At 41.5% G+C, this 57,671-nt stretch carries 47 protein-coding genes and 3 tRNA genes (2 of these 50 only partly in view); 28 read left to right on the top strand and 22 right to left on the bottom strand.

What is annotated here, in order from left to right:
* The 5 genes from CTY47_RS02395 to CTY47_RS02375 all read left to right on the top strand — a co-directional run.
* Positions 1-903 carry the 3' portion of a sigma-54 interaction domain-containing protein gene (locus tag CTY47_RS02395; protein WP_099463246.1) on the top strand. It extends 288 nt beyond the left edge of the window, so the window shows 903 of its 1,191 coding nt (coding positions 289-1,191); its start codon lies beyond the left edge, outside the window; its stop codon occupies positions 901-903.
* Position 904: 1 nt separating this feature from the next.
* Positions 905-1,417, top strand: coding sequence for an LptE family protein (locus tag CTY47_RS02390; protein ID WP_099463245.1), 513 nt, complete (start codon positions 905-907; stop codon positions 1,415-1,417).
* A gap of 83 nt (positions 1,418-1,500) precedes the next feature.
* Entirely contained in the window at positions 1,501-2,187 is a 687-nt protein-coding gene (locus CTY47_RS02385; RefSeq protein WP_233202075.1) for a hypothetical protein, read from the top strand.
* Positions 2,188-2,194: 7 nt separating this feature from the next.
* Positions 2,195-2,560 (top strand): preprotein translocase subunit SecG, encoded by a 366-nt coding sequence (gene secG, locus CTY47_RS02380; protein WP_099463243.1) that lies wholly within the window; start codon positions 2,195-2,197, stop codon positions 2,558-2,560.
* 181 nt (positions 2,561-2,741) lie between these two features.
* Positions 2,742-3,044, top strand: a complete 303-nt coding sequence (locus CTY47_RS02375) for a DUF4491 family protein (protein WP_099464044.1) — start codon at positions 2,742-2,744, stop codon at positions 3,042-3,044.
* A 290-nt stretch (positions 3,045-3,334) separates the two neighbouring features.
* Here CTY47_RS02375 and CTY47_RS02370 read toward each other — a convergent pair whose 3' ends face one another.
* The 5 genes from CTY47_RS02370 to CTY47_RS02350 all read right to left on the bottom strand — a co-directional run bounded on the left by CTY47_RS02370 (position 3,335) and on the right by CTY47_RS02350 (position 5,228).
* Positions 3,335-3,649 (bottom strand): hypothetical protein, encoded by a 315-nt coding sequence (locus tag CTY47_RS02370; protein ID WP_099463242.1) that lies wholly within the window; start codon positions 3,647-3,649, stop codon positions 3,335-3,337.
* A gap of 109 nt (positions 3,650-3,758) precedes the next feature.
* Positions 3,759-3,831: transfer RNA gene (locus CTY47_RS02365), tRNA-Gly, on the bottom strand.
* Between the two features lie 19 nt (positions 3,832-3,850).
* Positions 3,851-3,933 (bottom strand) — tRNA-Tyr (locus CTY47_RS02360).
* Positions 3,934-3,964: 31 nt separating this feature from the next.
* Positions 3,965-4,459, bottom strand: a complete 495-nt coding sequence (gene ribH / locus CTY47_RS02355; RefSeq protein ID WP_099463241.1) for a 6,7-dimethyl-8-ribityllumazine synthase — start codon at positions 4,457-4,459, stop codon at positions 3,965-3,967.
* A 79-nt stretch (positions 4,460-4,538) separates the two neighbouring features.
* The gene (locus CTY47_RS02350) at positions 4,539-5,228 is read right to left on the bottom strand and encodes a tetratricopeptide repeat protein (protein WP_099463240.1); all 690 of its coding nucleotides are present in this window, start codon (positions 5,226-5,228) and stop codon (positions 4,539-4,541) included.
* Positions 5,229-5,377: 149 nt separating this feature from the next.
* Between CTY47_RS02350 and recF the strand changes: the two genes are divergently transcribed.
* Both recF and CTY47_RS02340 read left to right on the top strand, forming a co-directional pair.
* Positions 5,378-6,475 carry a DNA replication/repair protein RecF gene (gene recF, locus CTY47_RS02345; protein WP_099463239.1) on the top strand — a complete coding sequence of 366 codons (1,098 nt, stop codon included), beginning with the start codon at positions 5,378-5,380 and terminating at the stop codon, positions 6,473-6,475.
* Positions 6,476-6,478: 3 nt separating this feature from the next.
* Complete coding sequence (locus CTY47_RS02340; RefSeq protein WP_099463238.1) at positions 6,479-6,772, top strand: DUF721 domain-containing protein; 294 nt, start codon at positions 6,479-6,481, stop codon at positions 6,770-6,772.
* Between the two features lie 3 nt (positions 6,773-6,775).
* Here the strand turns inward: CTY47_RS02340 and CTY47_RS02335 are convergent, their stop codons facing one another.
* From CTY47_RS02335 to CTY47_RS02320, 4 genes are all read right to left on the bottom strand, one after another.
* Entirely contained in the window at positions 6,776-7,300 is a 525-nt protein-coding gene (locus CTY47_RS02335; RefSeq protein ID WP_233202108.1) for a 5-formyltetrahydrofolate cyclo-ligase, read from the bottom strand.
* Positions 7,257-8,972 (bottom strand): S41 family peptidase, encoded by a 1,716-nt coding sequence (locus CTY47_RS02330; RefSeq protein WP_099463236.1) that lies wholly within the window; start codon positions 8,970-8,972, stop codon positions 7,257-7,259. Before CTY47_RS02330 ends, CTY47_RS02335 begins: the two co-directional genes overlap by 44 nt.
* An 11-nt stretch (positions 8,973-8,983) precedes the next feature.
* Positions 8,984-9,418, bottom strand: a complete 435-nt coding sequence (locus CTY47_RS02325) for a dCMP deaminase family protein (RefSeq protein ID WP_099463235.1) — start codon at positions 9,416-9,418, stop codon at positions 8,984-8,986.
* A gap of 207 nt (positions 9,419-9,625) precedes the next feature.
* Complete coding sequence (locus CTY47_RS02320) at positions 9,626-11,680, bottom strand: M3 family metallopeptidase (RefSeq protein ID WP_099464043.1); 2,055 nt, start codon at positions 11,678-11,680, stop codon at positions 9,626-9,628.
* Between the two features lie 503 nt (positions 11,681-12,183).
* Between CTY47_RS02320 and CTY47_RS02315 the strand changes: the two genes are divergently transcribed.
* The 3 genes from CTY47_RS02315 to CTY47_RS02305 are packed head-to-tail and all read left to right on the top strand — an operon-like array spanning position 12,184 to position 16,739.
* Positions 12,184-14,118 carry a glycogen debranching enzyme N-terminal domain-containing protein gene (locus tag CTY47_RS02315; RefSeq protein ID WP_099463234.1) on the top strand — a complete coding sequence of 645 codons (1,935 nt, stop codon included), beginning with the start codon at positions 12,184-12,186 and terminating at the stop codon, positions 14,116-14,118.
* Between the two features lie 13 nt (positions 14,119-14,131).
* A complete protein-coding gene (locus tag CTY47_RS02310; RefSeq protein ID WP_099463233.1) occupies positions 14,132-15,397 on the top strand; it encodes a glycosyltransferase in 1,266 nt (421 codons plus the stop codon).
* Positions 15,398-15,434: 37 nt separating this feature from the next.
* Positions 15,435-16,739 carry a glycoside hydrolase family 57 protein gene (locus CTY47_RS02305; RefSeq protein WP_099463232.1) on the top strand — a complete coding sequence of 435 codons (1,305 nt, stop codon included), beginning with the start codon at positions 15,435-15,437 and terminating at the stop codon, positions 16,737-16,739.
* 67 nt (positions 16,740-16,806) lie between these two features.
* Here CTY47_RS02305 and CTY47_RS02300 read toward each other — a convergent pair whose 3' ends face one another.
* Positions 16,807-18,183, bottom strand: coding sequence for a DUF4270 domain-containing protein (locus tag CTY47_RS02300; RefSeq protein WP_099463231.1), 1,377 nt, complete (start codon positions 18,181-18,183; stop codon positions 16,807-16,809).
* Positions 18,184-18,194: 11 nt separating this feature from the next.
* Positions 18,195-19,019: a glycogen/starch synthase gene (locus CTY47_RS02295; RefSeq protein ID WP_099463230.1), complete on the bottom strand. Its 825-nt coding sequence runs from the start codon at positions 19,017-19,019 to the stop codon at positions 18,195-18,197.
* Positions 19,020-19,118: 99 nt separating this feature from the next.
* Between CTY47_RS02295 and panC the strand changes: the two genes are divergently transcribed.
* The 6 genes from panC (at position 19,119) to CTY47_RS02265 (ending at position 24,267) form a co-directional block, all read left to right on the top strand.
* Positions 19,119-19,961, top strand: coding sequence for a pantoate--beta-alanine ligase (gene panC / locus CTY47_RS02290; protein WP_099463229.1), 843 nt, complete (start codon positions 19,119-19,121; stop codon positions 19,959-19,961).
* Between the two features lie 50 nt (positions 19,962-20,011).
* Positions 20,012-20,362 (top strand): aspartate 1-decarboxylase, encoded by a 351-nt coding sequence (panD, locus tag CTY47_RS02285; RefSeq protein WP_099463228.1) that lies wholly within the window; start codon positions 20,012-20,014, stop codon positions 20,360-20,362.
* Positions 20,363-20,459: 97 nt separating this feature from the next.
* Positions 20,460-21,782, top strand: a complete 1,323-nt coding sequence (locus tag CTY47_RS02280) for an MATE family efflux transporter (protein WP_099463227.1) — start codon at positions 20,460-20,462, stop codon at positions 21,780-21,782.
* A 69-nt stretch (positions 21,783-21,851) separates the two neighbouring features.
* On the top strand, positions 21,852-23,177 hold the full coding sequence (gene ffh, locus CTY47_RS02275; RefSeq protein WP_099463226.1) for a signal recognition particle protein: 1,326 nt from the start codon (positions 21,852-21,854) through the stop codon (positions 23,175-23,177).
* An 18-nt stretch (positions 23,178-23,195) separates the two neighbouring features.
* Positions 23,196-24,092 (top strand): bifunctional methylenetetrahydrofolate dehydrogenase/methenyltetrahydrofolate cyclohydrolase FolD, encoded by an 897-nt coding sequence (gene folD / locus CTY47_RS02270; protein WP_099464042.1) that lies wholly within the window; start codon positions 23,196-23,198, stop codon positions 24,090-24,092.
* Between the two features lie 98 nt (positions 24,093-24,190).
* Positions 24,191-24,267, top strand: a tRNA-His gene (locus CTY47_RS02265).
* 532 nt (positions 24,268-24,799) lie between these two features.
* Here CTY47_RS02265 and CTY47_RS02260 read toward each other — a convergent pair.
* Both CTY47_RS02260 and CTY47_RS02255 read right to left on the bottom strand, forming a co-directional pair.
* Positions 24,800-26,050, bottom strand: a complete 1,251-nt coding sequence (locus tag CTY47_RS02260; RefSeq protein ID WP_262497726.1) for an IS4 family transposase — start codon at positions 26,048-26,050, stop codon at positions 24,800-24,802.
* An 864-nt stretch (positions 26,051-26,914) separates the two neighbouring features.
* A complete protein-coding gene (locus tag CTY47_RS02255; RefSeq protein ID WP_099463224.1) occupies positions 26,915-28,462 on the bottom strand; it encodes a M28 family metallopeptidase in 1,548 nt (515 codons plus the stop codon).
* 230 nt (positions 28,463-28,692) lie between these two features.
* Here CTY47_RS02255 and CTY47_RS02250 point away from each other — a divergent pair, with 230 nt between their 5' ends.
* The 3 genes from CTY47_RS02250 (at position 28,693) to CTY47_RS02240 (ending at position 31,401) form a co-directional block, all read left to right on the top strand.
* The gene (locus CTY47_RS02250; RefSeq protein ID WP_099463223.1) at positions 28,693-29,466 is read left to right on the top strand and encodes an EFR1 family ferrodoxin; all 774 of its coding nucleotides are present in this window, start codon (positions 28,693-28,695) and stop codon (positions 29,464-29,466) included.
* Between the two features lie 19 nt (positions 29,467-29,485).
* Positions 29,486-30,469 carry a TlpA disulfide reductase family protein gene (locus CTY47_RS02245; RefSeq protein WP_099464041.1) on the top strand — a complete coding sequence of 328 codons (984 nt, stop codon included), beginning with the start codon at positions 29,486-29,488 and terminating at the stop codon, positions 30,467-30,469.
* 74 nt (positions 30,470-30,543) lie between these two features.
* The gene (locus CTY47_RS02240; protein ID WP_099463222.1) at positions 30,544-31,401 is read left to right on the top strand and encodes a TIGR01777 family oxidoreductase; all 858 of its coding nucleotides are present in this window, start codon (positions 30,544-30,546) and stop codon (positions 31,399-31,401) included.
* A gap of 324 nt (positions 31,402-31,725) precedes the next feature.
* Here CTY47_RS02240 and CTY47_RS02235 read toward each other — a convergent pair whose 3' ends face one another.
* A complete protein-coding gene (locus tag CTY47_RS02235) occupies positions 31,726-35,118 on the bottom strand; it encodes a glycoside hydrolase family 2 TIM barrel-domain containing protein (RefSeq protein WP_099463221.1) in 3,393 nt (1,130 codons plus the stop codon).
* 184 nt (positions 35,119-35,302) lie between these two features.
* Positions 35,303-35,857, bottom strand: a complete 555-nt coding sequence (locus tag CTY47_RS02230) for a DUF3332 domain-containing protein (protein WP_099463220.1) — start codon at positions 35,855-35,857, stop codon at positions 35,303-35,305.
* A 235-nt stretch (positions 35,858-36,092) separates the two neighbouring features.
* On the opposite strand from CTY47_RS02230, the gene CTY47_RS02225 reads away from it, so the two are divergent.
* The 6 genes from CTY47_RS02225 to CTY47_RS02200 all read left to right on the top strand — a co-directional run bounded on the left by CTY47_RS02225 (position 36,093) and on the right by CTY47_RS02200 (position 44,314).
* Complete coding sequence (locus tag CTY47_RS02225; protein WP_099463219.1) at positions 36,093-38,039, top strand: ABC-F family ATP-binding cassette domain-containing protein; 1,947 nt, start codon at positions 36,093-36,095, stop codon at positions 38,037-38,039.
* A 110-nt stretch (positions 38,040-38,149) separates the two neighbouring features.
* Positions 38,150-39,319, top strand: coding sequence for an N-acetylglucosamine-6-phosphate deacetylase (gene nagA / locus CTY47_RS02220; RefSeq protein WP_099463218.1), 1,170 nt, complete (start codon positions 38,150-38,152; stop codon positions 39,317-39,319).
* A gap of 19 nt (positions 39,320-39,338) precedes the next feature.
* Positions 39,339-40,505 carry an N-acetylglucosamine-6-phosphate deacetylase gene (nagA, locus tag CTY47_RS02215; protein WP_099463217.1) on the top strand — a complete coding sequence of 389 codons (1,167 nt, stop codon included), beginning with the start codon at positions 39,339-39,341 and terminating at the stop codon, positions 40,503-40,505.
* Between the two features lie 106 nt (positions 40,506-40,611).
* Positions 40,612-42,600: a glucosamine-6-phosphate deaminase gene (locus CTY47_RS02210; RefSeq protein WP_099463216.1), complete on the top strand. Its 1,989-nt coding sequence runs from the start codon at positions 40,612-40,614 to the stop codon at positions 42,598-42,600.
* Between the two features lie 183 nt (positions 42,601-42,783).
* Entirely contained in the window at positions 42,784-43,734 is a 951-nt protein-coding gene (locus CTY47_RS02205) for a transporter (protein ID WP_099463215.1), read from the top strand.
* 142 nt (positions 43,735-43,876) lie between these two features.
* Positions 43,877-44,314 (top strand): DUF695 domain-containing protein, encoded by a 438-nt coding sequence (locus CTY47_RS02200; protein ID WP_099463214.1) that lies wholly within the window; start codon positions 43,877-43,879, stop codon positions 44,312-44,314.
* A gap of 27 nt (positions 44,315-44,341) precedes the next feature.
* Here the strand turns inward: CTY47_RS02200 and CTY47_RS02195 are convergent, their stop codons facing one another.
* The 6 genes from CTY47_RS02195 to CTY47_RS02175 all read right to left on the bottom strand — a co-directional run bounded on the left by CTY47_RS02195 (position 44,342) and on the right by CTY47_RS02175 (position 52,614).
* On the bottom strand, positions 44,342-45,877 hold the full coding sequence (locus CTY47_RS02195; protein WP_099463213.1) for a family 43 glycosylhydrolase: 1,536 nt from the start codon (positions 45,875-45,877) through the stop codon (positions 44,342-44,344).
* Between the two features lie 59 nt (positions 45,878-45,936).
* Positions 45,937-46,272 (bottom strand): protein-tyrosine phosphatase family protein, encoded by a 336-nt coding sequence (locus tag CTY47_RS16735; RefSeq protein ID WP_143813320.1) that lies wholly within the window; start codon positions 46,270-46,272, stop codon positions 45,937-45,939.
* A 51-nt stretch (positions 46,273-46,323) separates the two neighbouring features.
* On the bottom strand, positions 46,324-47,637 hold the full coding sequence (thrC, locus tag CTY47_RS02190) for a threonine synthase (protein ID WP_099463212.1): 1,314 nt from the start codon (positions 47,635-47,637) through the stop codon (positions 46,324-46,326).
* A gap of 5 nt (positions 47,638-47,642) precedes the next feature.
* The gene (locus tag CTY47_RS02185; protein WP_099463211.1) at positions 47,643-48,851 is read right to left on the bottom strand and encodes a cofactor-independent phosphoglycerate mutase; all 1,209 of its coding nucleotides are present in this window, start codon (positions 48,849-48,851) and stop codon (positions 47,643-47,645) included.
* A 14-nt stretch (positions 48,852-48,865) separates the two neighbouring features.
* A complete protein-coding gene (gene thrA / locus CTY47_RS02180; protein WP_099463210.1) occupies positions 48,866-51,304 on the bottom strand; it encodes a bifunctional aspartate kinase/homoserine dehydrogenase I in 2,439 nt (812 codons plus the stop codon).
* 371 nt (positions 51,305-51,675) lie between these two features.
* Positions 51,676-52,614, bottom strand: a complete 939-nt coding sequence (locus CTY47_RS02175; RefSeq protein WP_099463209.1) for a DMT family transporter — start codon at positions 52,612-52,614, stop codon at positions 51,676-51,678.
* A gap of 106 nt (positions 52,615-52,720) precedes the next feature.
* Here CTY47_RS02175 and CTY47_RS02170 point away from each other — a divergent pair, with 106 nt between their 5' ends.
* Complete coding sequence (locus CTY47_RS02170) at positions 52,721-53,461, top strand: copper homeostasis protein CutC (RefSeq protein WP_099464040.1); 741 nt, start codon at positions 52,721-52,723, stop codon at positions 53,459-53,461.
* A gap of 78 nt (positions 53,462-53,539) precedes the next feature.
* Complete coding sequence (locus CTY47_RS02165) at positions 53,540-53,908, top strand: RNA polymerase sigma factor (protein WP_099463208.1); 369 nt, start codon at positions 53,540-53,542, stop codon at positions 53,906-53,908.
* Positions 53,909-54,433: 525 nt separating this feature from the next.
* On the opposite strand, the gene CTY47_RS02160 is transcribed toward CTY47_RS02165, so the two are convergent.
* Positions 54,434-55,642, bottom strand: coding sequence for an Rpn family recombination-promoting nuclease/putative transposase (locus CTY47_RS02160; protein WP_143813319.1), 1,209 nt, complete (start codon positions 55,640-55,642; stop codon positions 54,434-54,436).
* 230 nt (positions 55,643-55,872) lie between these two features.
* Here CTY47_RS02160 and CTY47_RS02155 point away from each other — a divergent pair, with 230 nt between their 5' ends.
* Positions 55,873-57,671: the 5' portion of a DUF5916 domain-containing protein gene (locus tag CTY47_RS02155; RefSeq protein ID WP_099463206.1), read on the top strand. 865 nt of this gene lie beyond the right edge of the window; the window shows 1,799 of its 2,664 coding nt (coding positions 1-1,799); the start codon lies at positions 55,873-55,875; the stop codon falls past the right edge of the window.

Here is a 57,671-nt window from a genome sequence, read left to right as displayed (position 1 = left end):
GCCGACCGTAAGGGATATTTTGAGGTAGCTGATGGTGGAACCATATTTTTAGATGAAGTGGGCGAGCTTCCCATGCCTACACAGGCTCGTTTGTTACGCGTATTGGAAACAGGGGAGTTTATTAAAGTAGGTTCTTCAAAAGTTCAGAAAACAAATGTACGTATAGTTGCGGCGACCAATGTAAATTTGATACAAGCCGTATCCGAAGGAAAATTCCGTGAAGATTTATTTTATCGTTTGAGTACGGTACCTATCCAGGTTCCTCCATTACGTGAACGCACAGAAGATATTCCTTTGTTATTCCGTAAGTTTGCCGGAGATTGTGCAGAGAAATATAGAATGCCTCCTGTCCGTTTGGAAGATGAAGCACGTCAGTTACTGATAACTTATCGTTGGCCTGGGAATGTGCGCGAATTAAAGAATGTGACCGAACGTATTTCAGTAATTGAGGAAAACAGAGATATTACGGCTGATATATTACGTCAATATCTGCCTAATTTGAATGTGGAGAAATATCCGGTACTGGTAAAACAAGACAATGATCAAAAGATATTCAACAGTGAACGGGAGATTCTTTATCAGGTACTTTTTGATATGAAAAAGGATGTCAACGAACTAAAGAAATTAGTGCATGACATAATGGGAGGAAATATACAAATGCCTGTTCCGGAAGAATCATCATATGCTCATCCTATACATCCGGTTCATCAGGTACACCATGCGCCGATACAAGAAGCTGAAGATGTAGAAGAAGAGGAGTCATTATCCTTGGAAGATGTTGAAAAGGAAATGATACGTAAAGCTTTAGAGAAACATAACGGTCGTCGTAAAAATGCTGCTGCCGACTTGAAAATTTCAGAACGTACATTGTATCGTAAAATTAAAGAATATAATTTGGAGTAATATGTTGAATAAAAAAATAATAGTATTCTTTTGTCTTTTGACCGCATTGGTTACGGCATGTTCTATTTCGTATAAATTTAATGGCGCTTCCATTGATTATACAAAAATTAAAACAATAACCATTAAAGATTTTCCCAACCAGGCAGCTTTGGTATATCCTCCTTTATCACAGGTCTTCACAGAGACATTGAAGGATATTTACATACGTCAGACCCGTTTACAATTAGTACGGAGCAACGGCGATTTGGATTTGGAAGGTGAGATAACTGGTTATGAACTGACGCCTATGGCAGTGAAAGAAGATGCTTATGCGTCTCAAACACGTTTGACAATTACGGTTCGTGTTCGTTATTCAAACCGGGTTACTCCGGATGATGACTTTGAACAAACTTTTTCTGCATATCGTGAATTTGACAGTAATGTGATGTTGCAAAATATACAGGATTCTTTGTGTAAAGAGATTGTAGATGAACTGGTAGATCAAATCTATAATGCAACGGTAGCTAACTGGTAAGGATGAATACGGCGGAACTATATCGTTTAATGGAGAATCCTTCTTCGTTGTCGGAAGAAACGCTTCCTGTTTTAAAACAGATTGTGGATGATTTTCCTTATTTCCATACGGCAAGAATGTTATATTTGAAGAATCTTGCTGTGTTGAATGATATATGTTTCGGTTCGGAGTTAAAAAAGATGGCAGTTCATATTCCTGACCGAAAAAAAATGTTTGTTTTGGTTAAGGGTGAACTTTATGGATTAAAAACAAATAATTCTTCAATAAAAGACGATTTTGAAAAAGATGATTCTTTTTCTTTAATAGAAGCATTCTTGTCTTCAAGCGCAGATGATAACGGACAACAGACGGAGAATACATTACTGTTCCAACCGTCTGTTTCTTCGGATTATATTTATTGGTCTCTTTCCGAAACAGATGAAAAACATGAGAACAATGAACCGGTTGCAAAATTGCAGCATCATGACCTGATTGATTCTTTTATCAAAAATGAAGAACAACGTATTCCTGGCAGTGGATTAAATATAGAGTCTGCAGATGAGAGTTTAGATATTTCTGATTCGTCGGATGAATTGGAAGAAGCACATCTTAAACCGTTGGATGACTCCTATTTTACGGAAACTTTAGCTCATATTTATGTTAAACAAAAGCGATATGAGAAAGCGTTACAAATAAATAAAAACTTAAACTTGAAATATCCGGAAAAAAATATTTACTTTGCAGATCAAATTAGATTTTTGGAAAAATTGATTATTAACACTAAAAAATAAAACTAAGATGTACGTATTTATTTCTATCTTAATCCTAATCGCTTCAATACTGTTAATCTTAATTGTATTGGTTCAAAATTCAAAAGGAGGCGGTTTGGCTTCAGGATTCTCTTCTTCTAACCAAATTATGGGGGTACGTAAGACTACCGATTTTCTGGAAAAAGCTACATGGACTTTGGCCGGAACTGTAATAGTTTTGAGTATTGTTATTACTTCATTTATTCCTAGAGTAGAACATTCCAGTCAGTCAGAGATCAAACAACAAGTTGAAAATGCTGTAACAATAGATCCGAATACTGTTGCTCCTAACTTTGGAACGGCTCAACAGCCAGCTGCAACTGAAGAAGCTCCTGCAGAAAAGCCGGCAGAATAAAAATACGTTTCAATAACGATATGAGAGACATCCGACATGAATTGCCGGGTGTCTTTTTTTTTGTTTTTGGCCGGACATTGTGATTTGTCAATCATAAGATAAAAAGAATCTATTGTTTATATATGCTTTATCTTCGTATCTTTGATTTACAAATAAAATTTATATTAGAAAAATAATGAATATGGAATCAATTAATTTTGATGGTTTGCTGATAGGTATTGTAACCTTCTTGATTATCGGATTATTCCATCCAGTAGTAGTAAAAGCCGAATATTACTGGGGAACCAAATGTTGGTGGATATTCCTTGTTTTGGGGATAGCTGGAACTGTTTCCTCTTTATTTATAGAGAGCGTATTTCTTTCTGCTATATTCGGGGTATTTGCCTTTTCTTCTTTCTGGACAATAAAAGAGATATTTGAACAAGAAGAGCGCGTGTTAAAAGGTTGGTTCCCGAAGAATCCTAAAAGGAATTATCCCCGGTAATTTAATTCCTCTTTTATTTCGAGGATATATGCTTTGCCCCGATCAAATAATCGCCTTTTTAGTTCCCGAGTAATTGTGGAATCTGAAGCTGAATGATAATAAAGGTAAACAAAATGCTTATGTTTGCGGTCCTTTGCTTTTCGTCTGTTCTGACTAATAAAGATTGGAACCGTACTTTTGGAATCTCGGTTTCTTATCGTTTCGGTGATTTAAAAACGAACGTTAAGAAAGCGATGCGGAGCATTCATAATGACGACCTGCTAAAAAAGAGAATAGTAACTAAATATAATTCAATGTTCGTGATAATGGTTCCGGTTTAGCTTTTTTTCTTTGAACCATTCAACAAGCACATTGTCTTTGAAACTTAAAATGTAATAACCATCTTCGTTTAGTATGTTAGCAAAGGGATAGCTGATTCTTTCAAAAGAGCCGTCCGGCGTTACACTGGCTCCAACTGTATCGTAGTTTTTACCAAGTACAGATACTACTTTCTTTTTGGACATACCTAATTCAATCTTGTGCATTTGATTTTCTATTCTATAGGAAGCACAACTGGTTAGCATTAAAACAGTCAGCAGCACAGATGTCCATTTTGTAGGTCTCATATCGTATTTGTTTTTTATTTGTTAACGGGGCTAAGATATATATTATTTTAGCGACATTCGTGGGAAAGGAATAAAAAAAGAGGAAAACTTTTCAGTTTTCCTCTTTAAGAGCGGAAGACGGGGCTCAAACCCGCGACCCTCAGCTTGGAAGGCTAATGCTCTATCGACTGAGCTACTTCCGCAAGTTGCATAAAATAAGGGTGGGCAGTGATGGATTCGAACCACCGAAGGCGAAAGCCAGCTGAGTTACAGTCAGCCCCATTTGGCCACTCTGGTAACTGCCCCCTTGCTTTTAATTGCAGTGCAAAGGTACAATTAATTTTGTAATTTGCAAGAAAAATCGATCATTTTTATTGCTGTAATAGCAGCTTCATCTCCTTTATTTCCGTATTTTCCACCGGCACGATCTTCTGATTGTTGCATGGTGTCAGTAGTTAACAGTCCGAAGATGAAAGGAATATCGTACATAAGATTCAGTTCTGTAATGCCTTGGGTAACTCCAGAACATACGTAGTCAAAATGTGGAGTATCTCCTCTTACAACGCATCCTAAAACAATTATAGCGTCTAATTCTTTAGATTCAGCCAATCTTTTGGCGCCAAAAGTCAGTTCAAAACTACCCGGAACGCGTTTGACAACGATATTTTCCGGTTTTACTCCGTGCTTTTCCAATGTGTTGCAAGCACCTTCCAGCAATTTTTCAGTTATGTTTTTGTTCCATTCTGCAACTACGATACCAATATTCATTTCTGATGCATCAGGAATGCTGTTGAAGTCGTAATCCGATAAATTCTGATAAGCTGTAGCCATAATTGTATTCTTAAAAGAAAAGGATGCCTTATAAGTTGAGACATCCTCTTGTTTGTTATATTAACTATGTATTCCGTTTTTAATTTTCAGATAATGCAGTCGCACGAATAATGTACTTTTCAATATCGGCAGCTTCCATTGAAGTAGCATATTTTTCTTTGATAGATGTGTATGCTTTTGCTGCATCTTTGTATTGCTTTAAACTTTCGTAAGCAGTACCTGCCTTTTTCAGATATATCGGGCTTATTACTTCGTTGTCTGCCTGTTTTGCAGCTTTTTCAAAGTAGCTGATGCCTTCCTTAACATTACCCATGTTTACATAACAATCTCCGATAAGACCTGTGATGGCCGGTGAAATCATGTTGTCGCCTGAGCTGAATGATTTCAATAAATCCAATGCTTTCTGCGTATCTCCGAGCTTAAAATAGCAGATACCGGCGTATGCTTTTGCCAAATTAGCTGCGTCGGTGCTTCCGTATTGGTCGATGATAGCTTCGAAGCCTTCATAATCAGAACCGTTACCGTTCAATGCCAATGCAAAAGAGTCTCTTGCAAAGTATTGTTCACCTTTAAACATAGCAGCTGCGGCTTTCTTTTCCTGAGGAATTAAATAACCATGCCTGATTCCCAAAACAGCTCCAACAACGAGTGCAATAGCTATTATACTGTAAATAATTTTCTTTGAGTTGTTCTCAATAAACTGTTCCGATTTGGAAACAATTTCTTCCACTTCTAACTCTTTGTTGGTGTCCTTTTCTTTAGTAGCCATAATGTGTTATAGTTATTTATTAATTTTATCACTGATTTAATGCCGTAATTATGAACTTGGCAATTCAAAGCGCAAAAGTAGTTTTTTTTACTGATATAATCTATACTTAGAAGTATATTTTTTAATTTTGTACGATTAATGCGGTACAGATGATATTAAAAAAGCTTTCTATTCTTAATTACAAAAATATTCTTCAGTCGGAAGTCTCTTTCTCTCCCAAAATGAATTGCTTTTTTGGCAATAACGGGATGGGTAAGACGAACTTACTGGATGCTATCCATTATTTGTCTTTCTGTAAAAGTCATATCAATACACCGGACAATCAAATTATTCGTAATGATGAAGAACTGTGCGTGATTCAAGGTTTTTATGACTATGAAGGGCGGGAAGAAGATATATTCTGTGCTATGCGCCGTCGCCAGCGGAAGCAGTTTAAACGGAATAAAAAAGAGTATGACAAGCTTTCGGAGCATATAGGCCTTTTGCCTCTCGTGATGGTGTCTCCGGCCGATTCGGAATTGATCCAGGGCGGGAGTGATGAAAGACGACGCTTGTTGGATGTTATTATTTCCCAGCAAGATAAGCAGTATCTTCATGCTTTGATACAGTATAATAAAGCCATGCAACAGCGTAATGTATTACTGAAAAACCAATCTCAGGATGCTTCTTTGTACGAAGTGCTCGAGATGCAGATGGGTATGTATGGCGGGATGATTAGGGAAAAACGCCAATCTCTGGTAGACGAATTTACCCCTATCTTTAATGAATACTATCAAACGATTTGCCAGTCTGCAGAGCAGGTCGGATTACGTTACGCATCCCAACTTGAGGAGGGAGACCTGGCGGATATGTTATTGAATAACCGTGAGCGGGATCGTATTCTTGGTTATTCCTCGACGGGCATTCATAAAGATGAACTCGAAATGACACTGGGAGGATACCTGATTCGTCGTATCGGTTCGCAAGGTCAGAACAAAACGTATCTTATTGCTTTGAAGCTGGCGCAGTTTGTATTTCTTGCCAGAAAAGGCAATACAACGCCTATACTGTTGCTCGACGATATTTTTGATAAACTGGATGCCGCCCGTGTTGAGCAGATTGTCAAGTTGGTGAGTAATGACACATTCGGACAGATTTTTATTACGGATACGAACCGTAAATATCTGGATGAAATATTATCGGCTATGCATCATGATTATGCATTGTTTAAAGTGGAACAGGGTGAAATTCAACCAATGGAGGAATAATGTATGTTGCGTAAAAATACACAATCGATAGGAGAGGTTCTCCGGGACTTTTTTGAAGATAATACCGAACTGTATGAGAAAATGATCGAAATCCGCGTGCAACGTGCTTGGGGAGAGGTGCTGGGCCCAATGGTTTTGCATTATACACGTAATATATATGTACGCGATAAGGTACTTTATGTTTCGCTTACTTCTTCAGTCTTGCGTAGCGAACTTACCCTTTGCCGGGAAAGGCTTATTAAAAGCCTGAATGAATATGCCAAAGCAACAGCTATTACTGATTTGGTTATCCGTTAGAAGTTAGATGACTTCGTTTTCCGTGATGATGTAATCCATCTTTTTATCAAAAGGTTCCACCGGGATTTCGTTTTGTAGTTGGAAGTCGAAACATATTCCTATTTTAAGTGCCGAAAGTGTAGACAATAGTCGGTCGTAGTAGCCTTTGCCCCGCCCCATGCGGTTATGTAGCCTATCGAAAGCTACTCCCGGAACGATGATTAAGTCTATATCTTTTTCATCTATGACTTTTTCTTCTTTATCTGGGGTTGCCGGTTCCAAGATGCCAAATATGCCTGATCTTAGGGAGCTTTTTCCCGTATAAGGCAACAATCTCAGATCGTTGCCTTCTATTACAGGGAGGAGTATTTTTTTCTTTTCATACCATTTTTCAATGAAATCTGCCGTTTGTACTTCTCCGGCAATGGCATGATACAGAGCAATACAGTTGGCTTTTTTGAAAGCATCAGTTTGCTCCAGTTTGTCCATTATCTGCTGGGATAATTCAGATAATGTAGTTCTCGAATATTCTTTCTTTCGCAAGGCCATAGCCTCGCGTAGCATTTGCTTGGCTTTGTAATTCTCCATTGTTGGATGTTTTTTCAGCAGTCGGTACGGATTTTCCTTCTTTCAATATTTCAATTGCACGTTTCAATGTAACGTCGTCGTTATAAAAGATCGGATAGAAACCTTCGTCGTCAAAGAAATTGCGTACGATATAAGCTTGCAGCTGGTTCTCGATCAGTTTACCTGATATATTAATCAGTGTAGGACGTTTCTTGATACCTTTTGTTGCTGCAAAGTTTGTAAAGTCTGTCAGCAATGGTTGATGTTGCAGATATTTGTACATGTCCTGCCAGGTCTTGAAAGAAGCCAGCTTCTTATGATTACGGTCGGAATATTCTAATGCATACAGGTAAAGTACGCCACTGTTTATAATGCTTGAATAATAAGAAGTGATGCCGCTTGTGTCGCGTGGGATGAAAATGTCAGGCATAATACCTCCTCCGCCGTAAACGGTGCGGCCCTTCACTGTTTGGTATTTTAATTTATCATTCATTTTGATACTATCGGCCGAGTCAAACTCTCCGTGTATGTAACGGTTATAAATATCCTGATCGTAATCATCCGTTTTACCCATTTCATAGTTTTTCTGGATGCAACGTCCTGAAGGTGTATAATAACGGGCTATGGTAAGGCGTAGCGCGGAGCCATCGGTAAGTGCTATCTGGGTCTGTACCAATCCTTTTCCATATGTGCGTCGTCCTATAATCAGCCCCCGGTCATTATCCTGGATGGCTCCTGAGAAAATCTCACTGGCCGAAGCCGATATTTCATCTGTCAATACTACGATAGGATTATCCTTACATGTTCCGGTACCATTGGCATATACATCCGAGCGGGGGAAAGATTTTCCTTCGGTATAAACTATCAGTCGTCCTTCCGGTAAAAATTCATTCAACATATTGATGGCAGCATCCATGTATCCTCCTGTATTTCCTCTGAGGTCTACGATAAAAGAGGTGCATCCTGCCTCTTTCAGTTTGGCTATGGCGGTTATGAATTCGTTGTATGTAGTCCGTCCGAATTTGCTTACTTTGATATATCCGACACCTTTATGCACTTCATAAGCTACGTCTACAGATTTAACAGGTACGTCGCCTCTTGTAACATCAAAGTAGATAAGTTCGGGCGAGTTGCCGCGTTTTACTCCCAGTTTTACTGTGCTGTTTTTTGCACCACGCAGGGTTTTCATGATCTTTGCCTGTGATGTTTTGTTGCCGGAGAATATCGAGTCGTTAATTGTAATAATACGGTCAAACGGTAGTAGGCCTGCTTTTTCGGATGGCCCGCCGGGTATGACGCTTATGATCATTATCGTATCGGTCTGCATGTTAAAAGAAACGCCAATACCACTGAATGAACCTTCCAGGTCTTCGTTTACCATTGCAGCGTCTTCGGCCGGAATGTAAACCGAATGCGGGTCGAGTTCGCTGAATATCTTAGGAATAGCTCCTTCCACCAGCTGCCCCATGTTGACAGTATCTACATATTGTTCATCTATTATGTCCAATACTGCGTTTATCTTATTCCCGCTCGAATACTTATGCCGTTTGCCTTGTCCTATGGTATAGTAATGGTTTCCGATGAAAATACCTAATGAAATACTGGCAGCTATTATAACGGGTAGCCAGATGGCCAATCTTTTATTTTTACTCATAAAACGTCTAATTATTCTTTCGTCTCTATATAATCTATTATAACACCTGCACGTTTCAGTAAGTTGCAGCCGTCTTCTATACGGTATTTTTCGGAATAAACCACGCGTTTAATACCTGATTGTATGATAAGTTTCGCACATTCTATGCATGGGGCGGAAGTGACGTATATAGTTGCTCCTTTACTACTGTTGGACGATGCTGCCACTTTGGTAATGGCATTTGCTTCGGCATGTAGTACATAGGGCTTGGTTACGTTGTTTTCGTCTTCGCAAACATTCTCGAAACCGGAAGGCGTACCATTGTAACCGTCAGAAATAATCATTTGATCTTTTACTATAAGAGCTCCTACCTGACGGCGTTTGCAATACGAATTTTCAGCCCATACGGCAGCCATTCGGAGATAACGTTTATCCAATTCGAGTTGCTTTTCTGTTTTTTCGCACATCGTTTACCTGTTTTATCCTTGTAATCAACCGCCAAAGGTAAACATATTTGTTGAAAAAAAGGTCGGCATCTTTTTGTTTTTTGATGCCGACCTTTTTCTATTAGGCTGCCGATGTTTTTTTCTTTTCATCCCGATGTTTTTTTTATTTCATCGGGATCATTTCCAAAAATCATCGGGATCATTTATTTGTAACCTTTACAGGCGTTTTTATTTCCTGATGCCGTTGCGGATTAACAGTGCATCAATGGTTGGTTCTTGTCCACGGAAACGCTTGTATAGTACTGCCGGATCTTCGGTTCCGCCTTTTGAAAGAATATTATCACGAAACGATTTAGCAACCTCTTTATTGAATATTCCGGCGGCTTTGAATGCGGCAAATGCGTCGGCATCCAGTACTTCCGCCCATTTGTAGCCATAATATCCGGCAGAATAACCTCCTGAAAAGATATGGCCGAAACTGGTGCTCATCAGTGTACCGGGTATGTCCGGAAGAATTTGAGCCTGTCTCCAGGCCTGTTTCTCGAAAGCTACCACATCTCCTTCGAATGGAGTTGTAATTGTATGCCATGCCATATCCAGCAAACCGAAACTAAGTTGGCGGCAACAAAAGTAACCTGCATTGAAGTTGGATGCATCGATTAGTTTCTGAATCATATCCTGGGGGATTTTTTCGCCGGTTTGGTAATGTACGGCAATCTGGTCGAGGAATTCCTTTTCGGTCAGCCAGTTTTCCATGATTTGCGAAGGCAATTCTACAAAATCCCGATATACACTTGTACCCGAAAGGCTAGCGTATGTTCCGTTGGCAAACATGCCATGTAGTGCGTGCCCAAATTCATGTAACAGGGTGTTTACTTCATCAAATGTAAGCAAAGACGGTTTTGTGTCTGTAGGGCGGGTGAAGTTCATCACGATTATGATTTGTGGGCGGCTGTCCTTGCCGTTGGCCTTTTCTTTGTACTGGGGTTTGATGTTGTTCATCCATGCACCGCTTTGTTTTCCATCGCGTGGAAAAAAGTCTGTATATAATACGGAAAGGAATTTTCCGTCGGCGTCATATACTTCGTAAGCTTGTACTTCGGGGTGATAAACCGGAATCTTTTTGTTTTCTTTAAACGTAATGCCATATAGTTGGGTTGCTAGTCCGAAAACACCTTTTTTTACGTTATTGAGTTCAAAGTACGGACGCGTCATTTCATCGTTTATATTGAAACGGATATCTTTTAGCTTCTCGGAATAGTAACTCCAGTCCCAAGGCATAATCGTGATGTTTTCCTTTTCCTGTCCTATGGCAAAACCTTGTACGGCATTGTATTCGTTAATGGCGACAGGTTTGTATGCTTCCAACAGTTGGTTTAGTAGTTTGTACACATTAGATTGGTTTTTAGCCATAGTGTGCTTCAGGTTATAATCGGCAAAGTCTTTAAAACCCATTAGATTGGCTATGTTAAGACGAATGTTTGCTATTTGTTTTACGATCTCTTTATTGTCGTATTCGTCTCCTTTGTTACCTATACTCATGAATTCGCGGTACATTTTTTCGCGGAGATCACGACGGTCTGAATAACGCATGAAGGGTGTATAACTAGGTGCCGACAGGGTAAACAGCCAACCTTCTTTCCCTTTTGCTTTGGCAGTTATGGCTGCAGCTTCTTTTGCACTTTCGGGTAATCCTGCTAATTCTTCTTCATTAGTAATCAGCAATTCGAAACGGTTTTTGTCTTTCAATGCATTTTGATCGAACTTTAAGGCAAGAATGCTTAAATCCGTACTTAGTTTGCGATACTTTTCCTTATCTTCAGGATTGAGAGTGGCTCCTTGTATTTTGAAAGCTTCGTATGTTTCATCAAGTAATTTAGCGTCTTCAGTAGAAAGATTTAATTTATCTTTTTGATCATATACGGACTTTACCCGGCCGAACAGATTCTCGTTCAGATAAATATTATTTGAGCTTTCCGACAGTTTGGGAGATATGCGTTGGGATATATCCATCATTTCGTCGTTGGCTTCTGCACTTAATACGTTAAAGAATGCGTTACTTACGTTATTTAATAGCTTGCCGGCATGCTCAATTGCTATGATGGTGTTCTCAAAAGTAGCAGGTTGGTTGCTATTGGCAATGTTCTCTATTTCTGCATTTAGCTGTTTGATACCTTCCTCAAAGGCCGGTTCGTAATGTCCGGTCTTGATCTTGTCGAAAGGAGGTGTTTCAAACGGTGTTTTGTATTTCTCGAAAAAGGGATTGTTTGCTGCTTCTGCCATATTTAAAATACTTAATAAAATTACTACATTAATAATAAGCCTTTTCATTTGATATATGTTGATAATTGTATTTGCAAAATTACATAAAATTCTCGATTTGCAGATGATTCGGATAAGCAAGTACATACCTGGTATTTCGTTTGCAGGTAATACATGAATTTAATAATGAAATATGTAAACAGTAAAGAGAAAGACAAAACGGCGAGTTTTGCGACAAAATGCCATTTTTGGAGTGATAGAGTAATATGGTTGAAAACATGAAAAGTGTAAAGAAAAGGATATGTCTATTAACAAAAGTTTGTATGTTTGACAACACACCTCTTGAGCATATTTACCTGTAATAATTTGATAATCAAAGATGATCAAGGAATCAAATAACCGTCTTTCCGAATAAAAATGAAAAGCAGTTTGCTTTTTCAGTTTATAAGTAATACATTTGATTCACAATAGAAATGATTACATTTTGATAATTAAAAGCAATAACTTAAAACCCAAATATACGTATGAGTTATCTTAAATTTGACAAAACAGTAATGATAAATCTGGAAGAGTCATTGACTCGCGAAGTGCTCCGGACGAATCGTTTGGGGGCATACCATAGCACTACTGTTGTTGATTGTAATACCAGGAAATACCACGGATTGCTCGTAATGCCTGTTCATGCTATTGATGATGATAATCATGTAATTTTATCATCTTTTGATGAAACTGTTATCCAGCATGGTGCCGAATTTAATCTTGGTTTACATAAATATCAAGGGAATAACTTTAGTCCGAAGGGACATAAGTATATCCGAGAGTATAGTTCGGAAACAGTACCCAGGACACTTTACAGAGTAGGTGGCGTTATATTTTCCAAAGAGAAGGTGTTTTCGATGTTTGAAAACCGGATTATGATCAAATATACTTTGGAAGATGCACATTCGGCGACGACACTACGTTTCCGTCCGTTTTTGGCATTTCGTAGTGTAAAGAATTTAGCTCAGGCAAACGGGAATGTAAATCAATCGTATACGGAAATAACAAACGGTATTAAAACCTGTATGTATCCGGGCTATCCCGAATTGTTCATGCAGTTTAATAAAAAGGTTAAGTTCGTTTATGAACCTTACTGGTATAATGGCGTAGAATATTCGAAAGAGCAGGAGAGAGGCTATCCGTATAAAGAAGATCTTTATGTTCCGGGATATTTTGAAGTGCCGATTAAAAAAGGGGAATCTATTATTTTTAGTGCAGGCGACAGTGCGGTCTCTACAACCCGTTTGAAGGCTTTATATGAAAATGAAGTCTTAGCGCGTACTCCGCGAACCAGTTTTTACAATTGTCTGAAAAACTCGGCACAGCAATTCTACTTCCGGCCTAAAGAAGATGATGCTTATTTGTTGGCAGGTTATCCTTGGTTTAAGGTACGCGCGAGAGATTTATTTATTGCACTTCCCGGATGTACTCTTTCTATTGATGATCCGGTACGTTTTGAGAAAATTATGCATACGGCAATGCCGGCCATTCGTAATTTTATGGTGAGCGGGCAGCTCGATTCCGTAATTAAGGAAATAGACGCTCCAGACGTTCCTATGTGGGCTATCTGGGCTATACAACAATATGCGAAAGAACAAGGGATAGAGAAAGCCAGAGAGTTATATTCCGGTTTTGTTGGCGAAATTATAGATTATATTTCATCGCAAAAACATCCGGATATGAAGCTGATGGAAAATGGATTACTTTTCGCAAATGGGCGTGATAAAGCAATTACATGGATGAATTCTACGGTAAACGGCAAACCTGTAGTTCCCCGTTCCGGTTATATTGTTGAGTTTAATTCTTTATGGTATAATGCTCTTTGCTTCTATAAAGAATTGACGGGGGAAATGTCTATTGAGAAAATAGATACTATTATTAATGCAATGGATAAGTCTTTTGCAGGAACATTTGTAAATGGTTATAATTATCTGTTTGACTCGGTTAGCGGTTTTTCAATGGACTGGAGTGTTCGCCCGAATATGATTTTTGCTGTAGCTTTTACATATTCTCCTTTGACACGTGTACAGAAACGTGCTGTGGTGGATATTGTGACAAAAGAATTGTTAACGCCTAAAGGATTGCGTTCTCTGAGTCCTAAGAGTGAAGGATATAAACCTTATTACGTAGGTGCACAATATGAACGTGATTTGGCATATCATCAAGGTACGGCGTGGCCGTGGCTGTTGGGAGCATACCTGGAAGCTTATTTACGCGTATTCGGCAAGAGTGGCGTAGCTTTCGCAGAACGTATGTTGATAAGCTTGGAGGAAGAAATGTCATTGCATTGTATCGGTACGATTCCGGAATTGTTTGATGGCAATCCTCCGTTTACCGGAAGAGGCGCTATTTCATTTGCTATGAATGTCGCCGCAATTCTCCGGGTGGTTGATTTATTGAAGAAGTATAACGCCGATTAAAACTAAGTACCATATGAAAGCATTGATGTTTGGATGGGAATTTCCTCCGCATATCTTAGGGGGGTTAGGCACTGCCAGTTACGGACTTACGCGAGGTATGGCTATGCAACCGGATATGGATATAACTTTTTGTATTCCGAAGCCCTGGGGTGATGAAGATCAGAGTTTTTTGAAAATTGTAGGTGTCAATAATGTACCTATCGTTTGGAAAGATGTTGATTATAATTATGTACAACAACGAGTTTCGAAAGCAGGTATGAGCGCAGACCAGTATTTTGCGTACAGGGACCATATTTATGCCGACTTTAGTTACCGTTACGTTAACGAATTAGGATGCATGGAGTTTTCAGGCCGTTATCCGGGTAACCTGTTGGAAGAAATAAACAACTATTCCATTGTGGCAGGAGTGATTGCCCGTACGGAACCGTTTGATATAATCCATGCACATGACTGGCTTACTTATCCGGCCGGTATTCATGCGAAGCAGGTGAGTGGTAAACCGTTGGTGATTCATGTGCATGCAACCGATTACGACCGTAGCCGCGGGAATGTGAACCCGGATGTATACGCCATAGAGAAGAATGGCATGGATAATGCCGATCATATTATTACGGTAAGTAATCTGACCCGTCAGACTGTTATCGAGAAATATCATCAGGATCCGTCGAAAGTAACGACTGTGCACAATGCAGTTGAGCCAATGAGCCCGGAGATTCTGTCAATTCAGGATAAAAAAGGCGTGAAGGATAAGGTGATTACTTTCCTGGGACGTATCACGATGCAAAAAGGTCCTGAATACTTTGTTGAAGCTGCAGCCAAAGTGTTGGCAAGAGCTCCGTATGCACGTTTTGTAATGGCGGGAAGCGGTGATATGATGGACCAGATGATCCGTTTGGCTGCTGCCCGTAATATATCAGACCGTTTCCACTTTACCGGATTTATGAAGGGTAAACAGGTATATGAAGTGCTGAAAGCAAGTGATGTGTATGTAATGCCTTCAGTTTCAGAACCGTTTGGTATTTCTCCTTTGGAAGCTATGCAGTGCGGCGTTCCTTCTATTATCTCAAAACAATCCGGCTGTGCCGAGATATTGGATTATGCTATCAAGGTAGACTATTGGGATATAGAAGCGTTAGCGGATGCGATGTACTCGATTATCACTTATCCGGCAATGCATGAATTCCTGAAAGTGGAAGGCAAGAAGGAAGTGGATAATATTAAGTGGGAGTATGCCGGGCAGAAAGTCCGCCGTATCTATGACATGGTAACAGGTAATTAATAATTAACGACAAAACAAGAATAAAACGAATAATATTATGAAAACGATCTGCTTTTATTTTCAGATACATCAGCCGTTCCGTTTGAAAAGATACCGCTTCTTTGATATAGGTAACGATCATTATTATTATGATGATTTTCAGAATGAAGAAATTATTCGCCGTATAGCGGAACAGTGCTATTTGCCTGCAAACCGGACTATACTGGAGATGATTAAAACAAGTGGAGGTAAGTTTAAAGTGGCTTTCTCTATTTCCGGTGTTGCTTTGGAACAGATGGAAATTTACACTCCTGAGGTTATAGACAGTTTTAAGGAACTGGCCGCTACAGGAAATGTGGAATTTTTGTCGGAAACATATGCGCATTCTTTGTCTTCTCTCGGAGATCCGGATGAATTTAAGCACCAGGTAAAGAAACAGGAAGATAAGATTAAAACACTGTTTGGCGTAAAACCGAAAGTATTCCGTAACACCGAACTGATCTATTCCGACGATATTTCTACAATGGTTGCCGAAATGGGGTATAAAGGAATGTTGACGGAGGGGGCTAAACATATTTTGGGGTGGAAGAGCCCTAATTATATGTACTCATCCTGCGTGGCTCCTAAACTGAGTTTACTATTGAAGAATGATCGCTTCAGTGAAGACTTATCCAATCGCTTTAGCGACTATAGTTGGAATGAATATCCACTGACTGCCGATAAATATATGTCATGGATTGCAGCAACACCGGAATCAGAACAGATTATTAATTTGTTTATGAATTATGAGGTGCTTGGTTCTTTGCATCCGGCAGCGACAGGTATTTTTGAGTTTTTCAAGGCGTTGCCTCGCTTTGCCGAAGAAAGAGGTATTCGCTTCTCTACTCCTTCTGAAATCTTTACATTGATTAAACCGGTAGATTCTATTTCGGTTCCCTATCCGATGTCATGGGTAGATGAAGAAAAAGACTGTAACTCTTGGTTAGGAAATGTCTTGCAACAGGAGGCTTTCCGCAAAATCAATGAAATTGGCGAACGTGTACGTATGTGTGAACCTCGCCGTATTCGTCAGGATTGGTATTATTTGCAGAGCAGCGACCATTTCTACTATATGAGTACGAAACACATGGGACAAGGAAGTTTTAGCCCGTATGACAATCCCTATGACGCTTTTAATAACTACATGAATGTATTGTCAGACTTTATTGTTCGTGTAAATGCAGAATTCCCTGAAAATATAGAGAACGAAGAATTAAATTCGCTTCTTACTACGATTAAGAATCAGGGAGAAGAGATTGAAACTTTGCAGAAAGAGCTTGATAAATACAAAAAGAAAGCAACAAAGAAAGCTGTTGGAAAATAGAAACAGTTGGAAAATAAGAAAGGCGGATCTTTTTGGATCCGCCTTTCTTATTTATTTTTGTTTTATGTCAGTTCTTAAATATACACGATGTTACCACAACTTGAGTAACTTCGTCGTCTTTCCTTAATTCGACACCTGCCGGAGCCAGATAATTGCTCAGGGATATCGTATAAGCATCCTGATAATACGTAGCCTGTGATACTTCTCTGTTAACCGGGATAGCAACCATTACGAGGTCTTTTTCGGGAGCATTGTCTATCTGGTATTGAAGAATATTAGAAATGTTGCCAAATGTATAAGAGCGCGTACTTGCATCATACGTTCCTGATAAGAACGATGTTTTGTTGTTCTCAATCTGATTCTTTTCAAAGAAACCTTTCACCGAATCCTGAGGCAACAATAGTAAATAGGGGGGAGGTGTTAATGCGTATTGCCAGTTTGGCTGAGGCATAGCTTTCATGGTAAGAGGTAAATTTGTAAGGATACGGCCTTGTACGACGGATATAATATCTTTAGCCGGTAAAACTATTTGAGTGCATACACCTGCCGGGCTTTTTATATATGTATATTTATCATTCGGTTTCAGGAGTTCGGTCATGTCTGTATTCTTGAAACGATTGAGCTGGATAACTTCCTTGGTTACATTGAAACGTTCATATCCCTTAACTATGGAATCTTGTCCGGCACTACCAGTTACGGTGTATTTATAATATATAGTAAAGGAAGAACGGTCTACAAACAAGATGTTACCCGTACCATACGTATTGGTAACATATAATCCTGGGAAGAATTTATTGAAAGAATCCTGGTTTTTGAAAGTGCCCGGGTTATTGATTGTTTCGTCATAAAACTTTTGTCCAAGTTCTTTCGGCATACGGATTGTCACATTCGGATATGCGTATGTGCCATCTACATCCAGTCCGTTCTTACGTAGAGAATCGGTAATGCTTGGGTCGAAAGCTGTATACGTTTGCGCTCCTAAAGATATTTGCATATTACAATAATCTTTCGGATCAATATTGGTATAATAATTATTTGTCAAAGGAGAGGTAACCTGAAATATTTCGGCACGCATGGGAGCTAATGAATCCCCAATCCATGAACTGGCACTGTATTTGATCTTGAAATCCACCGAATCGATTTTACCATCAAGTGGTTTGTGTTTGAATTGATAGTCTTCGGGGCAGTAAAACTGACAGATGTAATCGCTTTTCAGATTACCGTAAAGAGGATCATAAATATCTCCAAGCAGACCGTATTCGGTTTTTGCATAAATAGAATCCATTTGTATAGTCGATGCTTTTATATGAAAAGTATCGTTGTATACTATAGGTCTGTCTCCTTCTGGTTGGATAGTAGATCCTACCAGGCTCAAATCATCATTACACCCACTCAGACAACTTGCTCCTAAACAAAGTCCAAGTATCAAAAGGTTGAATTTCATCTTATTAATCTTTATTTCTTGTTGGAGTTCAATACCACATCGTAAAACTCATTAAACTTGTCAATATAGGTTTCCGGTGATTGGTAAGGAAGAAAAGGAGTATTCTTTTTCGTTGAAATATAATCCAATACATCCTGATTGATTGTTTCACTACCTTGTATAACACCGTCGGAAAAATCTATAGCCAGCTTAGTTAACGCAGTAAAACTAGTATCAGTTTTTAATGCTTTGACATCACCATCTTTAGCTCCATCCATTTTTAGTTTATTGGCAAACTCTTTTCTAAACGGATTTTTGAAGTCATCATTGTATATGGAGTACACAATTTTTGCATTACGCAGACAAGGATCGTCAGCATACATTCTGCGGATATATAAGCCTGTCAGGGCAGACATCCATCCGTGGCAATGGATTATATCCGGAATCCAGCGAAGTTTTTTGACTGTTTCCAATACCCCTCGTATGTAGAAAATAGAACGGTCGTCATTGTCTTCAAACTCATTTCCGTTTTCATCTGCTATAGTGGCTTTTCGCTGGAAAAAGTCTTCGTTGTCGATAAAGTATACCTGCATTCTTGCTGATTGAATGGAAGCAACCTTGATAATCAGAGGATGGTCCGTGTCGTCAATGATAAGATTCATCCCGGAAAGACGGATTACTTCGTGCAACTGGTTGCGTCGCTCGTTGATATTTCCGAATTTAGGCATGAATGTTCTGATTTCGCGGCCATGTTCCTGAATGCCTTGCGGCAGATTTCTGCAAATTGTTGCAATTTCTGATTCGGGAAGATAGGGAGTGATTTCTTGAGCTATAAACAAGATTTTTTTTGCATCCATTCTGTAAACTAGTTTTATAAAGACGCCACAAAGATAATAAATTTCTTTCATTTACCGTAATTATTTAGTTGCTTTGCACCGTCATTAAGCATCTATAAGATGAAAATAGTAAACAGCATTAAAGAATTGAAGCAGTTTCTTGCCGGGGAAAGGCAGGAAAATAGGCAGATAGGCCTTGTTCCTACAATGGGAGCATTGCATGAAGGACATTTGAGTCTGGTTAAACATTGCGTTGAAGAAAATGAAATTTGTGTAGTGAGTATTTTTGTAAATCCTACACAATTCAATGATAAACGCGATTTGGAAACTTATCCTCGGACATTGGAAAAGGATTGTGCCTTATTGGAACCAACCGGATGCAAATATGTCTTCGCTCCGACTGTTGAAGAAATGTATCCGGAGCCTGATAATCGTATATTTGACTTTGGTACTGTGTCGCAGGTAATGGAAGGTGCAAAGCGTCCCGGACACTTTAATGGAGTGGCACAGATTGTCAGTAAATTATTCTATGCGGTAGAACCGGATAATGCTTATTTCGGAGAAAAAGATTTCCAGCAGATTGCTGTGATCCGTGCAATGGTAAAACAGTTGAACATACCTGTTAAAATCAAAGATTGTCCTATTATACGTGAGGCGGATGGCCTGGCATTGAGCAGTCGTAATACGCGTTTAACACCTGAATTGCGTCAAAAAGCACCGCTTATTGCACGCACATTGAAAGAAAGTACTACATTTGCATCCGCAAAGAGTGTACAAGAAGTTATCGGCTATGTAGTTAAAACGATTAATAGCGATCCGGACATGGAAGTGGAGTACTATGAAATAGTGGATGGCAATACATTGGAATCCATTAAAAATTGGTCGGATACAAACTTTCCGGTAGGCTGTATTACCGTATATTGCGGAGAAGTCCGTTTGATTGATAATATCAAATACAAGTGAGAATTGTGGTTTGTAGATTGTAAATCACGAATTGTAAATCTAGAATATATATGTTTATAGAAGTAGTTAAATCAAAGATTCACAGGGTGACGGTTACTGAAGCCAATCTGAACTATATCGGAAGCATAACGGTAGATGAAGATCTGCTGGATGCGGCCAACCTGATTGCTAATGAAAAGGTTTCTATCGTGAATAACAATAACGGTGAACGTTTTGAAACGTACATTATTAAAGGGCAACGAGGTTCAGGTGTTGTCTGTCTGAACGGAGCTGCCGCACGAAAAGCACAACCCGGAGACATTATTATCGTTATGTCGTATGCTTTGATGGATTTTGAGGAAGCTAAAACATTTAAACCGGCCGTTGTGTTTCCTGATACGGCGACGAATAAACTGGTATAGCATCGGTAAGCGATATTGATTGTAAATTGAATAATATAAGCTCGCCGTGAATGGCGGGCTTTTTTTGTCACCTTTTCTGTTTTATAGAAAACATTATATGTATACGAATAAACAAATATGGAATGTCAGTTATCCTATCTTCCTGAGCCTTTTGGCGCAGAACGTAATAAATGTGACTGATACGGCTTTTCTGGGCAGGGTGGGAGAAGTGGAGTTGGGCGCTTCTGCTATGGGAGGGCTCTACTATATATGTATCTTTACGATTGCTTTTGGTTTTAGCACAGGTTCGCAAATTGTGATTGCCCGCAGAAACGGAGAACAGCAATATAAAGATGTTGGTCCCGTAATGATCCAGGGGGTGTTTTTCCTTTCTTTCCTGGCGGCCGTTTTATTTGCTTTTTCCCGTTTCTTCGCAGGAGATGTAATGCGCTTGCTCATTTCGTCGGATACGATTCTGCATGCTACCGAAGAGTTTTTGGACTGGCGTGTATTCGGGTTCTTCTTTTCATTTGTCAACGTTATGTTTCGTGCTCTGTTTATCGGTATTACGAGAACGAAAGTCCTTACTTTAAATGCTGTTCTCATGGCAATGACGAATGTATTGCTTGATTATCTGCTTATATTCGGTCATGTAGGATTTCCGCAGCTGGGAATCAAAGGGGCGGCTATAGCTTCAGTCATGGCAGAAGCGGTGTCTATTGTTTTCTTTGTGGTATATACCCGTTTTACGGTAGATATAAAAAAATACGGACTGGACCATCTCCGTTCATTTGATTTCGGTTTACTGAAACGCGTGTTGAGTATATCTGTTTTTACAATGCTGCAGTACTTTGTTTCCATGAGTACGTGGTTCTTTTTCTTTGTGGCTGTTGAGCGTTTGGGGCAACGGGAGCTGGCAATTGCAAATATAGTCAGGAGTGTATACATCGTTTTGCTGATACCGGTTAGTTCATTGTCTACTACCACGAACTCATTTGTAAGCAACACTATTGGAGCCGGACATGCAGACCAGGTAATACCGATTATTAAAAAGATAGCCCGTTTGTCGTTTTATATTATGGCTGTATGTGTCGTAATTGTCTGTTTGATGCCTAAGACAATATTGTCTATTTATACAAATGAACAGGCTTTGATTGCAGAATCTGTACCTTCACTGTATGTAATTGCTGGGGCGATGTTGGTAGGTGCTGTGGCAAATATAGTTTTCAATGGCATATCCGGAACCGGCAATACACGTCCGGCTCTTATTATGGAGACGGCAACATTGGTTTTGTACTGTGTTTATGTTTATGTAGCCGGTATCTGTCTGCGTATGCCTGTAAGTGTATGTTTCACTACCGAAGCCATCTATTATACAGGCCTGCTTATAGCAAGTGCGATTTATTTGAAAAAAGCATCTTGGCAGAATAAAAAGATTTAGATAATTGCTTCCTTTTTCGTACTTTTGCGCACGTTAATAGAAAGAAGAAAATAAAAATACATACAAATTATGTTTGAAAATTTAAGCGAAAGGTTAGACAGATCGTTTAAACTGTTGAAAGGTGAAGGCAAAATTACCGAGATAAATGTGGCAGAAACATTGAAAGATGTCCGCAAAGCCCTCTTGGATGCCGACGTTAACTATAAGGTTGCAAAGCAATTTACCGATACCGTAAAAGAGAAAGCTCTCGGTCAGAATGTGCTTACTTCTATTAAGCCAAGCCAGTTGATGGTGAAGATCGTACATGACGAATTGGCCAGCCTGATGGGTGGTACGGCTGCGGAAATTGACCTTAAAGGTTCTCCTTCTATTATCTTGATGTCTGGTTTGCAAGGTTCGGGTAAGACTACATTTACCGGTAAGCTGGCAAACATGTTGAAGACAAAAAAAGGCAAATCACCATTATTGGTTGCCTGCGACGTATATCGCCCTGCGGCTATCGAGCAGCTGAAGGTATTAGGTGAGCAAATAGGTGTACCTGTATATGCAGAGCTGGAAAGCAAAAGTCCGGTAGAGATTGCACTGAATGCTATTAAAGAAGCTAAAAACAAAGGCAATGACTTGGTGATTGTCGATACAGCCGGACGTTTGGCTATAGACGAGCAAATGATGCAGGAAATTACTGCAATCAAAAATGCCATTCAACCAAATGAGACTTTGTTCGTGGTAGATGCCATGACTGGGCAAGATGCGGTTAACACGGCAAAAGAATTTAACGAACGTCTTGATTTTAATGGTGTTGTTCTTACCAAACTGGATGGTGATACCCGTGGTGGTGCTGCTCTTTCTATCCGTTCCGTAGTAGACAAACCTATCAAGTTTGTAGGAACCGGCGAAAAGATGGATGCCCTGGATGTATTCCACCCCGACCGTATGGCCGACCGTATATTAGGTATGGGAGACATTGTTTCGTTGGTAGAACGTGCGCAAGAACAATACGACGAAGAAGAGGCTAAACGTTTGCAGAAACGAATTGCCAAGAATCAATTCGACTTTAATGACTTCCTTACCCAGATACAACAGATCAAGAAAATGGGTAATCTGAAAGAACTCGCATCAATGATTCCGGGAGTAGGTAAGGCATTGAAGAATATAGATATAGACGATAATGCATTCAAGAGTATAGAAGCAATTATTTTTTCAATGACTCCGGAAGAACGTGTTAATCCGGGAGTGTTGAATGGTTCTCGTCGGCAGCGTATAGCTACCGGAAGTGGTACGTCTATCCAGGAAGTAAATAAACTGGTTAAACAGTTTGAAGAAACACGTAAGATGATGAAAATGCTTACAGCCGCTAAACCCGGTGCACGGAAATTACCTTCATTCAGACGATAAACTACAGGAGATATGAATATGGAAGAAAAACAGTATCAGTTACTTGATGGTAAAGCTGTTTCTGCACAAATGAAGCAGGAGATGGCTGAAGAAGTGGCACAGATTAAGGCGGCGGGAGGTAAAATCCCTCATTTGGCTGCTATCTTGGTAGGTCATGACGGTGGAAGCGAAACATACGTTGCCAGTAAAGTAAAGACTTGCGAAGAAATAGGTTTCAAATCTACCCTGATTCGTTATGAAAGTGATGTGACCGAGGAAGAATTGCTTCGTAAAGTAGACGAACTGAATAATGATCCGGATGTAGACGGATTTATAGTTCAACTACCTTTGCCTAAACACATTTCCGAACAGAAAGTGATTGAAGCAATAGATTATCGTAAAGATGTGGACGGTTTTCATCCTATTAATGTAGGACGTATGTCTATAGGGCTGCCTTGTTTTGTTTCTGCTACCCCTGCCGGTATTCTGGAATTATTGAAACGATATAATATTCCTACACAAGGAAAACACTGCGTAGTGTTAGGACGTAGTAATATCGTGGGCAAGCCGATGGCAACCCTTATGATGCAGAAAGCCTACCCGGGAGACTGTACTGTCACTGTATGCCATAGCCGTTCTACTAACCTGAAAGAAATGTGTCTTTCTGCCGATATTATTATTGCAGCATTAGGTGTTCCCGAATTTTTGAAAGCCGATATGGTAAAGCCTGGAGCTGTTATTGTAGACGTGGGTACAACCCGTGTTCCTAATGCAACAACTAAAAGCGGGTTCAAGCTTACCGGCGATGTTAAGTTCGATGAAGTAGCGCCTAAGTGTTCCTATATCACTCCGGTACCGGGTGGAGTAGGTCCTATGACTATTATTTCGTTAATGCGCAATACTCTGCTTGCTGGGAAAAAGGCAATCTATAAATGAAATTTTTAGATTGATTTTTGACTGAAATATTTGTGGAATTAAAAATAATATCTATCTTTGCACCGTCTTAAAGAAAGAGAGACTTATAAATAGACATGGTGAATGTAGCTCAGTTGGTTAGAGCATTGGATTGTGGTTCCAAGGGTCGTGGGTTCGAACCCCATCTTTCACCCCAGCAAAGTAAAAAGAGAGACTGTTTAACATTAAAAGTTAGACAGTCTTTTTTTGTTGCCTATTTGTCACAGTTTCATTGCCTACCTTATTCAATTTAGTTGCCTACCCAAATACTGTCATATATGGGTTTCAATAAAAGGTCGTTTAAGGGTTCACTTTGTCACCTTCTGTCACCTTCTTCGGGGGGTGTTTCAAAATCCGAAAAATTATCTACAGACATTCCATGCAATCATGCAACTTGCTATTGTAGAAAATATTACATCACGCCGATGCGGTTTTTAAACTCCTAAAAACGGTCAATGCAGATTTCATTTTAACACTCCCGCGAACACTTTCCCTAAATGGCTTTAGCCTGGTTTCAATTGCCGTCGGTTTTAACCGACGGATAGTAAAGCATCCATCTTTCAAGGGCTTCAGCCCAATAAGAATGAGATAACCAAAAAGAACTTTCCAAGAAGAAATTTGGCTAAAGCCAATACAGATATATCCCCTTTTAGTCCGTCAGCTGAAGCACAATGTCATTAAGTTAAGCACTAGACCGCTCTTTTATAATTCGTAAGTGTCACATACTTGCCTAGAAGTTTGATTGATTTCTTTGTTCGTGTATATTTCCTGCCTGGCCTGACAGGCTCTAAATACCTTTCGAATAAGGAAGTCAATTCCTTCAACAAGTAACCTGCTTGTTCAGCATGGAGAAATAAATCGATAACCCTCCCTTTCATCAGAGCCCAGCATACGTTCTTATTGATCTTATACTTGATTGTCCTTTGTCGGTTTACAGTTCGCACGTATTCCTCACAGCTCTCTTCTATAACGGCTTGCAGGTTGAACACAAAAATGTTAGCATAGAAGTCCTGTTCTATACTAACAGGGCTGATCCCACTGAAGCACTCTACCTGTAGCTCATTTTTGAGGTAGCCATAAGTGGTCTCCACCGGCCAACGCAAGAAGTAGAGTTCCTTTAGAACCGGAAGTGTATATGCTTTTGTGTCGTAGAGATTCGTTATCAATATCTCGTCCTGACCATCATCCAGCCGTATTCTGGCCAGGCGAACCTTGACCTCTGTCTCCGGTGGGATTTCCACACCCTGATCCTTTAAGCCTTTGATCGCCTTATAAGTGGCTCGAAGGGTGACTATCTCTTCTTTTTTGCCAGAGGAACGGAACTCGTCAACCACCTTGCAGAAGTTTGCTTGGGCACGCATCACGAAGTGAGAGTCTTGCCTGTTTATTAGTAAATAGAACAACATGAAGGATGGATATCCGCGGTCCAGTAGCAGCAAGTCGTCCTTATTCAAGAAAGGGATCAGGTCGCATGCCGTGGTACGCTCAGCCTCTTTGAGTGAGCATAATTTGCTATTAACCACCAACTTGTTCAATACGTCATAGAGAACTGAAGCACGGGCTGTGGCCGATTTTATTCCATGCTGGTTGGTACTGTATCCAAAATGCTGTCTCAAAGCTCTCGTATTTGGCAATGATAACTTCGTGCCATCAATGGCGAATATCCTAAAACCTCGCCACCTCCTCTCTTGCCTCCGGGTATTCCGATAATAGGAGGATATCAGTATGTCATTCCAGTCCTGAAAAAAGACAGGCTTTAATTTTCTTCGCTGTTGGCAAAAGGCCGACTTGGTCACGGTCGCAGAGCTGATATGAGAAAAAAAGCTCTCTAGTTCTACGCTTAAACTCCTTTTTAAGAGATTGATATGTAACGCAACCATCCTCGAAAAGGATAAACTGCGTTTACGCGTGAAATCTGTTGCCTTGTTTACGTATCGCATTTTTGTTTCTTTATCACTCATTGTATTTTGAAAAAACTCATTCAAATCGTTTATTATTTCTATATTTGCGGAAACCATTGGCTTGTTTTTTTAGATTCAATTATAAAAAAACGGAGTTTCCGTTTTCAATCCAATGGTTTTTCTCTTTTTTTCTCTTCCTGAAAAAACTTATCATCCATTCTGCATTATTGAACTTCCACTTTCTTGTAAAGCTTCTCTTCATTGTCATGAGAACACAGGGTTGTCAGGCACTTATCGCTTAACTTAATGACATTGCGCTGAAGCAGACGGCAATTGAAACCAGGCTAAAGCCATATCGAAGAAAGGTAACCGAAAACAGACGTATTGAAAACAAGCTCGTCAAGAGCAGACCGTATCGGCCATCCCAAAAGAAAGCGCAGCTTTCTTGTTAGCGGCATCAGTGGCCGGGCGTTAAACGCAGGTAAAAGACGTAGCGACGAACCAGCGGCTGTTTGAGCGAAGCGAGTTCCGCTGGTTCAGCGAAGTCTTTTGCCGGAGTAGCCCGGCCGGTGCAGCCTTGACTTTTTGGTTACTTTTGGGTCAAGCCAAAAGTGACAGAACTGATCTTGAGCGTAGCGAGTTCCGCTGGTTCAGCGAAGTCTTTTGCCGGAGTAGCCCGGACGGTGCAGCCTTGACTTTTTGGTTACTTTTGGGTCAAGCCAAAAGTAATAAAAAGTGTTCGCCGGAAGCACTAATGCATTGCAGTTGCCACTTTGTGTCAGTGAAATAATAGTGTGTTTATCAATTGCTTATGCCTGGTATCAGATCATTTTGCAATTTAGGAATAAGCCCCGAAGAAGGTGACAGAAGGTGACAAAGTGGAATATGAAAACAACTTACCTTTTATTCTTTCGTGTACAGTCCTTCGCGGGATAATTGTTTGTCCAGATTAGCTACTCCCAAGACAACAATTGCTGTTACTGTAGCTGTGTGTTCTTGGTATTCCGGAATGTTTTTGGTAAAAAGGTCACGTTCCGTGTGCCATATCTCGCCATAGCTGAAGTTGTAGCCTTTAATGTCTTCGGTAATGAATCCCAGTGTTGGCACTCCTTGTACGGCAAATACAGAAGCATCTGTACCTCCTACTTTAGTAGGACGTTTACGAGGTTCGCGTACTTTTACTTCAAACGGATAATCGGGACGTATTTTTTTAATTGGTTCGCATATCCTGACAAACTCATCATATACGTTTTGTGGTACAGAGATACCTACCGGTGGTTCCGGTCCTCCGTCACGGTTAAACATGTTGGCTATCTTGGGTAATTTGGAAGCATTTGTCTTAGCCCATGCTTGCGCTCCGAGTAATCCGAACTCTTCTCCTGCAAAACCGATGAACAGGATTGTACGTTTGGGTTTAGCTCCCGATTGTGCAATCATGCGGGCTACTTCCATCATCGGACCTATACCTGTTCCACAATCGATGCCTCCGGTTGCTACATCGTAAGAATCGAGATGCCCGCTTACGATTACATATTCATCCGGATACTTGCTACCTTTGATAGAACCTACCACATTATAGTATTTTACGGGGCCTAGTTTGAAATGGTTGCGAATGTCAAATTCCAACAAGAATTCACGACGTTCCTTTGCCATTTGCTTGATGATTGCATATTGATGTTCATCTAATTTGATGTCTGCTACTTCGGGCAAATTATCAAAATTGGTAGCAGTATCCTGAAGCATGTTGCGGTCATATAATGCACGCAAAGGGACTGTTGCCGATTGAATGAATCCTAATGCTCCGGCTTCACACATTTCTTTGTAAAACAAACCCGGATATTCTTCGTAAGGTAGCATTTCATGCTTTGTACCTTTTGTCCAGTTTTCTTCCATCAGTTCATCATTCTTTTTAGCAATCTCTTCATTTTTCTTTTTGGTTTCCACACGGATGGAATCTCCATGTGCAGAACGGTCGACAGGCCATCCTTCGTTTGTGCCGGATATGAGTACCCATGCACCTTTCAAACGGCCTTTCATGCGATTAAATTCTTCTTGCGTGCGAGGTTCTAATAAAACATGACCGCGTTGTAGTCCTTTTGTGCCTGATGTATAAGAAGGAGTGACAAAATGAAGATCCATGGCATTGTCTCCCAATAAACGTCCGAACCAGGGGCCACGGTTGAAGCCTACCGGAAGGGTTCCGGCTTCTTGCAGCTCTACGTCTACTCCCCAGCTTTTAAATTCACGAACGATCCATTCGGCGGCATTTTCGTATGCGTCGGAACCAATAGGGCGCCCGCCGAAACGATTTGTCAGTATATCCAGATGGTGCATGACCTGATTGTCTGTTTGTCCGGTTTCGATAATCTTTTTTATTGCCGGTTCTTGTGCAAATACAGTAGTGAAAGACAGGCAGGCCATTGCCATAAAAATGAGTATATTCCTTTTCATACAAGTATTATTTAAGTCCTTGCAAAGAACGGGATTATTTCAAATTATATCAAGTGATAAGAGTGAAAATGATTTTTAAATCGGAAAATGCTGATATATAAAATAAATACCTTTACATCGAAACGTTATTTAACCATAGCGCTGCCCTTGTAGGGTTGGAAAAGAGCGCCGGGATATGGGATGTGGAATTATAATTCTTATTTTTGTGCCTGAACTAATTAAAGTTACATATGATATTCTATTTCACAGGTACAGGCAATTCCCGTTGGGTAGCAAAGAATTTAGGTGAAGTATTTGATGAACCTTTATTCTCTATAGCTGAAGAATTAAAGCAGAATAAAAGCGGGCTTCGTTATTCGCTTAAAGAAGGAGAAAAGGTTATCTTTGTTTATCCTGTCCATTCGTGGGGACCGGCGGTAATGGTTCTCGAATTTATTTCTTTATTGAAGCTGGAAGGATATAAGCAACATCCCGTTTATTCGGTTTGTACCTGTGGAGACGATTGCGGGCATACGTCGGATATTGTAAACAAAAAACTCCGGAGCCGTGGTTTGAAACTTACGGCAGCCTTTTCCGTACAAATGCCCAATAACTATATACTCTTGCCTGGTTTTGACGTCGATCCGGAGAAGGTGGAACAGGAGAAACTGGTAAACGCCCCGGCCCGCCTTTCTGCAATAGTGGATGCTATCAATCATCAACACGAAGGCAGTTTATACCATGCCGGAAGTGCCGCTTTTTGCAAAAGCTATCTTATTTATCCCCTTTTTACTAAATTTGCATTGGGAAGTAATGCCTTTTACGCAACAGATGCATGTGTCTCTTGCGGGTTATGCGAACGTATTTGTCCGACAAATACGATCTCCATGCAAAAAGGATGCAAGCCGCAATGGTCGGATAGTTGTGTGCAATGCCTTGCCTGTATTCACCGTTGCCCTGTGAAGGCTATAGAATATGGCAAAGCTACGCTGAAAAAAGGACGTTATCATCATCCCGAAATATAAATAATAAATAATCATGAATATGAAACAATTCGTAATGCTGGTTTTATCCGGTTTGCTTATGGTTAGTTGCCAGGAAGTGCCCAAAGGATATGTCATTAATGGTATAGTAGAGAATATGCCTGAAGGTAAAGTCTACCTGAAGTCGTTTCGCAATAAAATGTTCTTCGATGTAGATACGGCAGATGTAAAAGACGGCAAATTCACTTTCAAAGGAGAAGTAGACCAACCTTTATTGTTTGGTTTGGCTACCGACCAAATGGATTACCCGGTACAGTTCTTTATTGAAAATGTCAATATGAATGTAGCGGTCGACCCCGAAGGAGAAACAATTACTGTTGAAAATTCTCCTATCAACGATCTTTTCTGGGAGAATGCCACCAAAGTGTTTGAGAAGGGATATAATATAGACAGCTTGGTTAACAAGTATCCCAGTTCGCCGGTGGCGGCTTTCTTTTTATACCGTTACTTCACTTATCAATTGCCATTGCAACAGTTGACTGAAACGAGAAATCAGTTGTCGCAAAACTTGGCCGATTGTCCTTATGTAAAAGACTTGGATGCTATTATCGAACAATTGAACCATGTACAGATCGGACAGAAGGCGCCGGAGTTTTCGTTGCCCGATACGGCAGGTGTGATTGTTTCTTTATCCGATTTTAAAGGCAAGTATGTCTTGTTGGATTTCTGGGCATCCTGGTGTCCTCCTTGCCGTAAAGAAAATCCGAATGTCGTAAAAGCATATCAGAAATATAAGGATAAGAACTTTACGGTGCTAGGAATCTCTTTGGATAAAGACAAAGGCAAATGGCTGAAAGCAATAGAAGATGACCAGCTTACGTGGACACATCTTTCTGATCTGAAATACTGGGATTCCGAAATACCTGCCCTTTATGGAATACGTGGTATTCCTGCCAACCTGTTGCTCGATCCGGATGGGGTAATTATAGCTAAGAATATTAAAGAGGAAGAGCTGCATAAAAAATTGGAAGAAGTTATTAAGTAGAACTTTTCCAATCAAAAACAAATCTATTCTTCAACTTGTTATTTTAACATAATAAAGAGTTGAGGAATAGAACAATGAAAATAGCAATCAGTGGAAGCAGCGGTTTTATAGGAAAGCATTTGGGTGCATTTTTTTCGGGACAAGGCGATACGGTCGTCCCGTTAAAACATGCTTATTTCAAGATGTCTTCAGACGATGTTCTGAAAGATGCTCTTTCCGGTTGCGATGTTGTTATAAACCTGGCCGGGGCTACTATCAACCAGCGGTGGACAAAGGTTGCCAAACGCAAGATTATGAATAGCCGGGTACAGACTACACGCCGGCTTGTTTCTATCGTTAATGACATGCCTTTGAAGCCAAGCCTGTTTATCTCCATCTCAGCTGTAGGCATTTATCCTTCTGATGGTATATATAATGAAAGCAGTAGCCAGGAAGGAAGTGGCTTTTTAGCAGATGTTTGTAAGAAATGGGAAGAGGAAGCCCAGAAGCTTTCTACTGACATTCGTTTGGTTATTGCGCGCCTGGGTGTTGTTCTGGCATCCGATGGCGGTGCACTTCCATTTATGTTGCTTCCGTTCCGTTTTTTTGCAGGAGGAAAAATTGCTTCCGGCAAACAAGGCTTTTCCTGGATTCATATTGAAGATTTGATGTCTGCCATGCAATTTGTTATTACACACAAAGAACTGAGTGGAATAATCAACTTTGTATCTCCTCAGCCGGTGACGAACCGTGTGTTTACAGAAGCTGCTGCGGCTGCTTTGCACAGACCTGCCTGGTGTGTGGTTCCTAAGTTTGTGTTCCGTCTTTTATATGGAGAAGGAGAGGTGTTGGCAACGGAAGGCCAGAAGGCTTTTCCTGCCAGGCTACAATCGGCGGGTTATGCTTTTTTATATCCTGATATACGGATCGCGCTGCAAAGCTTGGTGGTTTAATGCAACGTCCGGTTGTTGTTAATGATTGCTTTCTTTGATCGTTGTGGGCAAACCATTATCACATGTCTTATTAAATTGTTTCTCCATCTCCGTTATAAATAATGCGAATCTAGAGTCTTGTGTTTTGGAATAAAAGAGAAGAGGTTGTGTCAAAAGTCGGAATTAAGGAACGCAGACTACGCAGAGACAAAGCGCAGAGAAACGCAGACCCTATTGATTATTAATAAAATCAGTCTGCGTCTTTCTGTGTATTCTGCGTCATCTGCGTCCGGTAATAGCGTTTTGACACAACCTCTTCTTCCGTTTTTTAGTCAGGATGATTTGCTAGTAACTATATCCGGTTTTGCTCTGTATGCTCGCTATGCTGTTAACAGGGATTAATGTGAATCCCCAGTTATATTCGCGATTGGCAGGCAAAGTATGCTGTGGCAGCGGGCGATCGCCCCAACTGTCGTAGCCGGCAAGGCCTTGTTGTTTCATGTCTACACATACTTCCACAAAGTTGCGTGGTGTAATATCGTTTACGTGGTGTTGGCGGCGAAGTACGTTTTTAGCTGCTTCTTCGTCGTGGTTAGCTATTGCTTCCGGCGTAAAATTGTTCCATTGACGGGGCAGGTCTGTTTGCTTTTCGTCGTCAAAGTCCTCAATAGAATTGCGTAAGGCATTAAACTCTATCAGCCCGTTGCTGTCGGCCTCGATCAGTAATCCTTTGCCTTTGCCTTCCGTGAGAGCTAGCCAGCGTGTATCGGTGTGATGTCCGTTTTCCTGAGGACGTACGTATGGATAGTACTCATCCGTAGCCGTATTGCTGTATAGGCCGACAGGATAACCAGCTTTGCGATCCCAATAGTTTTCTTTAGGACCACGGCCGAAAAATGTCAGTTGTTCCATATTCGCCGGTAAACGGAAGCGTATGCCGATACGGGGTACATTCAACTTGGATGACTCCCTGCGTGCTGCGTCTTGTCCGGGTGTAAAGGTTGCCATCTTTGTAGCTTCGGAAACTTCGGTTTTTGTAGCATCCATATCTGTGGAAGTGAACCGTGCAGTTACGTTGATTACTCCGCTGGGATATATTTTATAAGAAACAATATAGAGGTTTCCTGCAGGTAAAAGGTAATTCACGCTAACGATAGCATTGCCGTCGATAATATCGGCTGTGGCATCGGTAACATTGAAGTTTTTACTACTCTGTTTCCAGATTTGTTCGCGCTTAGGTTGACCATTGCCGTAATCATTGTCGGTAGGGGCACGCCAGAAATTGGGCTGTATACCAAAACCTTCGTCGAAATATTCCGTTCCGTTTACTTTGTAGGAAGTAACGACTCCACTTTTCTTATCGAATATAAAGTTTACTTTGGACGAAGATACTTTCAGCAGCTCTCCATTTGTAGACGTACTTAGTTTAGGACCTGTAGTCTTATATACTTTCTTTTCTGCAAAGATTGGCAATTGGAATTGGTCGGATGCAATTTCGAATCCGGCAGGAATCAACTTGTCCGGTTTTGTCGTGGTAACTTTAAAGTTTACGAAGTATTCTACTCCCGGTTGTGCTTTCAACCCGTTTACAGGAACCGTATAATCGCGGGTTGTCTGCGGAGGGAATATTTCGGGGTAGAATTTACCGGATTTAATTATTTTCCCGTTCTCAGTCAATGTATAACTTATCTGATAGTCTTTCAGGTCTGTGAAATAAAAACGGTTGGTTGCACGGAATTTGCCGTTTGAAGCGTCCAGCATTTCAAAGCCTATGTTCTGGTGCGCATACTTTACCTCCTGCATGGCTGGATGCGGGTTGCGGTCCGGATTTACCAATCCGTTGCATAAGAAGTTCCCGTCGCTTGGGGCATTTACGCCAAAGTCTCCTCCGTAAGCCCAGAACTCGCGCCCGTTCTTATCTTTTTGCAGAATACCTTGATCCACCCAGTCCCAGATAAATCCGCCTTGCAGGTTGGGGTATTTGTAGATGGCTTCCCACTGGGCATTCAGGTTGCCGGTAGAGTTACCCATAGCATGCGCGTATTCGGAAGGTACAACCGGGCGGTCGCTTCCCTTTTTCCCGATTTCTTCCAGCCATTCGGCACTCGGATATTGCGGAACGTACATATCGGTATTCCATTCCCACAAAGCACGTTCGTAGTTTACAGGACGATTCATGCCGTTCTTTTCTTTGTTTTTTATATAGAGATAGGTCTGGTAAAAGTTGTAACCGTTGCCGGCTTCATTACCAAGCGACCAGAAGGTGACGGATGGGTAATTTTTGTTGCGTTCATACATGTTTTGTGTACGATCCATGTGAGGAACCAGCCATTCTGGATTATTTCCCAGAGAACCTCCTTTACTCAGGCTGTAATACATACCATGTGACTCGATATTGGCTTCGTCGTAAACATATAAGCCATATTCGTCGCATAGTTCGTAAAAGCGGCGGTCTTGCGGATAATGGCAAAGTCTGACGGCATTCAGGTTGTTTTGTTTCATCAGTTCAAAATCTTTGCGCATTAGCTCTTCAGTCATATAGTGTCCGGTCTCCGGGTTATGTTCATGGATGTTTACACCTTTGAACTTAACAGGTTGTCCATTAAATAAAAGCACGTTGTACGGTTTCCCATTGCCGGCCAGTTGTTCGGTTAGTTTCATCTCTAAACGACGGAATCCGACATGGAAGGGTACAACTTCCAATACTTTATCACCATCCTTTACGGTCATTAACAGTTTATATAGATTTGGGTGTTCGGCGCTCCATTTGTTTACCTGTTTCAGGTTGGCCTCAAAAGAGACAGTCTGCATATTTGGATTGCTAACCCAGATTGTTTTGGATGCCGATGCAATTACTTTTTGGTCAGCATCCAGAAGTTCGTAATCTATGTTCAGGTTTTTTGCTTCCTTTGTATTGTTTTTCAGGTCGATGGCAAGTTTGAATATCCCGTTTGTATAACTGTCGTCTAATGTAGATATAACGCGAAAGTCATGAATGCCGGCTTTTGGCTGGGACCATAAAAATACATCTCTTTCTATACCGCTCATGCGCCAAAAGTCCTGACATTCCAGATAAGAACCGGTACTCCACCGGTAAATTTTCAGGGTAAGAACATTCTTTCCCGGTTGCAAATAGGGATTGATGAGAAACTCCGCCGGATTCTTTGAGTCTTCACTGTAGCCTACTTCCTTTCCGTTTATATAAACATATACGCCGGATTTTGCTCCTGCCAGTTGCAAATAAATGTCACGGTTTTCCCATCCTGCCGGAATATTTATATCCCGGCGGTAAATACCTACCGGATTCTCTTCCGGCAATAATGGCGGTTGAGGATTACGGGGTTTGAATTCGTATCCGTGGTTGGTATAGATTGCAACGCCGTGTCCCTGTAGTTCCCAATTACCTGGAACTTGTATATTTTCCCAGGTTGTTGTGTTTATGGAAGGATCTGTTATGTCTGCGGGTAAATCTTTGTAAGAGTCTGCAAAATAGAATTTCCATGTACCGTTTAACAAAGAGTAATATGGACTTTTTTCGTATTGTCCGGTTAAAGCAGTTGTCCGGTCGGGATAAGTCATAAAAGATGTACGTGGCAGTTCTTTGTTTACGGCAACTGTTTGGATATCTTGCCAGTAAGGTTTGGATTGCTGGGCTTTTGCTGTATTGGTCAGCAAAACTACTGACAATAAACAGCCGAATAGACTGGAGAGTAATTTCTTCTTGTGCTTGCGTTTCATGTTGTTATATTTAGATTAGCAGACTGAAAAATTGAGAAGATGTGTCAAAAGTCGGAATTAAGGAACGCAGACTACGCCGACGGAGCGCAGAGAAACGCAGACCCTATTGATTATTAATAGTCTGCGTTCTTCTGCGTCATCTGCGTCCGGTAATAGTGTTTTGACACAACTTCCCTATTGTTAATTATCTTGCGGCATAGTAAGAATACCCGTTGGCAACTTGCTGGAAGGCAAGTACGCCGGCTTGGTTTAGTTCTACATTCATTTCTTTTCCGTCCGGCAGATACATAACCACTTCGTCATTGTTTTCAAACTTAAGTAACTTGGTTGTTTCTCCGTTTGCTTCAACACTCCATGTTTTGTCTGCTTTGTCGAAAACAAGGTCTACGGCTTTTTCTTCTCCTTCTTTCTGGATATGATAACCGTCATTCTTTGTTTCAACGGTATATACTCCGTCTTTAGTGTCAACCGTTTTTACGGAACCGACGTCTGCAACAGGATTATCACCGCTCCAGAACTCAATAGAGTTAATTACCAATACATCCGCCAATGCAGAGATTTCATATACCGGAACAATCCAGAATGCAATAAATACCAGTTCGTTAACGAACTTGCTGTCTATGTTTCTGTTCCATGTTAAAAGTTTGTTGGTCAAACCGAAGGAACCGATACAGGATGAGAATAATACACTACTTGCTAATGTAGTTGCTAATAATAGTGTTAAACTTCTTTTTTTCATGAATTTTTAATTATTAGTTATTAATTCACTGCGAAGATATAAACTTTTCTATAATAATTCCTACTTTGTTATTATGCGAATTACCATTTTGACAAATCATCCCGATCATTTTCTGAAAACATCCCGATGATTTTTTTAAATGATCGGGATGATCTCATTTTGCCAATGAACTTGTGCGGCACTTTCGTCGTTGGGAAAGTTTATTGTATCTTTGCTGTTCTAAGTAAAGATAATTATGATTTCGGTTGAAGGATTAACAGTTGAATTCGGCGGTTTTACGCTGTTTGATGATATATCATTTGTAGTAAATAAGAAAGACCGTATTGCATTGGTGGGTAAAAACGGGGCCGGCAAATCTACGATGTTGAAAATATTTGCCGGATTACAATCTCCGACTGCCGGTAACGTAAGTATTCCTAAAGATATAACGATCGGCTATCTGCCGCAGCAAATGCAACTGACCGATTCCCGTACGGTTCGCGAAGAGGCCGAATTGGCTTTTGCCCATATACACGAGACTGAAAAAGAGATAGAACGTCTGAATATCGAATTGGGTGAGCGTACCGATTATGAGTCGGAGGCTTACCAAAAGTTGATTGACCGTGTTACTCATTTGTCTGAACATTTTCAAATGATGGGGGGAAACAATTATCATGCCGAATTGGAACGAACTCTGATGGGGTTGGGTTTTTTACGTACGGACTTCGATCGCCCTACCTCCGAATTTAGCGGCGGATGGCGTATGCGTATCGAACTGGCAAAACTGTTGTTGCGTCGTCCTGATGTTTTATTGTTGGACGAACCTACCAACCACTTGGATATCGAATCAATACAATGGCTTGAAAACTTTATTGCTACCCGTGCAAATGCTGTCATTCTGGTTTCGCACGACCGGGCATTTATAGATAATACCACTATCCGTACGCTTGAAATAGAACTGGGTAGTATTTATGATTATAAGGTAAAATATTCCGACTATGTAATTCTCCGTAAAGAACGTCGTGACCAACAATTACGGGCGTTTGAAAATCAACAGAAAAAATTAGCCGATACGGAAGCTTTTATAGAGCGTTTCCGCTATAAGGCAACGAAGTCTGTACAGGTTCAGTCACGTATAAAGCAACTTGAAAAGATAGAACGTATTGAGGTGGATGAAGTGGATACGGCTATGTTGAGCCTTAAATTCCCGCCGGCTCCGCGCTCAGGTTCATACCCTGTCATTATGGAAAATGTGGCAAAACGGTATGGTGATCACTTGATTTTCCAAAATGTCACTTTTACTATTAACCGGGGTGATAAAGTAGCTTTTGTGGGAAAGAACGGCGAAGGTAAATCTACCCTTGTGAAGTGCATCATGGACGAAATAGATTATGAGGGCAAACTTCAATTGGGACACAATGTTAAAATTGGCTACTTTGCGCAGAACCAAGCTCAGCTTTTAGATGAAAATCTTACGGTTTTTGATACGATAGACTACGTTGCACAAGGAGATATCCGTACTAAAATTCGGGATATATTAGGTGCGTTTATGTTTGGGGGTGAGGCTTCCGATAAGAAAGTAAAAGTTCTTTCGGGTGGAGAAAAGACGCGTCTGGCAATGATCCGCCTGTTGCTGGAACCTGTCAACTTATTGATATTGGACGAACCTACCAACCATTTGGATATGCGTTCTAAAGATGTATTGAAAGATGCTTTGAAGGAGTTTGACGGTACGGTTATTCTTGTTTCCCATGACCGCGAATTTCTGGACGGACTGGTAGATAAAGTTTATGAGTTCGGAAACCAGAAAGTGGTAGAACATTTAGGAGGAATTTATGACTTTCTGGAACGTAAAAAGATGGATAGCTTGCGCGAATTGGAACGTTCTAATTCATTGACAAGCCAGTCTGCCGAGAATCAGGATACTCAGCCAACGCAAAACAAGTTGTCGTATGAAGCCCGCAAGGAATTGAGCCGTGCTGTCAAGAAGCTAGAGAAGGCTATCTCTGATGCTGAAGAGCGTATTTCCGTACTCGAAAATTCAATTGCTGAAACAGAAGCTAAATTGGCTACTCCGGAAGGAGCTTCGGATGCCTCCTTGTATACTCATTATTCAGAATTAAAGACTGAATTGTCTGAAATTATGGATAAATGGACAGAGCTGACAATAGAAAAGGAAGGATTAACAATGGAAAACGTTTAATTCGGTAAATCTCCTTTTTATTGAAAAAAAACTAATTTGAGTAACATACTTTTGTAAAAAGTAGCTAGCTTTGTATGCTAGAAAACAAACACACAACCTAATTCATCAATATGTTAACTCAAATTATTAATGGCAAGATCCTTACTCCGCAGGGCTGGCTAAAAGATGGCTCTGTGCTGATAAGGGACAACAAGATTCTGGAAGTAACCAACTGTGATTTAGCTGTTATAGGAGCAACTCTGATCGATGCCAAAGGAATGTATATAGTTCCCGGAGGTGTTGAAATCCATGTACACGGAGGTGGCGGCAGGGATTTTATGGAAGGAACCGAAGAGGCTTTCCGTGCTGCCGTGGCTGCTCACATGCAACATGGTACTACCAGTATTTTTCCAACCCTTTCTTCTTCTACCATCCCGATGATTCGTGCAGCAGCAGCTACTACCGAAAAACTAATGGCCGAAAAAGATAGCCCTGTATTGGGATTGCACCTGGAAGGACATTACTTCAATATGAAAATGGCAGGCGGCCAGATGCCTGAAAATATAAAAAATCCGGATCCGGAAGAATATATCCCGTTACTGGAAGAAACAAATTGTATTAAACGTTGGGATGCAGCTCCCGAACTACCGGGCGCCATGCAGTTCGGTAAGTATGTATCTTCAAAAGGCGTGTTGGTTTCCGTAGGTCATACGCAGGCGGAGTATGAAGATATCCGTACAGCTTATGAAGCGGGTTATACACATGCTACACACTTCTATAACGCAATGCCTGGTTTTCATAAACGTCGTGAGTATAAATACGAAGGTACGGTCGAAAGTATCTATCTGATAGACGATATGACAGTTGAAGTGGTGGCCGATGGCATTCACGTTCCGCCTACTATACTTCGGTTGGTGTATAAAGTAAAAGGTGTGGAAAGAACTTGCCTGATTACAGATGCTTTGGCTTGTGCGGCAAGCGATAGCCAGGACGCTTTTGATCCGCGTGTGATTATAGAAGACGGAGTTTGTAAATTGGCCGACCGTTCGGCTTTGGCCGGTAGTGTAGCGACAATGGACAGGCTTATCCGTACAATGGTGCAGAAAGCGGAGATACCGCTGGAAGATGCTATACGTATGATCTCCGAAACGCCTGCCCGTATTATGGGTGTAGACGACCGTAAAGGTACGCTGCAACGCGGTAAAGATGCCGACCTTATGATTTTGGATAATGATCTGAATGTTCGTGCCGTATGGGCTATGGGCAAATTGGTGGAAGGCACTAATAAGTTATTTGCATAAAACACGGAAAGGAAATACAATGTTAACACAAATTATAAATGGCCGGATTCTTACACCCCAAGGATGGCTGGAAGAAGGATCTGTATTGATTCGGGATGGTAAAATCCTGGAAGTGACAAATAACGATTTGGCGTTGATAGATGCTACTGTGGTGGATGCTAAAGGAATGTATATTATTCCGGGCTTTGTTGCCATGAATGTGCATGGCGGGGCTGGCCGCGATTTCAAGGAATGTACCGAAGACGCATTTAAAGGCGCGGTTGCCGGCCATATGAAGCATGGTGCTACTTCTATCTTTCCAACTCTTTCTTCTTCTTCTGTTCCAGATATATACAAGGCAGCCTCCGTATGTGAGAAGTTGATGGCAGAAGCAGGCAGTCCGGTACTTGGACTTCATGTAGAGGGGCCTTATCTGAATACTAAAATGGCCAGTCTTCTTTATGCAGACACGATTAAGGCTTTAGATAAAGAAGAGTATACCGCTTTGCTGGAAAAGACGGATTGTATCAAGCGTTGGGATATTAGCCCCGAACTGGAAGGCGCACATGAATTTGCCCGGTATATCAAATCCAAAGGTATATTGGCTGCCATTACGCATACCGAAGCAGAATTTGAAGATATAAAGAATGCCTATAAAGCAGGTTTTACCCATGCTGCCCAATTCTATAATGCAATGCCGGGTTTTCATAAACGCCGTGAATACAAGTACGAAGGAACCGTTGAGAGCGTATTTCTTATGGATGATATGACCGTGGAAGTGATTGCCGACGGTAAGCATCTTCCGTCTACTATATTACGCCTGGTTTATAAATTGAAAGGAGTGGAACGTATGTGCCTTGTTACAGATGCTCTTTCGTATGCCGCGGGAGGAGATCGTCCGGCTCCTGGTTCGCGAATCATTATAGAAGACAATGTTTGCAAACTTGCCGATCATTCGTCATTGGCAGGTAGTATTGCCACAATGGACACATTAGTGCGTGTTATGGTGCAAAAAGCAGAAATTCCGTTGGCTGATGCCGTACGGATGGCTTCCGAAACCCCGGCACGTTTGATGGGGGTTGATGATCGTAAAGGGTCTTTACAGCGTGGAAAAGATGCCGATATTGTTATATTGGACCGTAAATATAATGTCCGTGCCGTATGGTCAATGGGCAAATTAGTACCGGAGACAAATACATTGGCTTAACTTTTTCCCGATAAATTTGTTTTATAAATAAATGCAATATGATGTTGGCGGAAATAGCTATATTTGTAATTCAAGTAAAGTAAATCGAATTTAATGTAAATAAGACATGAAAAAGGACCTTAGTTCTCAGATTACCTTGACGCGTATACCCCAGCGGTATTACCGTCCGGAAAATGCTTTTGAGCATTCAGTGTTAACTCGCTTGGAAAAAATCCCGACTAATATTTATGAGTCGGTAGATGAAGGGTCTCTCGCTATAGCTAATGAAATAGCAACTCAAATACGTATGAAACAAGAGATAGGCGAGTCATTCGTTATCGCTCTTCCCGGAGGACGTTCTCCGCTGAATGTGTACAAAGAATTGATACGCATGCATAAGGAAGAAAATCTGAGTTTCCGTAATGTGATCGTTTTTGTTGAATATGAGTTTTATCCGTTGGCATCAACTTTCGGTGGAAATGTCGCACGTTTGCAGGAAGCCTTATTTGCGCACGTGGATATTCCTTCTGAAAATATTCATGCTCCGAATGGAAATATGCCGAAAGATGAGGTTCTGGATTTCTGCCGGAAATATGAAGAAGATATCAAACAAGCCGGAGGATTGGATTATATTTTACTGGGGTTAGGACAGAGCAGTAACATCATGTTCAATGCAGCCGGTTCAACTATCAGTTCGCGTACCCGTCTGGTTGTGTTGGAAGGTGCTGCCCGTAAGGAAGCTGCCCGTACTTTTCCATCAATAGATAACGTACCTGCCGGCGTAATTACAATGGGTATCTCTACTATGATGAATGCCCGTAGCGTAGTATTAATGGCTTGGGGTGAAGATAAAGCAGGTATTATTGCTAAGACAGTAGAAGGCCCGGTGACAGACCTGATCCCTTCTTCTTATATACAGAATCATCCGAATTCAAAAGTAGTTGTTGATCTGTCTGCAGCGTATGATTTGACAAGAATAAGCCATCCATGGTTGGTGACCAACTGTGAATGGGATAATAAACTGATTCGTCGTGCTATTGTGTGGTTATGCCAGCTGACAGGAAAGCCTATTCTGAAATTGACGAATCGTGATTATAGCGAACATGGTTTGGGCGAATTGCTGGCTTTGTACGGTTCTGCATATAATGTAAATATCAAGATTTTTAATGATATTCAGCATACAATTACCGGCTGGCCGGGTGGAAAACCGAATGCAGACGATTCGAACCGTCCGGAACGTGCTACCCCATTCCCGAAGAAAGTGATTGTCTTCAGTCCGCATCCGGATGACGATGTTATCTCTATGGGAGGAACTTTGCGCCGTTTGTGCGACCAGCATCATGATGTGCATGTAGCTTACCAGACTTCCGGTAACATCGCAGTAGGTGACGAAGAGGTAATCCGTTATTGCGAATATCTTCGTGATGTATGCGATAAATATGCTGCCGGAGATAACTCCGTAAAGAAAAAAGCGGAAGAAATAATCAACTACCTCCGTTATGAAAAGGTAGAAAATGGAGAACCCGAACGTAAGGATGTACTATTTATGAAGGGTACGATTCGTCGTGAAGAAGCCCGTCATGGTTGCCGTTATTCGGGAGTGAAAGATGATCATGTTCATTTCCTTGACCTGCCCTTCTATGAAACAGGTATGGTGAAAAAGAATGAACTGAGTGAAGCTGATAAGGATATTGTAAAGAACTTACTGCTGAAAGTAAAACCGGATCAGATATTTGTTGCAGGCGACTTGGCAGACCCTCATGGAACCCACAAGGTTTGTCTGGATGCTGTTCTTGCAGCTATAGATGACGTAAAAGATGAAGAATGGATGAAGAACTGCCGCGTATGGATGTATCGTGGAGCATGGGCGGAATGGGAAATGGATCACGTAGAAATGGCGGTTCCTATTTCTCCTGAAGAATTACGCCATAAACGTAATGCAATCCTGAAACATCAGTCGCAGGCAGAGAGTGCTCCGTTCTTAGGAGATGATGAACGTTTGTTCTGGCAACGTGCAGAAGACCGCAACCGTGCAACGGCGGAGGTATACCATCAACTAGGTCTGGCTTCTTATGAAGCGATGGAGGCATTTGTACAATACATACCATTACGTTAATCCGAGTTGGAAAATGAATATAAAAGCTTTAGCTCATTACGGGCTAAAGCTTTTTTTATTCCTTTATATTGTATGACTCTTGCTTAAAATGCTTGTATTTTTCTTATAAAAAGCATCAGTGAATCTTGTCTATTCCTTTTATAAGCTGTTACTTTGCAGCCGAATATAAAAGGGTAAGGTATTATGTTGAAATTCCTGAAAAACTGGACTCTGCCGGTTGCTATGCTGGCCGGAGCGTTGGGGTACTTTATTTTTGCCAACTTCTCTTTTCTGGAGCCGACAAAACCGTTTGTTTTTTCTTTAATAGCTTTCCTTACGCCTACTTTGATCTTTGCCCAATTGCTGCTTACTTTCTGCAAAGTGGACCCGCATGAACTAATGCCTCAACCCTGGCATGGGTGGTTGTTACTATTTCAGATAGTAACCTGTGCTTTAATGGCAACTTTCCTGATAGTTGTGAGGATGGATGAAGCTTACAGGGATGTATTTGAAGGAATTATGGTTTGTTTGATTTGTCCTACCGCTACTGCCGCCGCTGTAATTACCGGAAAATTGGGAGGCAGCGCTTCGAGTTTAACTACATATACATTACTTTCAAACTTACTGGCGGCAATAGTTGTGCCATTCGTTTTTCCATTGGTGGAACCTCATGCGGATATTACCTTTTTCTCTGCATTTTTGCTTATATTAAGCAAAGTATTTCCATTGCTGTTGTTTCCGTTCTTTTTGGCTTGGGCGTTACGTCTGTTTTGTCCGCCGGTTCATCGCTTTTTATTAAGTTTACGTGATGCTGCCTTTTATCTTTGGGCGGTTGCACTTGCAATTGTAACGGGACAAACCGTTCGTTCGTTGGTGAATAGTGATGCCGATCTCCTGGTAGAGATACTTATTGCTTTGGGAGGACTCGTTACCTGCTGTATTCAGTTTTATTTGGGTAGGCGTATTGGTAGTGTCTATAAAGACCGTATTAGTGCCGGTCAGGCTCTCGGACAGAAAAATACTGTCTTAGCTATCTGGATGGCCTATACCTACTTAAATCCCCTTTCGTCTGTAGGTCCCGGAAGCTATGTGCTGTGGCAGAATATTTTTAATAGCTGGCAGTTGTGGCAGAAAAGGAAAAAAGACTATAGATGAAATAATCAGGCTTGACAATGTTTGCCAAATTCTCGTATGGCCTTTGGTTGCTCTGTCATTTTCCGCAAAAAAGTTGCATGTGATGATGACGGAATAATCTCTATCTTTGCAGTTGCAGCAGACAACTAATAATAAAGATAATATGAAACTGAGTAATGTATGGTTTACCGCGCTTTCGGAGAGCGAGGAAGGACAAATGATAACGGTGAGTGGCCGCGAAGAACTGACTGAGTTTGTACAGTCAGGCAAGTTTAAGGAGCGTGCAGAGATAACCTGGAAGTATGAGGCGGATAAACTTGGCATGCCTTCGGAAGAAGTTGCAGGACGTATGGAAGAGATACAGGCCGTGCTGCAAAAAGCGATGGAGAAGGATAAACTTTCTATCCTTACCGGCGTTTATACAGGAGGCGGCGAGAAGGTGTGGGTGTTCTATACCCGTACGGTGCGTGTTTTTGGCGAACGTTTGAACGAGGCTTTGGCTTCCTTCGAACTTTTACCTATTTCTATCTATACCGAAGTAGACCCGGAATGGGAAGAATATCTGGATATGTTGGAGATGAAAGAATGGGCGGTGGAATAACCGCCCGTTCTTATTACTATTGGTATTTTATAGTAACCGGAAGTAACTGTACTCTGCCGGTTCGGTTGGCAAACCACAATGGATCAGTCCCGGGCGTGCAACGCGGTCCCAGCGTACTTGCTTGCTATAATCGCGTTTCGGGGCAATGTTGTTTAGGGCTTGCCACGTTTTTCCGTCTTTGCTCCAGAAGAAAGTACATTGAGTTCCGTTGTTTACTTCTATTTTCAGATAAGGAGAAGTAGCAGGGAGCGGTTCGTTGCAGACGATCTGCTCTTTACCGTCTATCACCTCTTTCAGTATCAGTTTGTCTCCTTGGGCGCCAAAGGCTACCAATGTTTTGTCATCGCCGTAGAGGGTAAGACCTTTCAGGCTGCTATTATGGTTGATTACCTGTGTGGCAAAAGCATAATCAGGTTTTACCGGGCGGAGACAGAGTGCCGAGCCGTTATGGTTGCCTTCCTTCATGGTTCCGCTTAGCGATAGTTTACCTTTGCCTGTGTGGATGTTAACGGTAGTATAAGGATAGTTCCATGTCCATCCGGCTTTCAGCTTATTGTTTTTGAAGTTGTCGAAGAAGCCAGGCGTTGCTTTCTGCTCTTTTCCTTTGAATGGAAGCGGCTGTTCTAACTGCGCCGTATCGCCTGTGGGGAAGTGTATCCAACCGTCATCGCCTATCACCATTTCCTGGAGCATGGGTTGGCGTCCGGCAAAGAAACGGCCTCCGGTCAGATAGGCGTGGAAGAAATAGAACATACGTCCGTCCGGGGTAGTGGTCACTGTACCGTGTCCGCATGACTGAACTTTGTCGCTACCGCCGTGCAAGACCGGATTACCATCATATATCTCATACGGGCCTTTCAGCGTTTTGGAACGGGCAACGCGTACCTGATAATCGCTTTTAGGCCCGCAGCAGCTATGCGTAGAGTAGAGCATATAATAATAATCTCCTTTCTTGAAGTGGCATTGGCCTTCCATTCCGATCCGGTCGTCGTCGCGCATCAGGGTGAATGTTTCCCCAACAAGGCTTAGGCCGTCGTCCGAAAGTTGGCTGCAAAGAAGTTCGATAGGCCGATTATCCAGTCCGTAGGCTTTCCATGAGATGTATTGCTTGCCGTTGTCTTCCAGAATAAAGGCATCGATGGCTTCGGTTCCGTATTCAACAACCGGGCCATGGTCGGTAAATTCCTTTGTCGGGTCGTCTGCCGTGGCTACACCTATATAGGACACGCCCTTTTTGTTGCGTGCCGTATAGTAGGCGTAGACCTTATTGTTCATATAATACAACTCCGGAGCCCAGAACGATGAAACGGTCCACTCCGGCTGTTTGTCGAAGATATGCCCGGTCTGTTTCCAGTTTACCAGGTCTGTAGATGTAAACATTGGATAATAAGGCGCCCACTCCGAAGAGGTTCCGGTAGCATACCAGGTGTTGCCTATACGAATGATGGAGGGATCGGCCACATCACCGGGAATAACCGGATTGTTAAAGTGCCCTTTTGTTTGCCCGTACATATTAGCTGCACACAAAGCAGCGCAGGCAATGACGATAAATGTCTTTTTCATGGTCTGAATTGTAAATAAAGAATTTAAAAACAGGGCAAATATAAAGAAATACATTGATATTACGCACGCTGATAAGGCGTATTTGTGTTGGTGGCAACCTTCTGCTGATTTGTATGGGTTAATAGCAGGTCGAAAATTGAGAAATCCGGCCTGTAAAGCCTCTGTAGCTCTACGGAGGTATCACCGGAGCTCCGGCAATGGTTTTGTAGGGGTACGAAATGGCTGCCGGCGCGTCTGTAATGGTTTTGTAGGCCTACAAAATGGTTGCAGCTACTCCGGTAATGGTTTTGTAGGGGTACGGAGCCTCCGCCGGAGCTCCGGTGATACTTTTGTAGGGGTACGGAGGTTTTCCGTATGGTGCGGGCATTCCAGCCTCCCTCTTTTCCCCTCCCCATAGGGGAAGGGTTACTCCTGATACAACGGACTTTGAATTGTCTTTTTTTCTATTATTGTGCCATCAGGTAGGCTTTGAAGCCGGCAAAGTCTTTGTTGAGTTCTATGCTTTGTTTCTTACCTTTCATAAAGGCTTGCAACTTGGCGGGGATTTCGATGTCCGAAGCCAGGATACTGTCTACCGTGCCTTTGAACTTGGCCGGATGGGCTGTCTCCAGGAATACACCGGTTTCGTTTGCATCAAGTGCATTTTGTACCAACGCCTGGAAGCCACATGCCCCGTGGGGATCCAGCAAATAGCCGCAGTCGTTGTAAACGCGTTTCATAGTGGAAGCAATTTCTTCATCGGTAAAGCGGTAGCCGGAGATCAATCCGCAGATTGCTTTGTGCGGATCGCCATAGATACCGAACAAGTCCAAAATGCGTGCAAAGTTGCTAGGATCGCCTACGTCCATCGCGTTGGCAATGGTGGCTACGGACGGACGGGGATTGTACTTGCCGGTGTTGAGATATTCGAGGAATACATCATTGCGGTTGTTGGCCGCTATAAAGCGTTTGACAGGAAGTCCCATCCGGTGTGCAAACAGTCCGGCTGTGATGTTGCCGAAGTTCCCGCTGGGAACACTTACTACCAGTTCGTTTGCTTTTCCTGCTTTGTCCAGTTGTGCATACGCATTGAAGTAATAGAATGATTGCGGAAGGAAGCGGGCTACGTTGATAGAATTGGCCGAAGTGAGTTTCATGTGTCCATTCAGTTCGCTATCCATAAAGGCGGATTTTACCAAGGCCTGGCAATCGTCGAAGGTACCGTCTATTTCGAGCGCCGTGATGTTTTGTCCCAGTGTTGTGAACTGGCATTCCTGTATAGGGCTTACCTTTCCTTTGGGGTAGAGCACATACACGTGGATACCTTCAACGCCCAGAAAACCGTTGGCTACGGCACTTCCTGTGTCTCCCGAAGTAGCAACAAGTACGTTTACCTCTTTCAGTCCTTGTTTCTTAATGAAGTACCCCAGCAAACGGGCCATGAAGCGGGCGCCTACGTCTTTAAATGCCAGCGTGGGGCCGTGAAAGAGTTCCAGGCTGTAGATGTTGTCTTCCACATGTACTACCGGCGTGTCGAACGAAAGTGTATCTTTTACGATCTTGTCCAATACGTCCGGTTCGATGTCTTCGCCGAAGAAAGCTTGTGCCACTGTGCACGCTATCTCATGGAAAGACATATGTTTCATTTTGCTAATAATATCCTTACTTAAGGAAGGAATCCTTTCGGGCATATATAGTCCCTTATCGCCGGCTAAACCTTTTATAACGGCTTCCTCTAGCGTAGCAAGAGGGGCTTGTTTGTTTGTACTGTAATATTTCATGTGATTTATTCTTTAAGAAACTCTTTAATGAACAGGTCTTTTTCCAATACTCCGTATTTTCCGTCCAGTACCGAGAACTCGTCGAAGCTGGTTACGCTGTCCGGTTGTATGCCTGGTTTATATATAAGGAAAGGCACAGGTGTATTAGTATGCGTACGGATGGCACAAGGGGTAGGATGGTCGGGCAGAATAGCAATACCAACAGGCTCGTCCCATTTCTGTAATTCTTCATAAATAATCCGTATTGCACGGTTATCCAGATATTCGATTGTTTTTACTTTCAGGTCTACGTCGCCTTCGTGCCCGGCTTCGTCACTGGCTTCTACATGCAGGTAGACAAAGTCGTTTGTCTTCAGGGCCTCAAGGGCGGCATGGGCTTTTCCTTCGTAGTTCGTATTCCATAAACCGGTAGCGCCTTCTACGTTGATAACTTCAAGCCCTGCATATACTCCGATACCGCGGATCAGGTCGACAGCCGATATTACGGCGCCTTTCTTGAAACCGTACATTTCCTGCATAGTTTGCATGGCTGGCCTATATCCCGGCGACCACGGCCAGATACTGTTGGCCGGATCTTTACCGGCTGCAATACGTTTCTTGTTTATCGGATGGTCGGCCAGGATTTCCTGGGATTTCAATATAAGTTCATTTAATAAACCGGCTGTTTCTCCGGCCTCCGGAACTTCAGCTTTTACCATCAACGGTTTGAAAGGATGAAGCGGCACGTCATGCGGAGGTGTACAGTCCAACCTTTTGTCTCCGCCTTTTATAACCAGCAGGTGGCGGTAGGAGACACCGGTGTGGAACTTTACCCGGTCGGAGCCCAGTTTCTCGTTAAGGAACCGGATCAGTTCGTCGGCTTCTCCGGTGGATATATGTCCGGATGAATGGTTTTTCAGTATGTCGCCTTCTACACAGATAAGGTTGCAACGCATGGCCATTTCTCCCGGTTGCAGGGTAACTCCGATGCTGGCAGCTTCAAGTACCCCCCGGCCTTCGTATACCTTGGGCAGATCATAGCCCAGAACAGCCATGTTGGCAACTTCACTACCGGGGTGGAAACCGTCGGCAACGGTCTTCATCTGTCCGGTAACACCTAGTTCTGCTAATTTATCCATATAGGGAGTATTGGCATACTGCATAGGTGTTTTACCACCGAGTGCTTCGATAGGTTCGTCTGCCATGCCATCTCCCAGAATGATGATGTGCTTCATAATAAAATTCAGTTTTATCGGATGTTCGCTATTGAGATGATATCAGCAAACACGCCGGCTGCCGTCACGTCTGCCCCGGCACCGTAGCCTTTTATGATCATGGGATATTCGTGATAACGTTCGGTTGAAATCATGATGATATTGTTGCTGCCTTCCAATTCATAAAAAGGATGATGGGCATCGACTTCCTGTAAACCTACTTCGCAGACACCGCGATCCATCTTGGCTACAAAGCGGATGCGTTTGTGTTCGGCTTCCAGTTGCTGGCGCTTGGCTTCGAATGCAGCATCCAGTTCTTTTATCTTTCCGCAAAAATCATCGACAGATCCTTCGAAGTATTCGTCGGGAATAAATAAGTTTCGCTTTACGTCTGCCTGTTCTACTCTGTAACCGGCTTCACGCGCCAGAATAACAAGTTTACGAACAACATCTTTTCCGCTTAAGTCGATACGTGGATCGGGTTCGGCATAGCCTGCTTCCTTTGCTAACTGGATGGCTTTGCTGAAGGGTATATCGGCACTGATTGTATTGAATATATAGTTCAGAGTGCCGGATAATACAGCTTCCAGTTTCAGTATATGATCTCCACTGTTTATAAGGTCGTTCATTGTATTGATTATAGGAAGGCCTGCTCCGACATTTGTTTCAAACAGAAATTTGATATCACGATGGCGGGCTGTCTCTTTCAGGGTCGTATAAGTCTCGAAAGAAGAAGATGCTGCTTCTTTATTAGCAGCTACTACGGACACGTTATTATTCAACAGTGTTTCGTATAATGCCGAAACCTTCGGGCTGGCAGTACAGTCTACGAATACGGAGTTGAAAATATTCATATTAAGTATTTCTTCGCAGAGGTGCTCAGGATTACTGGCTTCACCTTTTTCTTTCAGATCATCGATACAGTTTTCAAGATTCAACCCTTCGCGGCAGAAAAGTGCGTGTCTGGAGTTGGATACACCTACTACATTTAGTTTAAGCCCGTTTTGATCCATCAATTTGGGTTGTTGGATGCGGATTTGTTCGAGCAGGTTACCGCCTACCGTTCCAACTCCCGCTATGAAAAGGTTCAGAACTTTATATTCCGACAGGAAAAAAGAATCATGAATAGAGTTTAATGCTTTACGTAGATATTTTAGCTTGATGACAAACGATATGTTTGTTTCAGAAGCACCTTGGGCACAGGCTATCACACTGATACCTGCACGGCCGAGCGTACCGAATAATTTTCCGGCAATACCGGGAGTACGCTTCATATTTTCACCTACGATAGCTACGGTTGCCAGGTCTTTCTCGGCAACAGTGTCGCTCATGTCTCCCTGTGCACGTTCGAGGGCAAATTCTTCATCCAGAACGTTAACGGCTAAATCGGCATCCGCATTACGTACTGCAAACGTAGTATTGTTTTCGGAACTGGCCTGCGATACCATAAATACACTGATACCGTTTTTTGCCAAGGTTTTGAATATTCGATAATTTACACCGATAACCCCCACCATGCCTAGGCCCTGAACGGTGATCAGGCAGGTATCGTTAATAGATGAAATACCTTTAATGATAGCCTTACTGCTATCTTTTATCCGTTCTTTGGAAATATAAGTTCCCGGGGCTGTCGGATTAAACGTATTCAATATCCGGATCGGTATATTTTTATGGTAGACAGGATAGATTGTCGGAGGGTAAATTACCTTGGCACCAAAGTTACACAACTCCATTGCTTCGGTAAACGTCAAGCGGTCTATTACATAAGCAGAACTGATTACACGCGGGTCGGCAGTCATGAAACCGTCTACGTCTGTCCATATTTCCAGTACGTTTGCGTCCAGAACCGTTGCCAGGATAGATGCTGTGTAGTCTGATCCTCCACGTCCTAAATTCGTTACTTCGCCTTCCGTGCTGGTAGAGATGAAGCCGGGAACCAATGATACTTTGGGTAGCGGGCTGAACGCCTCTTTAATCAGTTTATTCGTTAATTCGAAGTCGACGATATGTTTGTTGAATTGCTTTACCGTTTTAATGAATTTGCGCGAATCGAATAATTGGGCTTCTTTTATGACATTAGATACGATTTGGGATGAAAGACGCTCACCATAGCTGACGATCGTGTCCGAAGTTTTGGCCGAAAGATCATTGATCAGGTAAACACCCTTAAATATATTTGCCAGTTCGTCAAGTAAAGTCATTACTTTCTTTTGAACGTCATTCCGTAAAGCCGGATCGGGAATTACACCTTCTATTACATCCAGGTGCCTGGCGATAATTTCAGACATTTCACGCTCATAAGCCACGTCTCCTTTTGAAGCCAGTGCTGCCGTATTTAATAATTTGTCTGTGATACCGCCAAGAGCAGATACAACTACTATTACCGGTTCGTCTATAGCTTCTACAATCTTCTTTACACTTAAAATACTATCTACGGAACCTACGGACGTTCCGCCGAATTTTAATACTTTCATCTTTTTATCATTGATAGCTGACTGTTGACAATTACGGTTATCATAAAGATAAATACCATATATGTAAACCGGCAACTATGGTTATTAATAAGAATTTCTTAATATGGAAATAATGAGATACTGAATGTTGACTTGTATGTGAAAGGACAATGCAGATAATTAACTGTCCACTGTCAACTTTCAATTTGATCGAAGTGAATAGATTCTAACCCCCCAAGGGGTCATCAATGCCCATGTATAATATGCAAATTCTGCACTCATTGATTTGTTTTCTATTTTGTATTGCAGGGGCAATATTACGCATTATTTTTCAAATGCAAGCATTTTTACCAAAATAAGTGTCTAAAAAGAAGGTGATTTATGGCAAATCCTTACTTTTTTGCAGTTTCTAAGGCTCTTTCCTTTTCTATATCTGCCCGGCTCTTACTCTGCGTAACCATATAGACGCCTACAAAAACAAATGCTGCAGAAAGTAATTTGTAAAAACTGAAAGAATCTTGTCCTACTAAAACTGCAATAAACGATGCTATGATAGGTTGTGCATAATTGTACATGCTGACGGTAGTTGGACGGATGCGCTTTAAAGACATCGGTATTAATAGGTAAGGTACAAACGTTGCTCCGAACAGAACAAAGAAAATAGCTCCTAATTCCCGGAAATCAAGAACTGACCTTTGGAAAGCGGGAGAATCTGCTATGTGCCCGATTGTAAACGGTAATACACTTAATGTTGAAAACAGAAACATCCACTTCATCATTGTTACGGATGAATATTTTAATGTCAGCGGTTTCGATAATACTAAATAGATGGAATAGATGAATCCACTGAATGTAATCATTAAATTTCCGGCTAAACTGCTGGCTTGGTTTGAACTGTGTGTGGACTGCAGGATGAGGGAGACTGCCCCGGTTATTCCCAGTAAAACACCTAATGCCTTTTTTCTTGTGATAGGCTCTTTTAGTATAATAGCAGCAAGTATCATAACGAAAATAGGTACGGCAGTGGCTATGATAGAAGCATCAACCGGAGATGTAATGTTGAGCCCCCAAATAAATAAACCTTGGTTAAAGCCTACTCCGCATAAGGCGCATATAAATAAAGTGCCCATGTCTTTTAACGAAACTTTTTCGAAAGGGACAAACAGTGAAGTAATCCAGAACATTACGCAGGCAAAAGACATACGCATGATTGTTAAAGCTTCAGGCGCTAGATGGGTAGGCAATAAATACTTGGAAACAGGCATATTTATTGCGAACAGGATGTTTGCCACCAATATAAGTAGGTGTCCTTTTTGTTTTTCTGAATTCATGTTCTTGCTGCTTTAGCTCAAGATGCAAATGTACGGTTATTGTGCTTCCTTCGCAAAAATAGTTCTATCTTTGTGTTTGCTTAAACGGATATAAAGATAAATGCTTATGAAACCGATTCGTATTATTGAAATATGTGCCAATTCGGCGCAGAGTTGTGTAGAGGCCGAAATGGGAGGCGCTAAACGCGTAGAGTTGTGTGCCGGTATTCCCGAAGGAGGAACAACGCCCAGCTATGGTGAGATCATGACCGCCCGGGAGTTAACGTCTACTATCGACATTAATGTGATAATACGTCCTCGCGGCGGCGATTTCCTGTATACGCCTGCCGAGGTTCAGTCGATGTTGCATGATATAGAAATGTGTAAACAGTTGGGAGTGCATGGCGTAGTGTTTGGCTGCCTTACGAAAGAGGGAGATATCGATGTTACGCTGATGCGCCGGTTGATGGATGCAGCTAAGCCTTTATCGGTAACTTGTCATCGGGCGTTCGACGTGTGCCGGGATCCTTTTGTTGCTTTAGAGCAGCTGATAGAACTGGGATGCGACCGTATTCTGACTTCCGGCCAACAGTCGGATGCTGTGAAAGGTATCTCTTTGATTGCAGAATTGGTGAAGCGTGCGGCCAACCGCATCATTATTATGCCTGGCTGCGGAGTGCGCGAAGAGAATATAGTAAAAATAGAGCAGGAAACCGGTGCTAAAGAGTTTCACACGTCGGCCCGCAGCATCGTTTACAGTAAAATGGTGTATCGCAATGAAAATGTTCCGATGGGTAGTAATGTGGTATCTTCCGAATTTGAAACCGTAGAGACAGATCGTAAAAAAGTAGCTGCTTTTGTGAGTTAAAAAGCAAAAAAACTGAAACCTTTTAAAGTATTCTTCTGTTGATTGGAGACGTAGAGCTCATTTTAAATTAGTATATATATGGAGAATAACAAAGACGCTTTAAAAGGTCGCATTATTGTCGCAATGCGTAATATTTTTGTTAGTGAATATCGTAAGATTGTAAATAAGTACGCCGATCAGCAGATTTGGACTGATATCGATCTTTCTTCTGATGCTGTTTTTAGTTCTTCAACTACAAACAGTTATTCTATGCAGGATGTATCAAAAGCGCTTCGTAGTATCAGTAATGAATTGAAAGTTCCGTTTAGCTTGTTTATAAGCGGTTATAAGTATGAAGAAATAGCAAAGCATTTGAATATTCCTGTCGGTACTGTAAAAAGTCGTATTTATTTTGCACGGCAAGCTTTACATAAGGTTTTGAGCAACGATAAAGATGATAGCAAATAAGATATAAATAACTTTACCGGCAGTAAGAAAAAAGCAGAGCGTAACGAATTCGCCGAATGTGTTCGTTACGCTCTGCTTTTATAGTTAAATATCCATGAATCAATGCACGCAGAATATGCAGATTATATTAGTATGAAAAAGTAATCGGCATTCAGTTATGCCTGTCTGCGTGTTATAAATACGTCTCTACTTTGTTATCTTTTGTAGCCATCTTTGGCTCCTGTACCTAGATTGTAAAATAGCCTGATTTTAGATGTGTATTTTTGGTATATATGCTATTGTTGCGTTACTTTGGTATTCTGCTTGTCATACATTAGTGCTTTCCATAGACGTTTTTTATTACTTTTCTCTTGGCAGAAAAGTCAAGGCTACACCGTCAGGGCTACTACGGCAAAAGACTTCGCTAAACCAGCTTTTCTGGTAAGCTACTAAATTGGATAGGGTAGGCAATTAAAAACGCAGGTACAATATAGTCTATTTCTCTGTACCTGCGTTTCTATAACAGTCTTTTGATATAATATCTTTTTATGCGGTTTCAATCTCTTCCGGGGTAAGTCCTGTTATTTTGGCAATATTCTCAATAGGTATTCCAAGGTCTTTCATGCCATGGGCAGCAGTACGAAGTTTTGCTTTTCCTTCAGCCAGACCTTCTGCTTTGCCTTCCACCTTACCTTTCTCGATACCTTCCGCTAAGCCTTCGGCTCTGCCTTTTTCTTCACCTTCTTTGCGCCCTTGTCTTTTTGCGGAGTTTATCGTGCCGTAGTAGTCTCTGTATATTTTGAGCGCTTCGTCATACCGGGCACGCTCTTTCTCGTCCAGCTTGCTGACATCGGCAATGTCGAGCAGCTTGTCGAAGACGGCTTTCTGCGCATTGAAAGGCATTCTGTCAAATGTGTCCATGTGTTTTAATATATAAATCCAACGTTCAAAATCTGTTTTACATTCGTCTTGCTCCAGGGTAAAGTAGGGCATTGACAGGTATATCTGTCTGAATTTTTTGTTTACCGCTTCACCTGTAGCGCGATCTGCCAATATTACATCTGTCCTGAACGAAACAAACGGCGGAATAATAAAGTTCAGGAAATAGATTCCGTATACCGGAAAGATCTCATATTCCCAATCTTTCCCTTTTATTCCCTGCCGAGTAACAGAGCGGCACAGGTAGTACAAACTTCTGTCCAGGAAGAAATCCTGGTATTGGTTCTGCATTTCGATTATGAAATAGGCCCCGTTTGTTTCCCTGCAGAGGATATCGAAGATTACCACTCTTCCGTTTGCCATTTCCGGCATATCTTCCTTNGCTTCACCTGTAGCGCGATCTGCCAATATTACATCTGTCCTGAACGAAACAAACGGCGGAATAATAAAGTTCAGGAAATAGATTCCGTATACCGGAAAGATCTCATATTCCCAATCTTTCCCTTTTATTCCCTGCCGAGTAACAGAGCGGCACAGGTAGTACAAACTTCTGTCCAGGAAGAAATCCTGGTATTGGTTCTGCATTTCGATTATGAAATAGGCCCCGTTTGTTTCCCTGCAGAGGATATCGAAGATTACCACTCTGCCGTTTGCCATTTCCGGCATATCTTCCTTATCCATAAAGGATATGTCGGCTATATGCCTTTCTCCGACCAATAAATCGTTCAGGAACGCGATAAGTACATCCTTACTAATCTCCCTTCCGAATATATGCTTGAAGCCTATATCCGTAAACGGATTGATAAATCTTCCCATAGTAGTCTGGTTTTGATGATTCACTACCCAATAGCAGGCAGTGAGGCAAAGGTAAGAAAGATTTGTGATTTATGAATTATGTGGCAAACAAGATTTGGGGTAGAAGTTATATATTAAAAAACATCCCGATCATTTTTTCGAAACATCGAGATGATTTGGAGAAATGATCGGGATGTTTTTTAGTATATTGTTGTATCTTTGGGTCATTGTATATTGAATGATGAATGACCATGAAATACCTGTATTTTTTTGTTGCCTTATTTATATCTATGTTATGTTTTGCACAGCAAGATTCGATTGTACCTTTTGACAAGGCATATAAGCGAGTGTACAATATTACGAAGGTTTCCGGCCAGAAGCCTGTGATAGATGGGAAACTTGATGAAGGTTTCTGGACTGAACAGGGTGAGTGGTCTGATCGTTTTGTGCAAATTATTCCTTATGAACGGGTAATTTCTCCTTCTCCTACAAAAGTGAAACTTTTTTATGACAATAAGTATATTTATGTGGGGGTTATGTGCAAGGACGCAGTACCCGAAAAGATGAATAGGTTTATAGGAAACCGTGATGATAACAGTTTGGGCGATTTGATTAGTGTCGCTTTTGATACGTATCATGATTACAGGGCTGCCCCTGAGTTTAATATAAATCTGGGAGGCAATAAAACAGATTTGGTTGTTACTGACAAATTAAGTGTCAATTTAAGTTGGAATGCCGTATGGGAAGGAAAAACCCATATTGACCAAAAAGATTCTTTATGGACTGCAGAACTGCGTATTCCATTTAGCCAACTTCGTTATAATCAGAAATCGGATGATGGTGTCTGGGGGCTTCATGTACGACGTATAATCCGGCGTAACAACGAAGTTCAAAACTGGAGCATGATACCATTGAAAAATAATGGCCATGTTTTTTCTTTCGGAGAGATGCACGGTATGACAGATTTGCCCAAGCCGCGCGGAATAGAGTTTTTGCCTTATGTAATGGGTAAGTTTCGCAATTCACCTCAGATACCGGGTAGCCCGTATCAAAAAGGACATAGTTGGGGAGGTAATGTTGGACTGGATGCAAAATTTGCATTGTCTGACTTTACGTTGGATATGACTATTAATCCGGACTTTGGGCAAGTGGAATTAGACCCTTCGGTAATGAATCTGACAGCTTATGAAACTTTTTATGATGAAAAACGCCCCTTCTTTCTGGAAGGAAAACATATCTTAGATTTTGCAAATGGTAATGATATGATGTTTTATACCCGCCGTATCGGTGCAGCCCCGTCTTATACTCCGCAAAATATTGATAATGTAAGCAGCTTTGCCGGAACAAAAGATAATGTTCCTATTATCGGTGCGTTGAAACTTACAGGTACCAATCGGAAAGGGGTTACAATCGGTGTAGTACAAAGTGTTACAGCCCGTTCTTCTGTTAAAGTCAGTAGAAATGGTAATGAAACGACGGAAGTAGTGGAACCTCTTACAAATTATACGGTGGGACGTATGCAAAAGAACTGGAAAGGAAATACGTTACTAGGGGGCATGCTGACTTCTGTAAACAGAGATTTGAGCGAACCTTATCTGGAAAAATTTCTGGTACGGAATGCGTTTACTGCGGGTATTGATTTTACACAGTATTTTAACAATAGGCTGTATTATATTGACGTTAAGGGAATGTTGAGTTCCTTGAATGGAACAAAAGAAGCTATAACTCTTTTACAACGGAATGCTGTACATTATTATCAACGCGAATCATCTAAAGGCTATTTAGGAGTCGATCCAAACAGGACTTCATTAAATGGAACGGGTGGTTATGTAAAAGTAGGAAGGAAAGGTAATGCTAAGTGGGCTTTTTCTGAATCGTTTGGTTGGTCTTCTCCCGGTTTTGATTTGAATGATATGGGGTATATGAAGGAGACCGATTATCTAAAGAATGAAACGGAGATAGCTTATCGCCAGACAGATATATGGAAGATGTTCCGCTATAACGCATTTACTCTTACACAAACGAATTGGTGGAATTATGGTGGGTATGC

Origin of the sequence: Parabacteroides provencensis, assembly GCF_900232875.1 — a bacterium.
In the GTDB taxonomy this organism is placed as follows: domain Bacteria; phylum Bacteroidota; class Bacteroidia; order Bacteroidales; family Tannerellaceae; genus Parabacteroides; species Parabacteroides chinchillae.
The sequence above is the reverse complement of the archived record's forward strand: the minus strand, read 5'-3'. Positions and strand labels throughout refer to the sequence as shown.

Bases quoted from the DNA above. Each gene is read 5' to 3' on its own strand.
- CTY47_RS02390 (WP_099463245.1), top strand. From the start codon at position 905: ATGTTGAATAAAAAAATAATAGTATTCTTTTGTCTTTTGACCGCATTG.
- secG (WP_099463243.1), top strand. From the start codon at position 2,195: ATGTACGTATTTATTTCTATCTTAATCCTAATCGCTTCAATACTGTTA.
- CTY47_RS02375 (WP_099464044.1), top strand. From the start codon at position 2,742: ATGGAATCAATTAATTTTGATGGTTTGCTGATAGGTATTGTAACCTTC.
- CTY47_RS02370 (WP_099463242.1), bottom strand. From the start codon at position 3,649: ATGAGACCTACAAAATGGACATCTGTGCTGCTGACTGTTTTAATGCTA.
- ribH (WP_099463241.1), bottom strand. From the start codon at position 4,459: ATGGCTACAGCTTATCAGAATTTATCGGATTACGACTTCAACAGCATT.
- CTY47_RS02350 (WP_099463240.1), bottom strand. From the start codon at position 5,228: ATGGCTACTAAAGAAAAGGACACCAACAAAGAGTTAGAAGTGGAAGAA.
- recF (WP_099463239.1), top strand. From the start codon at position 5,378: ATGATATTAAAAAAGCTTTCTATTCTTAATTACAAAAATATTCTTCAG.
- CTY47_RS02340 (WP_099463238.1), top strand. From the start codon at position 6,479: ATGTTGCGTAAAAATACACAATCGATAGGAGAGGTTCTCCGGGACTTT.
- CTY47_RS02335 (WP_233202108.1), bottom strand. From the start codon at position 7,300: ATGGCCTTGCGAAAGAAAGAATATTCGAGAACTACATTATCTGAATTA.
- CTY47_RS02330 (WP_099463236.1), bottom strand. From the start codon at position 8,972: ATGAGTAAAAATAAAAGATTGGCCATCTGGCTACCCGTTATAATAGCT.
- CTY47_RS02325 (WP_099463235.1), bottom strand. From the start codon at position 9,418: ATGTGCGAAAAAACAGAAAAGCAACTCGAATTGGATAAACGTTATCTC.
- CTY47_RS02320 (WP_099464043.1), bottom strand. From the start codon at position 11,680: ATGGCAGAAGCAGCAAACAATCCCTTTTTCGAGAAATACAAAACACCG.
- CTY47_RS02315 (WP_099463234.1), top strand. From the start codon at position 12,184: ATGAGTTATCTTAAATTTGACAAAACAGTAATGATAAATCTGGAAGAG.
- CTY47_RS02310 (WP_099463233.1), top strand. From the start codon at position 14,132: ATGAAAGCATTGATGTTTGGATGGGAATTTCCTCCGCATATCTTAGGG.
- CTY47_RS02305 (WP_099463232.1), top strand. From the start codon at position 15,435: ATGAAAACGATCTGCTTTTATTTTCAGATACATCAGCCGTTCCGTTTG.
- CTY47_RS02300 (WP_099463231.1), bottom strand. From the start codon at position 18,183: ATGAAATTCAACCTTTTGATACTTGGACTTTGTTTAGGAGCAAGTTGT.
- CTY47_RS02295 (WP_099463230.1), bottom strand. From the start codon at position 19,019: ATGGATGCAAAAAAAATCTTGTTTATAGCTCAAGAAATCACTCCCTAT.
- panC (WP_099463229.1), top strand. From the start codon at position 19,119: ATGAAAATAGTAAACAGCATTAAAGAATTGAAGCAGTTTCTTGCCGGG.
- panD (WP_099463228.1), top strand. From the start codon at position 20,012: ATGTTTATAGAAGTAGTTAAATCAAAGATTCACAGGGTGACGGTTACT.
- CTY47_RS02280 (WP_099463227.1), top strand. From the start codon at position 20,460: ATGTATACGAATAAACAAATATGGAATGTCAGTTATCCTATCTTCCTG.
- ffh (WP_099463226.1), top strand. From the start codon at position 21,852: ATGTTTGAAAATTTAAGCGAAAGGTTAGACAGATCGTTTAAACTGTTG.
- folD (WP_099464042.1), top strand. From the start codon at position 23,196: ATGGAAGAAAAACAGTATCAGTTACTTGATGGTAAAGCTGTTTCTGCA.
- CTY47_RS02260 (WP_262497726.1), bottom strand. From the start codon at position 26,050: ATGCGATACGTAAACAAGGCAACAGATTTCACGCGTAAACGCAGTTTA.
- CTY47_RS02255 (WP_099463224.1), bottom strand. From the start codon at position 28,462: ATGAAAAGGAATATACTCATTTTTATGGCAATGGCCTGCCTGTCTTTC.
- CTY47_RS02250 (WP_099463223.1), top strand. From the start codon at position 28,693: ATGATATTCTATTTCACAGGTACAGGCAATTCCCGTTGGGTAGCAAAG.
- CTY47_RS02245 (WP_099464041.1), top strand. From the start codon at position 29,486: ATGAAACAATTCGTAATGCTGGTTTTATCCGGTTTGCTTATGGTTAGT.
- CTY47_RS02240 (WP_099463222.1), top strand. From the start codon at position 30,544: ATGAAAATAGCAATCAGTGGAAGCAGCGGTTTTATAGGAAAGCATTTG.
- CTY47_RS02235 (WP_099463221.1), bottom strand. From the start codon at position 35,118: ATGAAACGCAAGCACAAGAAGAAATTACTCTCCAGTCTATTCGGCTGT.
- CTY47_RS02230 (WP_099463220.1), bottom strand. From the start codon at position 35,857: ATGAAAAAAAGAAGTTTAACACTATTATTAGCAACTACATTAGCAAGT.
- CTY47_RS02225 (WP_099463219.1), top strand. From the start codon at position 36,093: ATGATTTCGGTTGAAGGATTAACAGTTGAATTCGGCGGTTTTACGCTG.
- nagA (WP_099463218.1), top strand. From the start codon at position 38,150: ATGTTAACTCAAATTATTAATGGCAAGATCCTTACTCCGCAGGGCTGG.
- nagA (WP_099463217.1), top strand. From the start codon at position 39,339: ATGTTAACACAAATTATAAATGGCCGGATTCTTACACCCCAAGGATGG.
- CTY47_RS02210 (WP_099463216.1), top strand. From the start codon at position 40,612: ATGAAAAAGGACCTTAGTTCTCAGATTACCTTGACGCGTATACCCCAG.
- CTY47_RS02205 (WP_099463215.1), top strand. From the start codon at position 42,784: ATGTTGAAATTCCTGAAAAACTGGACTCTGCCGGTTGCTATGCTGGCC.
- CTY47_RS02200 (WP_099463214.1), top strand. From the start codon at position 43,877: ATGAAACTGAGTAATGTATGGTTTACCGCGCTTTCGGAGAGCGAGGAA.
- CTY47_RS02195 (WP_099463213.1), bottom strand. From the start codon at position 45,877: ATGAAAAAGACATTTATCGTCATTGCCTGCGCTGCTTTGTGTGCAGCT.
- CTY47_RS16735 (WP_143813320.1), bottom strand. From the start codon at position 46,272: ATGGGGAGGGGAAAAGAGGGAGGCTGGAATGCCCGCACCATACGGAAA.
- thrC (WP_099463212.1), bottom strand. From the start codon at position 47,637: ATGAAATATTACAGTACAAACAAACAAGCCCCTCTTGCTACGCTAGAG.
- CTY47_RS02185 (WP_099463211.1), bottom strand. From the start codon at position 48,851: ATGAAGCACATCATCATTCTGGGAGATGGCATGGCAGACGAACCTATC.
- thrA (WP_099463210.1), bottom strand. From the start codon at position 51,304: ATGAAAGTATTAAAATTCGGCGGAACGTCCGTAGGTTCCGTAGATAGT.
- CTY47_RS02175 (WP_099463209.1), bottom strand. From the start codon at position 52,614: ATGAATTCAGAAAAACAAAAAGGACACCTACTTATATTGGTGGCAAAC.
- CTY47_RS02170 (WP_099464040.1), top strand. From the start codon at position 52,721: ATGAAACCGATTCGTATTATTGAAATATGTGCCAATTCGGCGCAGAGT.
- CTY47_RS02165 (WP_099463208.1), top strand. From the start codon at position 53,540: ATGGAGAATAACAAAGACGCTTTAAAAGGTCGCATTATTGTCGCAATG.